59 protein-coding genes (2 of these 59 cut by a window edge) are annotated in these 57671 nt (G+C 36.9%); 9 read left to right on the top strand and 50 right to left on the bottom strand.

Translation table 11 applies throughout. The features are described 5' to 3' along the window. The 4 genes from plsY to QBK89_RS05665 form a co-directional block, all read left to right on the top strand. A protein-coding gene (gene plsY / locus QBK89_RS05680) for a glycerol-3-phosphate 1-O-acyltransferase PlsY (RefSeq protein WP_284140061.1) crosses the window boundary here: on the top strand, positions 1–190 show its 3' portion. The gene continues 392 nt to the left of window position 1, outside the view; only the last 190 of its 582 coding nucleotides appear in the window; its start codon lies off the left edge, out of view; it ends in the stop codon at positions 188–190. 83 nt (positions 191–273) lie between these two features. Further along, entirely contained in the window at positions 274–1206 is a 933-nt protein-coding gene (gene folE2, locus QBK89_RS05675) for a GTP cyclohydrolase FolE2 (protein ID WP_284140060.1), read from the top strand. Between the two features lie 14 nt (positions 1207–1220). Further along, positions 1221–1487, top strand: coding sequence for a membrane protein insertion efficiency factor YidD (yidD, locus tag QBK89_RS05670; RefSeq protein ID WP_284140059.1), 267 nt, complete (start codon positions 1221–1223; stop codon positions 1485–1487). After that, positions 1471–1755, top strand: coding sequence for a HesB/YadR/YfhF family protein (locus QBK89_RS05665; protein ID WP_284140058.1), 285 nt, complete (start codon positions 1471–1473; stop codon positions 1753–1755). The genes yidD and QBK89_RS05665 overlap by 17 nt, the downstream gene beginning before the upstream one ends. Before the next feature lie 20 nt (positions 1756–1775). On the opposite strand, the gene QBK89_RS05660 is transcribed toward QBK89_RS05665, so the two are convergent. The 6 genes from QBK89_RS05660 to QBK89_RS05635 form a co-directional block, all read right to left on the bottom strand. Beyond that, complete coding sequence (locus tag QBK89_RS05660) at positions 1776–2090, bottom strand: hypothetical protein (RefSeq protein ID WP_284140057.1); 315 nt, start codon at positions 2088–2090, stop codon at positions 1776–1778. Beyond that, positions 2090–2518, bottom strand: coding sequence for an acyl-CoA thioesterase (locus QBK89_RS05655; RefSeq protein WP_284140056.1), 429 nt, complete (start codon positions 2516–2518; stop codon positions 2090–2092). Before QBK89_RS05655 ends, QBK89_RS05660 begins: the two co-directional genes overlap by 1 nt. Before the next feature lie 122 nt (positions 2519–2640). After that, positions 2641–2874 carry a small acid-soluble spore protein Tlp gene (gene tlp, locus QBK89_RS05650; protein WP_284140055.1) on the bottom strand — a complete coding sequence of 78 codons (234 nt, stop codon included), beginning with the start codon at positions 2872–2874 and terminating at the stop codon, positions 2641–2643. Positions 2875–3009: 135 nt separating this feature from the next. Then, positions 3010–3159 carry an FbpB family small basic protein gene (locus QBK89_RS05645; protein ID WP_284140054.1) on the bottom strand — a complete coding sequence of 50 codons (150 nt, stop codon included), beginning with the start codon at positions 3157–3159 and terminating at the stop codon, positions 3010–3012. Positions 3160–3371: 212 nt separating this feature from the next. Further along, entirely contained in the window at positions 3372–6086 is a 2715-nt protein-coding gene (gene acnA / locus QBK89_RS05640; protein ID WP_284140053.1) for an aconitate hydratase AcnA, read from the bottom strand. A 252-nt stretch (positions 6087–6338) separates the two neighbouring features. After that, entirely contained in the window at positions 6339–7475 is a 1137-nt protein-coding gene (locus QBK89_RS05635; protein ID WP_284140052.1) for an ATP-binding protein, read from the bottom strand. 297 nt (positions 7476–7772) lie between these two features. Between QBK89_RS05635 and QBK89_RS05630 the strand changes: the two genes are divergently transcribed. After that, entirely contained in the window at positions 7773–8249 is a 477-nt protein-coding gene (locus QBK89_RS05630) for a DUF2621 family protein (protein WP_284140051.1), read from the top strand. Positions 8250–8308: 59 nt separating this feature from the next. Here the strand turns inward: QBK89_RS05630 and QBK89_RS05625 are convergent, their stop codons facing one another. The 8 genes from QBK89_RS05625 to QBK89_RS05590 form a co-directional block, all read right to left on the bottom strand. Then, entirely contained in the window at positions 8309–8788 is a 480-nt protein-coding gene (locus tag QBK89_RS05625; RefSeq protein WP_284140050.1) for a CcdC family protein, read from the bottom strand. Positions 8789–8861: 73 nt separating this feature from the next. After that, entirely contained in the window at positions 8862–9287 is a 426-nt protein-coding gene (locus QBK89_RS05620; protein WP_284140049.1) for a Na(+)/H(+) antiporter subunit B, read from the bottom strand. A gap of 65 nt (positions 9288–9352) precedes the next feature. Continuing rightward, a complete protein-coding gene (locus tag QBK89_RS05615) occupies positions 9353–10057 on the bottom strand; it encodes a cytochrome c biogenesis CcdA family protein (RefSeq protein WP_284140048.1) in 705 nt (234 codons plus the stop codon). Between the two features lie 175 nt (positions 10058–10232). Further along, entirely contained in the window at positions 10233–10454 is a 222-nt protein-coding gene (locus QBK89_RS05610; protein WP_284140047.1) for a YneF family protein, read from the bottom strand. 45 nt (positions 10455–10499) lie between these two features. Further along, a complete protein-coding gene (sirA, locus tag QBK89_RS05605; protein WP_284140046.1) occupies positions 10500–10946 on the bottom strand; it encodes a sporulation inhibitor of replication protein SirA in 447 nt (148 codons plus the stop codon). A 193-nt stretch (positions 10947–11139) separates the two neighbouring features. Beyond that, on the bottom strand, positions 11140–13143 hold the full coding sequence (gene tkt / locus QBK89_RS05600) for a transketolase (protein WP_284140045.1): 2004 nt from the start codon (positions 13141–13143) through the stop codon (positions 11140–11142). Positions 13144–13297: 154 nt separating this feature from the next. Continuing rightward, positions 13298–13531, bottom strand: coding sequence for a DUF896 domain-containing protein (locus QBK89_RS05595; protein WP_284140044.1), 234 nt, complete (start codon positions 13529–13531; stop codon positions 13298–13300). 126 nt (positions 13532–13657) lie between these two features. Next, a complete protein-coding gene (locus QBK89_RS05590; protein ID WP_284140043.1) occupies positions 13658–14296 on the bottom strand; it encodes a YneB family resolvase-like protein in 639 nt (212 codons plus the stop codon). Positions 14297–14570: 274 nt separating this feature from the next. Here QBK89_RS05590 and lexA point away from each other — a divergent pair, with 274 nt between their 5' ends. The 3 genes from lexA to QBK89_RS05575 all read left to right on the top strand — a co-directional run bounded on the left by lexA (position 14571) and on the right by QBK89_RS05575 (position 16425). Then, entirely contained in the window at positions 14571–15194 is a 624-nt protein-coding gene (lexA, locus tag QBK89_RS05585) for a transcriptional repressor LexA (protein ID WP_284140042.1), read from the top strand. A gap of 183 nt (positions 15195–15377) precedes the next feature. Beyond that, the gene (locus QBK89_RS05580; protein WP_284140041.1) at positions 15378–16106 is read left to right on the top strand and encodes a polysaccharide deacetylase family protein; all 729 of its coding nucleotides are present in this window, start codon (positions 15378–15380) and stop codon (positions 16104–16106) included. A gap of 28 nt (positions 16107–16134) precedes the next feature. Further along, positions 16135–16425: a hypothetical protein gene (locus QBK89_RS05575; protein ID WP_284140040.1), complete on the top strand. Its 291-nt coding sequence runs from the start codon at positions 16135–16137 to the stop codon at positions 16423–16425. Positions 16426–16603: 178 nt separating this feature from the next. On the opposite strand, the gene QBK89_RS05570 is transcribed toward QBK89_RS05575, so the two are convergent. Together QBK89_RS05570 and QBK89_RS05565 are read right to left on the bottom strand one after the other, a co-directional pair. Next, positions 16604–18112 carry a multicopper oxidase domain-containing protein gene (locus QBK89_RS05570; RefSeq protein ID WP_284140039.1) on the bottom strand — a complete coding sequence of 503 codons (1509 nt, stop codon included), beginning with the start codon at positions 18110–18112 and terminating at the stop codon, positions 16604–16606. A gap of 545 nt (positions 18113–18657) precedes the next feature. Continuing rightward, entirely contained in the window at positions 18658–19386 is a 729-nt protein-coding gene (locus tag QBK89_RS05565) for an urease accessory protein UreH domain-containing protein (protein ID WP_284140038.1), read from the bottom strand. A 518-nt stretch (positions 19387–19904) separates the two neighbouring features. Here QBK89_RS05565 and QBK89_RS05560 point away from each other — a divergent pair. Beyond that, positions 19905–20480 (top strand): hypothetical protein, encoded by a 576-nt coding sequence (locus tag QBK89_RS05560; protein WP_284140037.1) that lies wholly within the window; start codon positions 19905–19907, stop codon positions 20478–20480. Between the two features lie 207 nt (positions 20481–20687). On the opposite strand, the gene QBK89_RS05555 is transcribed toward QBK89_RS05560, so the two are convergent. From QBK89_RS05555 to dapA, 34 genes are all read right to left on the bottom strand, one after another. Next, positions 20688–21014 (bottom strand): four-helix bundle copper-binding protein, encoded by a 327-nt coding sequence (locus QBK89_RS05555; protein ID WP_284140036.1) that lies wholly within the window; start codon positions 21012–21014, stop codon positions 20688–20690. 273 nt (positions 21015–21287) lie between these two features. Beyond that, positions 21288–22625, bottom strand: coding sequence for a type I glutamate--ammonia ligase (gene glnA, locus QBK89_RS05550; RefSeq protein ID WP_284140035.1), 1338 nt, complete (start codon positions 22623–22625; stop codon positions 21288–21290). Positions 22626–22658: 33 nt separating this feature from the next. After that, a complete protein-coding gene (locus QBK89_RS05545) occupies positions 22659–23915 on the bottom strand; it encodes a methionine gamma-lyase family protein (RefSeq protein WP_284140034.1) in 1257 nt (418 codons plus the stop codon). A 6-nt stretch (positions 23916–23921) separates the two neighbouring features. Beyond that, complete coding sequence (gene hflX / locus QBK89_RS05540; protein WP_284140033.1) at positions 23922–25160, bottom strand: GTPase HflX; 1239 nt, start codon at positions 25158–25160, stop codon at positions 23922–23924. A gap of 85 nt (positions 25161–25245) precedes the next feature. After that, positions 25246–26169 carry a stage V sporulation protein K gene (gene spoVK, locus QBK89_RS05535; protein ID WP_284140032.1) on the bottom strand — a complete coding sequence of 308 codons (924 nt, stop codon included), beginning with the start codon at positions 26167–26169 and terminating at the stop codon, positions 25246–25248. Between the two features lie 131 nt (positions 26170–26300). Next, a complete protein-coding gene (gene hfq / locus QBK89_RS05530; RefSeq protein WP_284140031.1) occupies positions 26301–26525 on the bottom strand; it encodes an RNA chaperone Hfq in 225 nt (74 codons plus the stop codon). Between the two features lie 37 nt (positions 26526–26562). Then, complete coding sequence (miaA, locus tag QBK89_RS05525) at positions 26563–27498, bottom strand: tRNA (adenosine(37)-N6)-dimethylallyltransferase MiaA (protein WP_284140030.1); 936 nt, start codon at positions 27496–27498, stop codon at positions 26563–26565. Positions 27499–27574: 76 nt separating this feature from the next. Then, the gene (locus tag QBK89_RS05520; RefSeq protein WP_284140029.1) at positions 27575–28021 is read right to left on the bottom strand and encodes a Dps family protein; all 447 of its coding nucleotides are present in this window, start codon (positions 28019–28021) and stop codon (positions 27575–27577) included. A gap of 60 nt (positions 28022–28081) precedes the next feature. Beyond that, positions 28082–29920 (bottom strand): DNA mismatch repair endonuclease MutL, encoded by a 1839-nt coding sequence (gene mutL, locus QBK89_RS05515; protein ID WP_284140028.1) that lies wholly within the window; start codon positions 29918–29920, stop codon positions 28082–28084. Between the two features lie 39 nt (positions 29921–29959). Then, positions 29960–32545: a DNA mismatch repair protein MutS gene (gene mutS, locus QBK89_RS05510; protein ID WP_284140027.1), complete on the bottom strand. Its 2586-nt coding sequence runs from the start codon at positions 32543–32545 to the stop codon at positions 29960–29962. A 138-nt stretch (positions 32546–32683) separates the two neighbouring features. Further along, positions 32684–33253, bottom strand: a complete 570-nt coding sequence (cotE, locus tag QBK89_RS05505; RefSeq protein WP_284140026.1) for an outer spore coat protein CotE — start codon at positions 33251–33253, stop codon at positions 32684–32686. 189 nt (positions 33254–33442) lie between these two features. Continuing rightward, the gene (locus QBK89_RS05500; RefSeq protein WP_284140025.1) at positions 33443–33871 is read right to left on the bottom strand and encodes a YlbF/YmcA family competence regulator; all 429 of its coding nucleotides are present in this window, start codon (positions 33869–33871) and stop codon (positions 33443–33445) included. After that, the gene (gene miaB, locus QBK89_RS05495) at positions 33872–35371 is read right to left on the bottom strand and encodes a tRNA (N6-isopentenyl adenosine(37)-C2)-methylthiotransferase MiaB (RefSeq protein ID WP_481937821.1); all 1500 of its coding nucleotides are present in this window, start codon (positions 35369–35371) and stop codon (positions 33872–33874) included. It lies immediately after the preceding gene. A gap of 321 nt (positions 35372–35692) precedes the next feature. After that, entirely contained in the window at positions 35693–35953 is a 261-nt protein-coding gene (locus tag QBK89_RS05490) for a stage V sporulation protein S (protein ID WP_284140023.1), read from the bottom strand. A 106-nt stretch (positions 35954–36059) separates the two neighbouring features. After that, a complete protein-coding gene (locus QBK89_RS05485; protein WP_284140022.1) occupies positions 36060–36854 on the bottom strand; it encodes a TIGR00282 family metallophosphoesterase in 795 nt (264 codons plus the stop codon). 146 nt (positions 36855–37000) lie between these two features. After that, entirely contained in the window at positions 37001–38605 is a 1605-nt protein-coding gene (rny, locus tag QBK89_RS05480) for a ribonuclease Y (RefSeq protein ID WP_284140118.1), read from the bottom strand. 226 nt (positions 38606–38831) lie between these two features. Next, a complete protein-coding gene (gene recA, locus QBK89_RS05475) occupies positions 38832–39869 on the bottom strand; it encodes a recombinase RecA (protein WP_284140021.1) in 1038 nt (345 codons plus the stop codon). 191 nt (positions 39870–40060) lie between these two features. Next, positions 40061–41320 carry a competence/damage-inducible protein A gene (locus QBK89_RS05470; protein WP_284140020.1) on the bottom strand — a complete coding sequence of 420 codons (1260 nt, stop codon included), beginning with the start codon at positions 41318–41320 and terminating at the stop codon, positions 40061–40063. Continuing rightward, a complete protein-coding gene (pgsA, locus tag QBK89_RS05465; RefSeq protein WP_284140019.1) occupies positions 41317–41898 on the bottom strand; it encodes a CDP-diacylglycerol--glycerol-3-phosphate 3-phosphatidyltransferase in 582 nt (193 codons plus the stop codon). The genes QBK89_RS05470 and pgsA overlap by 4 nt, the downstream gene beginning before the upstream one ends. 72 nt (positions 41899–41970) lie before the next feature. After that, positions 41971–42882 (bottom strand): helix-turn-helix domain-containing protein, encoded by a 912-nt coding sequence (locus QBK89_RS05460; RefSeq protein WP_284140018.1) that lies wholly within the window; start codon positions 42880–42882, stop codon positions 41971–41973. Positions 42883–42899: 17 nt separating this feature from the next. Next, positions 42900–43694: a DUF3388 domain-containing protein gene (locus tag QBK89_RS05455; protein ID WP_284140017.1), complete on the bottom strand. Its 795-nt coding sequence runs from the start codon at positions 43692–43694 to the stop codon at positions 42900–42902. 177 nt (positions 43695–43871) lie between these two features. Next, positions 43872–44120 (bottom strand): DUF3243 domain-containing protein, encoded by a 249-nt coding sequence (locus QBK89_RS05450; protein ID WP_284140016.1) that lies wholly within the window; start codon positions 44118–44120, stop codon positions 43872–43874. Between the two features lie 110 nt (positions 44121–44230). After that, positions 44231–44950, bottom strand: a complete 720-nt coding sequence (ymfI, locus tag QBK89_RS05445; RefSeq protein WP_349774621.1) for an elongation factor P 5-aminopentanone reductase — start codon at positions 44948–44950, stop codon at positions 44231–44233. Between the two features lie 5 nt (positions 44951–44955). Then, positions 44956–46239, bottom strand: coding sequence for an EF-P 5-aminopentanol modification-associated protein YfmH (gene yfmH / locus QBK89_RS05440; RefSeq protein WP_284140015.1), 1284 nt, complete (start codon positions 46237–46239; stop codon positions 44956–44958). After that, positions 46232–47539, bottom strand: a complete 1308-nt coding sequence (gene yfmF, locus QBK89_RS05435; RefSeq protein ID WP_284140014.1) for an EF-P 5-aminopentanol modification-associated protein YfmF — start codon at positions 47537–47539, stop codon at positions 46232–46234. Before yfmF ends, yfmH begins: the two co-directional genes overlap by 8 nt. 244 nt (positions 47540–47783) lie before the next feature. Next, on the bottom strand, positions 47784–48737 hold the full coding sequence (locus QBK89_RS05430; protein WP_284140013.1) for an ABC transporter permease: 954 nt from the start codon (positions 48735–48737) through the stop codon (positions 47784–47786). Further along, positions 48738–49787: an ABC transporter permease gene (locus QBK89_RS05425; protein ID WP_284140012.1), complete on the bottom strand. Its 1050-nt coding sequence runs from the start codon at positions 49785–49787 to the stop codon at positions 48738–48740. It lies immediately after the preceding gene. Next, the gene (locus QBK89_RS05420; protein ID WP_284140011.1) at positions 49784–51316 is read right to left on the bottom strand and encodes an ABC transporter ATP-binding protein; all 1533 of its coding nucleotides are present in this window, start codon (positions 51314–51316) and stop codon (positions 49784–49786) included. Before QBK89_RS05420 ends, QBK89_RS05425 begins: the two co-directional genes overlap by 4 nt. Positions 51317–51460: 144 nt before the next feature. Further along, the gene (locus tag QBK89_RS05415) at positions 51461–52567 is read right to left on the bottom strand and encodes a BMP family lipoprotein (RefSeq protein ID WP_284140010.1); all 1107 of its coding nucleotides are present in this window, start codon (positions 52565–52567) and stop codon (positions 51461–51463) included. 102 nt (positions 52568–52669) lie between these two features. Continuing rightward, positions 52670–53395: a GntR family transcriptional regulator gene (locus QBK89_RS05410; RefSeq protein WP_284140009.1), complete on the bottom strand. Its 726-nt coding sequence runs from the start codon at positions 53393–53395 to the stop codon at positions 52670–52672. Between the two features lie 423 nt (positions 53396–53818). Continuing rightward, entirely contained in the window at positions 53819–56080 is a 2262-nt protein-coding gene (locus QBK89_RS05405; protein ID WP_284140008.1) for an FtsK/SpoIIIE family DNA translocase, read from the bottom strand. 121 nt (positions 56081–56201) lie between these two features. After that, a complete protein-coding gene (locus QBK89_RS05400; RefSeq protein ID WP_284140007.1) occupies positions 56202–56408 on the bottom strand; it encodes a YlzJ-like family protein in 207 nt (68 codons plus the stop codon). After that, on the bottom strand, positions 56405–57136 hold the full coding sequence (locus QBK89_RS05395; protein WP_284140006.1) for a ClpP family protease: 732 nt from the start codon (positions 57134–57136) through the stop codon (positions 56405–56407). The genes QBK89_RS05400 and QBK89_RS05395 overlap by 4 nt, the downstream gene beginning before the upstream one ends. Before the next feature lie 158 nt (positions 57137–57294). Further along, positions 57295–57671: the final stretch of a 4-hydroxy-tetrahydrodipicolinate synthase gene (gene dapA, locus QBK89_RS05390; protein WP_284140005.1), read on the bottom strand. It continues 493 nt past the right edge of the window; the window shows 377 of its 870 coding nt (coding positions 494–870); its start codon lies off the right edge, out of view — the gene reads right to left on this strand; the stop codon is at positions 57295–57297.

Genomic DNA, 57671 nt, shown 5'->3' with positions numbered 1-57671 from the left:
GTACATTTCAAAATACGTATCTCTTTCATCGATGATTACAGGCGTTATTTCTATTTGTGTGACTCTACTTATGAAAGACACGGGTTTATTTATTGTTACCACATTATTAACTGTGTTTGTTTTTTATCGACACCGTGAAAATATAAAACGAATTAAAAATAAAACAGAACCGAAAATTACGTGGATGTGATACAGATTAATTGAATATTCAAGGTTGCTCAAGTATACTTTGAATGAATTCGTCGAAGTACTAAATAGAAAGGATCTTACAGAATGGATAATACAGAATTAATGGTGCAACGAAAATTGCCTTCAAAAGCAGAAAGACATAAATTATTTGGTTCTGTAAATCCAGGACCGCGAACGAAGCCAGTAGAAAAAGAAAAAATGTCTGATCTACAAAATGTGCAAAAAGATTTTTTATTTGCCATAGATCAGGTTGGGATTGCCAATGTGAATCATCCCATAACTGTAGAAAGTACTATACAACCAACTATACAGACTACGATCGCATCATTTAGTTTAACAACCAGTATCCACCAAGCAAGTAAAGGCACGAACATGAGCCGATTTACAGAACAATTACAGCTTTATCATACAAATGGATTTACAGCAGATATTGCTAACCTAAAACAGTTCACCAAAGAGCTAACAGATCGACTAGAGCAAGAAGATGCACAAGTCGAGCTTTCTTTTCCTTGGTTTTTCGAAAGACAAGCACCGCAATCAGGTTTAGCAGGACTTAATCATGCGGACGTGACACTATCTGTTTCGTATAATAAGCAAACTGGCTTTTCTATCAAAGGTTCACTCGAAGTATTGGTTACAACACTTTGTCCGTGCTCTAAAGAAATCAGTGAATACAGTGCCCATAACCAACGCGGACGCGTATTTATGGAAGCGACATTTAATGAATATATCGATGAGGCAAAGATTGATTGGAAGGAACAATTATTAGAAGCAGCAGAAAGTAATGCTAGTTCTAGACTGCATCCTGTTCTAAAACGACCAGATGAGAAAATGGTAACGGAACACGCTTATGAAAATCCGCGATTTGTTGAGGATATGGTACGTTTAGTGGCTGCAGATTTATATGAAATGCCATTTATACAAAAATTTAAAGTTTCCTGTCGTAATGAAGAGTCGATTCACATGCATGATGCAATTGCTTCGTTAACTTTTGACAAGAACGAATTTAATTTATAAGGATCGGAAATAACATGAAATATTTATTTATCGGCCTAATTAAATTTTACCAGAAAGCAATCAGTCCTTTTAAACCACCAACCTGCCGTTTTTACCCGAGTTGTTCTGCATACGGGCTGGAAGCTTTCCGCAGATTTGGTGTACTCAAGGGTGGATACTTGACGATTAAACGAATAAGTAAATGCCATCCTTTTCATCCTGGAGGAGTTGACCTAGTACCTCCCCCTAAAAATAAAAAGAATGTTCGAACAGGAGATGAGCGCAATGAAACTACGAATTGATGAAGCTGCTACGACATGGTATAAAGATACTTTCGAGCCTAGTTCTCCCATTGCTTTACGCTTTTATGTTCGATATGGCTTTGGCGGCCATATTCCTGGGTTTTCTTTAGCAATAAAAATGGCAACCCCAGAAAATCCAATTGCTACTGCTGAAAAAGGTGATATGCTGTTTTTTGTTGAGGAAAGTGATGCCTGGTACTTTGAAGAAAAAGATTTGCATATAAAACTAGATGAAAACCTTCAAGAGCCAACATTTTTATATGAATAACGAACACCCTCACACAGGAGCTATGTGTGAGGGTTCATAATTTGGAAACGCGTTAATTGTTCCCATTGCTTCTCTTGAGTTAAAATCTCCTTTTGATAATCCCCTAACAAATCAAAATGTGGATACTTGCTATTATTATGAATCCACTCTGCCCGCAGGTTATATTTTTCACCCCATGCAATCAATGCATCAATATCAGTACAACCAACCTTTGTCACTGTCGTAAAGTCTGGAAATCTTTCATCCTGCCAGTAATGTGTCAGAAATGCAATGTTTCCGTTTTCGATGCGTTGCTTCCAAGCTTCTAGTTCTTTACGATTAATGCCAAAAGCCATCAGCTATTCGCTTCCATCTGTTTTTTATATGCTTCGTGCCACTCTGGAAAAGCCTTTCTCATAGAGAGTGGTCGAAATGAATCTTTTTTTACGATAACGTGCTCAGTAGAACCTGTTACAGCAATAACATCATCATTTCCTATAACTTGATAACCATAAATCGTTCGTATCCCATCATAATGTGCTAACCACGTTTCCACGGATACGGTATCTCCGTAGCGAATGGGATGTTTATAGGAGATATGTACATCTGTTACTGGTGAAACAATATTGTTCTTCTCCATTTCGATATATTGAAAACCTAATGCGTCAATAAATTTCGTTCGCCCAATTTCAAACCAAATTAAATAATTCGCGTGATATACTACTCCCATCTGATCGGTCTCTTGATATCGAACCTCAATCGGTGTGTTTACTTTTTGATTCATTCTCTCTTTACCCTCCTCAAGCTCAACTATCATTCTAACACACCACGATGTGTTTTTGCTTAAGGAATTAGAATGGCCACGCCATCGCCTAAAGGAGCGTGGCGTGGCGTGGCCATTCTAAGCTATTCGTTATGTTGCTGCGCGGCTTCATCCTTTATTTCTGCACGCATTCCTTCAATCGATTCTTCTCTTCGTTTATTTTTTGCTTTTATTTGTTCACGACCTTCTTCTGATGTGAATTCCATCGTTTCTTCTGCTTTCTCCATATTTTGAATCGTATCCTCTACCATTTCTTGAAGCTTTTCTACATTATCACTGCGATCATCAGGTTTAGGCGTATATTTATTATCCGTCATAGTCATTCTCCTTTGTTTATTGTAATCGAGATCAGCTTTAGTTTTTTCGTTTACATACTTTCTATACAAAATAATGGCAAATAAAAATCCCTTATTTCATTCATCGAGATGGAGAATGGCATAAGGGGCAAGTTTTTACGCTTCCTTATCGGTGATATTTAGTGAATCCTGAATTCTTTGTTCGATGTTTTCTTCAATCCGATCCATAATTTCTTTATCTTTTAATATTTGCTGACGATTTGCTTTGACTAAATCATCAAAGCTTAATTTTCTCTTAAGTGACATGACAATACACCCTTTCATTGATTGTTATGAAGAAGTATTGCCATGCTCTCAACAATTTATAATAAATAATGCGAAAATTAATTTTTTTATCCTAGCAGGTTAGTTCGTCCTTTTTTAAAACCACAATTCTTTTGGAAATAATGTCGCATCGCTCAAGTTAAAGTAAAAAAAACTCCTACACCGAAGTGTAAGAGTTTTCAAGTCTATAACTTTTATGCGTTTCGTAGTTTATCACGAAGTACCATTTGCAGGATTCCTCCATGACGGTAATAATCAATTTCAACTTCACTATCAAAGCGTGCAATTGCTTTAAACTTCGTTTCTTTACCAGCTTCATCTACAGCAGTAACAGAAACAAGATCATGTGGCTTCACGCTTTCATCAACCTCTACCGTAAAGCTTTCTTTTCCTGTTAATCCGAGCTTATCGGCATTTTGACCTTTTTCAAACTGAAGTGGAAGCACACCCATCATAACTAAATTGGAACGATGAATACGTTCAAAGCTTTCCGCAATAACTGTCTTAATACCAAGAAGGTTTGTGCCTTTTGCTGCCCAGTCACGCGATGATCCCATTCCATAATCCTTCCCAGCAATGACCATTAAGCCAGTTTGATCTGCTTGATACTTCATTGCAGCATCATAAATCGGCATAATTTCTCCAGTTGGCCAATATGTCGTATAGCCTCCCTCAGTTCCAGGAGCTAAGAGATTACGAATACGAATATTTGCAAACGTTCCGCGCATCATCACTTCATGGTTCCCACGGCGTGAACCATAGGAATTAAAGTTTCGTGGTGAAACCCCTTTTTCCTGCAAGTATTTTCCAGCAGGCATATCTTTTGCAATCGCCCCAGCAGGAGAAATATGGTCAGTTGTTACCGAATCACCAAATTTTCCAATTGCTCGGAGTTGATGCAATGTTTCTACCTTACCTGCATCTTTCGCTAGGCCTTCAAAGAATGGTGGATTCTGAATATACGTAGAGTCTCCATCCCATTCAAATAGTGGCTCGTCTGTTGTTTCAATTTCATTCCACTTTTCATTTGATTGGAATACATTTTCGTACTCTTTACGGAATATTTCAGGATTAACTACCTTTTGAATCTCTGCTTTAATTTCTTCCATTGATGGCCATATATCATTTAAGAAGATCGGCTTGCCATTTTCATCTTTTCCTAGTGCATCTTTTGTTAAATCGATATCAACTGATCCTGCTAATGCATACGCAACTACTAATGGTGGTGAAGCAAGATAGTTTGCTTTAACAAGTGGGTGGATACGTCCTTCAAAGTTTCTATTACCTGAGAGTACTGAAGCAACTGTTAAATCATTTTCAGCAATCGCCTTTTCAATTTCAGGACGTAAAGGACCTGAGTTTCCAATACATGTTGTACATCCATAACCAACTAGATTAAAGCCTAATTTATCTAGATAAGGCATTAATCCTGCATCTTCTAAATAACGTGTAACAACTTTTGAACCTGGAGCCAATGACGTTTTTACATATTCAGGTACAGTCAATCCTTTTTCAATTGCTTTTTTTGCAAGCAATCCAGCTCCAAGCATTACATAAGGGTTTGATGTATTTGTACAGGATGTGATTGCCGCAATAGCTAATGATCCTGTTTTCATCACAGATGTTTTACCATTTGGATGCGCAATCGTTACTTCTTTATTGAACTCTGACTTATCTAAACCAAAGCCTTGGTTTCCTGATGGAGCAGTAATCGCTTTATTAAATTCCTTTTTCATGTTTGATAAAGCAATTAAATCCTGTGGACGTTTTGGTCCAGATAGATTCGGCTCCAATTGAGAAAGATCTATTTCGACAACTTCTGTATATGCTGGATCTGGTTGATCTGGTGCGTACCATAAATTATTTTCCTTACAATACGTCTCAACCAACTTAATTTGTGCTTCATCTCTTCCTGTTAGACGAAGATAGTTTAGAGACTCTTCATCTACAGGGAAAAAGCCACAAGTTGCCCCATATTCAGGAGCCATATTCGAAATTGTAGCACGGTCTGCGAGCGGCATATCCTGTAACCCTGGTCCAAAATATTCCACAAATTTACCTACTACATTTTTTTCACGCAATACTTGTGTTACTTTTAATGCAAGGTCCGTTGCCGTTGTTCCTTGTGGAAAGCTACCAGTAAATTTCACACCAATTACTTCTGGTGCTGGGAAGTATGAAGGCTGCCCTAGCATGCCTGCTTCTGCTTCAATTCCACCGACTCCCCAACCAAGCACTCCTAATCCGTTAATCATTGTGGTATGCGAGTCCGTTCCGACAAGTGTATCAGGAAATGCATCATATTCGCCATTGTCATTTTCGATTCCATGAACAACGTTCGCAATATACTCTAAGTTCACTTGGTGTACAATTCCAGTCGCAGGCGGTACAGCGCGATAATTTTCAAACGCTTTTTGCGCCCAATGTAAAAACTCATATCTTTCTCCATTGCGCTCAAACTCTAGATCCATATTTGCTTTTAATGCGGTTGGTGTTCCATATTGATCCACTTGTACAGAATGATCAATAACCAAATCAACCGGAACCTCTGGATTAATCTTGTTTGGCTCACCACCTAAATCAACCATCGCCTTACGTAGTGATGCAAGGTCGACAACAGCTGGCACTCCAGTAAAGTCCTGTAAAATAACACGAGAAGGTTTAAATGGTACATCGACACCTTTTCCTTCAGCAGTTCCCCATTTTGCTAATCCTTTTACATGCTCATCCTTAATCACTTTTCCGTCATACTGACGGAGAATAGATTCAAGCAGCACACGTACCGAAAAAGGCAGACGTGTAATTTCCCCAAAGCCAGCACTCTCTAACGCTTTTAGTTGATAGTAGTTGTAAGTTCTACCATCTAATGTGAATTGTTTTTTTGCATGAAACTTATTTTGTTCTCCCATATAGGTTTCCCCTTTCCATCTTGCTTTTTCATAGCTCGAGATAGAATGTAGCTCAACCATCTGCTACTGATAAACATTTATTATCTCCCGAGTGTGAGAATTAAAAATATAATGGCGCTAAACCCTTTCGTTCTCTATATTAAATGAAAAACAAGCATAAAACAAATGTTTCATGCTTGTTACTATATAGTAAAATCTTATGAAGAATGATAATAATTACTTATACAATTGTTTGCTTTATTAAACTTAAATTTATATTCCTTGTAATTCAGTAAATGTAATTCGAAATGTACTACCTTTATCCTCGTTTTGCATAATATTTAATGTAGCATCATGTCGTTCTAATATTTGCTTCGTAATCATTAAACCTAATCCTGTTCCGGTTTTCTTTGTCGTGAAAAACGGCTCACCAAGCTTGTGAATAATCTTCTCATCTATTCCTGGACCTTCATCAATGACATCGATTTGAAGATAGGATCCGTTGCGACGCATGATCACATTGATTTTTCCACTTTCTTCCATTGCTTCAATCGCATTTTTGACGATATTAATTAATACTTGCTTTATTTGCGAACGATCACAATAAACCGAGCAATCTTCTTCTTTATCGAATATAATCATTATATTTTTTAATTTTGCTTGTGGTTTCAATAATTCAATTACATCCTCAATCATTTGCTCAACCGATTCTTGCTGCTTATAATCCGTCAAAGGCTTGGAAATAAACAGCAATTCGGAAGTGATTGTTTCCATCTTTTCTATTTCATCAATCATAATCTTATAATAAACGTCCTTCCGCTTTACACCTGCCTCAAGAAGCTGTAAAAATCCTTTTAGAGATGTTAGCGGATTACGGATTTCATGTGCGATTCCTGCTGCTAACTGCCCAGCAATTGACATCTTCTCAGACCGAATCATCATTTCCTCTGCTTCTTTTTTATCGGTAATGTCACGTATAATCGAGATAAAATAGCCTGCTTCATTGTTGTTATCCAAAAGCTTTGCAATTTTACATTCACACCATATATAGCGTTCATCATAATTTTTAACTTGAATATTAAAAATGTTTTCTTTATCCACGGTTTGATCTAGATTGTTTTTAATATATGTAATATCTTCGGGTGCGACAAAATCTAACCATTGAACTCCTTTTAGCTCGGAAAGCTTGTAGCCTAACGCATGTTCAATTGAATTGGAAATATAAAGCAGGTTCCCTTCTAAATCCCAAAGTGAAACAACATCATTGCTTTTTTGTTCAATCCAATTCAACATAAACGATGGAAGTGAAGCCAAGCTTTTTATCGGGCTATTGTCGTGGGTTGTTTCCATAATGGCGGGATTAGCAAGATATTCGCCATTTTTGTCATATTTGTTCGAATTATTCACCATCACATTCGCCCCTTTTATACAAAATCCAACAATCAAGATCGCTCGCTTAATCTATTATATGTCCTACCCTAAGTAAATATGAAACTTGTTTCTATGTAGCAATCCACTTATAATAATACTAGCATATAATGTAAATTGATGTTACATCATTTACCAATTTAAATATACCATTAGAAGTGATTTTATGATATAAAAGTTACCATATTTTTTATTTTTTTCTATGGTATGCTTAATAAGCTAGATTCATTTTTTCTCTATTGGCAAGGTATTGATAGTATATAATATGAAGGTGATAAAATGTCAATATTTGTAGATTATTTCATTATTTTGTGGGGATTTTTCCTTATAGGTTCGATGGCAATCGGCGGCTATTTTATGTTTCGAAAATTTCTTAAACAGCTACCAAAAGATGATGGCAAAAGTGTAATGGATTGGGAAAATTACTATTTCGATAAAACAAAGCATATGTGGCAAGAAAAAGAAAAAGCACTCTTAGAAGAATTAGTTGCGCCAGTACCAGAATTGTTTAGAGATGTAGCACGTCATAAAATTGCAAGTAAAATCGGAGAAATTGCCTTGCAACGAAACAACATACATATAACCGAAGATATTGTGATTGAAGGCTATATTATTGCTACCCCAAAACGTGATCACAAATTCCTTCGTAAAAAGCTAAAGGAAAAAAACATTAATATTGCTGATTACGAGCATCTCTTTCAATTATCAAAATCAAACTACCGTGATAACTGGCAAAAGCAATACAATCGAAAATAGTTATAAAGCTAGTTGCTTGAAACGTACTAATAGTTAAAAAAAATGCGCCGACTTTATTTTTACAGCGCATTTTTTGTATTTAATTGATTTTCTAGCTTTTTAAATTTATAAAGCATCGCAATACGCCAAGACAGAATCATACCAAAAGCAAGCAAGAAAAACATACCGCTCGTCTCTCCTAGAGAAATCGTCTTGCCAAGATAAAGCTTTAATACGATACGAACTACTAATAATCCAAATAAGATAAAGATAAATGATTTAGATGGAATTAAATAAATCGCATTTCCCCTTATCTCGAATTTAGACGATTTTATCAAGAAAAAAGAAAAAACAACGCCTACAGACATCGCTTCTATCACTTGTAGTAGACTAACCTGAAACGGTGGAAATACAAACATGAGAGCCCCTGTACTCATGAATAACGGAGGAAGTAATATTTTTTTTACCGATGCTGGTTTTTTGGCAGCTTTTAAACGAACAAAAATCATCGTCACAGCCATAAATGCTGCCGCAATTGTACTAGCTATGAGCCAAAACATAGATTATCACTTCTTTCTAAAAGTCCAGGAATGCACCCATTTTCGGATTCATTCCTGAACCTCCCCCTATTAATTATTGATCGTTGGCGATATTTAATATAATCGTAATTGTTACGCCAAGAACTGTGAGATAAACCCCTATATCAAAAAGCATCGCGGTCGCAAGCTCAATTTTCCCGAATATCGGTACATTAAAGTAACCAAATGTATGAGAGAGAAATGGCACATCAAATACAAAAGAACCTAAGCCCGTACCCACAGCTATTAACAGGCCTACTGGAATTACTGTTCGAAAATTAACAGGTATTATTTTCGCGATTGTTTCCATCCCATATGCCATATACATCAGGATTACTGCTGCAGAAGTAACTAGCCCACCAACAAATCCACCACCAGGAGAATTATGTCCAGCTAATAATAAATACACAGCAAATCCAAGTAATATAAACGCAATAAGGGATGTGGTTGTACGTAAAATTAAATCATTCGGTTTGTACATAAGTAAGTTCCCCTTTTACCAATTCAATTATTTAATATGATAATACAAAGCGATTGGAGATTCTACTAAAAACCACTCCAACCAAACCAGCTTGCCAAAAATGAAGTTAGCTTTGTCGTCCAATTAAAAAAGAGTGCAATTCCCATAAAGATCATGAAATATCCACCAATTTTGACTAGCAGTACACTATGGCGTTTAATCCACGACAGCTTGCCAACGAAAAAGGAAAGCACGAAAAACGGAATCGAAAAACCTAACACATAACTGATCATCATTACCATTCCGACTTGTGGATCTGACGCGGCAAGCGAAAATACAACCATCAAGATCGGTCCTGTGCATGGCTGCCAGCCTAATGAAAATGCTAACCCAATAATATACGATCCAATGTATCCAGATGGACGATTTCGAAAGGTAACTCGTTTATCCTTCATCAAAAAATTAAAATTAAAGATCCCCACAATCACTAAGCCAAAGAAGATAATTAAAATACCGCCGATTTGGCGAATCAATTCATTATATGTAGTTAAAAAAGTCGCAAAAAAAGTGGAAGAATATCCAATGATGATAAAAATACTTGAAAATCCAAGTAAAAAGAAGATGGTATGTAGCATACTCTTTTTATTAAATCCTTTTTGATCCTGCTGCAGCTCATTCACACTCATACCTGTTATGTAGGATAAAAAAGCAGGGAACAATGGTAATACACAAGGTGAGATAAATGATAGAAAACCTGCTCCAAACGCAATAAAAATATTAATTTCTGACATGCTAACCCCTCCCAATCCATTAACCTTCATTCTAACAAAAATGTGTGAGATAAAAAGAATTAGATTTTGACAATATTGCAACAATTAAAGCACAGAAATCAAAAAACCCTATACTTCTATTTTGTACAGGGCATTTGCAAATGGAAATTTCCTCATAATAGAGATGATTGCATGATTATTTATCCATTTGAGTATTCATTGCACGCATCATTTGATTGATTTTTTTCTGGGATGGTTTTTGTCCCATTTGCATCATTAATGTGCGAAGCATTTGCTCATTAATTGGTGGATTCTTTTTCATATAGCTCATCATATATTTTCTCGCAATAAAAAAACCCAGAGCAACACCAGCAATTAATGCTCCAATTGCTATTAATACTACCCATATAGTTCCCATGTAAAGCTTTCCTCCTTCGTGTTGTCTCTTATACAGTATAGTAAATCAGAGATAGGAATACAATACTTCTTCCGCAATATGTTTTGAATTAAGTAATGATGGAGAAATCCATCCATAACGAACCGGATTGTTCCCTATTACAAATAAATAGGGATGTACTTGTCGTAAAAACGGAAACAACATATTTTCAGCTTCATGTATTGTTTGACATTGAAATTTTATCTGTTTTTTGCGCATATGTAAAGTAAGACATCGTGAATCGGTGGAAAGCTGATGTGCATTGCTTCGCTTTTGCACTTCTATATTATCTCTTAAATGAGAAAGAATAAGATCTGCATCGAATTCATTCGTTATAAATTCATATTGAAGCGCATAATCCTCTCTCTCCTTATCTTGTTCATAAGCTTTAAGAAAGCGATATAACAAGTCACTTTTATAAAAATAGTGAACAGCAAATTCTTCTTTAATCCAATAAATTGAATAGCTTTGCATCCAGCATTTCCTCCTCTATGCGTATTTATGTCTATTATAAGCATGTCTAACAGGAAAAAAATGTCATACTGTGTTAAAAAACAACACTAGTTTTGTCAAAAGCTTGATTAAATAGAGCATTTATACGTTATAAAGGAACGAAGAAAGCACCCCTATCGTATTCAATACAATAGAGATGCTTTTGCTATCTATGTTATTTCAATAAACGTTCTACATTTTGCACAACATTTTCTACAGAGAATCCATATTCCTTCATTACTTTATCGCCATTTGCAGAGGCACCAAACGTATCAATGCCTAGTACGATTCCTTCATCACCGGTATAACGCTCCCAACCGAAAGAAGCACCCATTTCAATGGCAACACGTTTTTTAACACTTTTCGGTAGAACTGAATGCTTATACGTTTCATCTTGCTCATTGAAACGATCCCATGATGGCATGCTCACGACGCGAACATCAATTTCCTTCGCTGCTAATTGCTCCTGCGCTTTAATTGCAAGCTGCACTTCGGATCCTGTTGCGAGTAATAACGCATCTGGCGTTTCTTTCTTACTATCAGAAACGATATAAGCGCCTTTTTTAACGCCTTCATATGCATGCTCTTTAGTTCCTGCTAACGTTGGTAAATCTTGTCTTGTTAACACAAGGGCAGTTGGCTTGTTTTTAGACTCTAATGCTAAACGCCAAGCTGCTTGTGTTTCATTTGCATCTGCTGGACGAATAAGCGACACATTCGGCATTGCTCTTAGAGCTGCTAAATGCTCAACCGGTTCGTGTGTAGGACCGTCCTCTCCAACCGCGATGGAGTCGTGTGTGAACACGTACGTAACAGGTGTATTCATAATGGCAGACAAACGAACTGCTGGTCGTAAGTAATCACTAAATACGAAGAATGTACCACCGTAGACCTTTAAGCCTCCATGAAGTGCCATTCCATTTAAAGCAGCTCCCATTGCATGCTCACGAACACCAAACCAAATGTTTCTACCAGCATAATTGTTACGTGAAAAATCAGCTTCATCGTTCATCATTGTTTTGTTAGAGCCCGCTAAATCTGCACTTCCTCCAAAGAAGAACGGTACATGCTTCGCAATGGCATTTAACACTTTTCCTGACGATGCCCTTGTAGCCAATGTATCTTTTCCTGATTCAAAGGATGGCAGCTCTTTTTCCCAACCTGCTGGAAGTTCACCTTTAATGGCTAACTCCAATTCCTTTGCTTCTGTCGGATATTTTTCTTTATATGCATCAAAAAGAGAATTCCAAGCGTTTTCTGCTTCTGCTCCTGGGTTCACAATTTTATCGCGAAAATCATGATAAACTTCTTCTGGAACATGAAATTCTTCATGTGCCCAATTATAATATTCTTTTGTTAGTTTTACTTCATCTCCCCCTAATGGAGAACCATGAGAAGCAGCTGAAGCAGATTTATTTGGTGAACCGTATCCAATTACTGTTTTAATTTCAATCAATGTTGGCTGCGCTGTATTTTCCTTTGCAGCTTTTATTGCTTTTCTCAGCTGGGCGATATCATTTCCATCCTCTACACGTAATACCTGCCAGCCGTATGCTTTAAAACGTTCCTCTGTATTATCAGAGAATGATTGATTTAAATCACCATCAAGGGAAATGTCATTTGAATCATACAATGCAATTAATTTTCCTAAACGTAAATGACCTGCTAAAGAAGCGGCTTCATGTGAAATACCTTCCATTAAATCGCCGTCACTTACAAGTGCATATGTAAAGTGATCGATAATGGAAATATCCGTTTTATTATATTTTGCAGCAAGATGTGCCTCAGCCATCGCCATTCCAACAGCCATCGCAATCCCTTGTCCTAATGGTCCAGTAGTAGCTTCAACTCCATCTGTATGATGTACTTCGGGATGACCTGGTGTTCTAGACTCCCATTGGCGGAAATTCTTCAAGTCCTCCATTGTCACATCATAGCCTGCTAAGTGTAACAAGCTATACAACAGCATGGAACCATGACCTGCAGACAAAACAAACCGATCTCGGTTAAACCATTTTGAGTTTTTAGGGTTATGCTTCATAAAGTCTGTCCACAACGTATAAGCCATTGGCGCGGCTCCCATTGGAAGACCAGGATGACCGGAATTTGCTTTTTCAATAGCGTCAATTGATAGTGTTCGAATTGTATTAATAGATAGTTGTTCAACATTATTTCCCAAGGTATATACCCCTTTCCGTGTAAAAGCTTCTAGTATCTACTTCATCTTATAACGAAACATAGGACATAACAAGCGAAAACACGATGCAAAAGAATTTACAGCTCCAAATCGTGTCTTTTTCTTGATAAATTATAAAGAATAAAAAAAGCTTACATCAATTCTTTTTATTTCTCTCCTGTAAATCTCGAACCTTTTGAGGTGTAACATCATTTCCAGCAGGATCAATTACAGTCATTGTTTTAAATTGGTTTTTAAAGGATTTTCGAACATTTTTTAGGTACTCTTGCCTTAATTCCGCTTGTTCCTCTTTTTCGGCATTTGTGAGTCCCTCATTCTTTGCCTTCTTAGCAAGAAAATTGATGCGTTCTAACTTTTGTTTACTTATCATGTGGTCTATCCTCCTGTTAAGGCAGATTGACTCCAACGTTAACATGGGTGGAGTCGTCAAATTTAAAAAAGCACGAACGATAAATATGTTCCTGCTTTTTTATCATAACTTCCTACTTATTTATATTCAAGTTTTTTGAAACTCTTGATATCGGCGATGTACCGTTGCCTTGGAAACATCAAAGCCCATCCCCTGTAATATAGTAGTAATTTCCTCGAAGGTCATCTTTTGTGCTCGTAAACGCACAACTTCTTGAATCGGAAAATCCTTTCTCTCCCGTCCTGGAGCTTGATTCCGATTCGTAAGATTTTTTGCAGGATTAAATCCTTTGTCCATCGCCCTTTTTATGCCACGTTTAATTTTTTCGTTATGAAGCTTTCGTTGATATTCCTCTACAATACCGACGATTTTGAGCACCATAGAATCCGACTCGGAAATTTCCAATTGTCCATCGTGATAAATAGAAAATATTGGTATGTTCAGCTTTTGTAACTGATGAAAAAGTGCAATTTTAGTATTTCCTCTTCCAAGCCTTGTCTCGTCCTGAATCAATAAACAATCTGCTTCTCCATCTGCAAAATCATCAAGCATATCAAAGATGCCATCTCTCCCAATTTCATATCCACTTGCTCGTTCTTCAATAATTCGAACGATTTTAAAGCCTTGCCTTAAAGCAAGCTGCATTAATTCTTCTTTTTGCCTAATTAAAGAACTTTCCTGTGTTTGTTTATCTGTGCTTACTCTACAATATATGATTGCTCGCAATTTAATAATCTCCTAGTTGCATTATGCTGTGATGAGTGAAAAATACAAAAATCCTAACGTTAATCCAAACGTTACGAAATATAGCAAATCAGTTCTTGTCCATTTTCCAAACATATTATCAGCCCTTTCATCAAAATAGAACCTTTGTTCTGTTACTTGTAATTATAAACAGAACATATGGTCTTGTCAATAGATTTTTAGAACGAATGTTTGCATTTTGAGATGTGAAATGGTAAACTATCAATAGTAAATATATGTGCGAGGTGTTCCTTACATGATAAAATTATCAAAAAGACAGCAAGCCATTCTCGACTTTATTAAAAGTGAAGTTCATCTAAAGGGATATCCACCTTCTGTTCGAGAAATTGCCGAAGCTGTTGGCTTAGCATCTAGCTCTACAGTTCATGGGCATTTATCCAGATTAGAAAGTAAAGGATTTATTCGACGAGATCCTACAAAACCAAGAGCAATTGAAATTCTTGATTTTTCTTCAGAACCGAGTATTCCAAAAGAAGATACATTATATGCCCCATTAATTGGAAAAGTAACAGCAGGGATTCCTATTACTGCAGTGGAAAACATTGAAGAGTATATTCCGATTCCACGATCTAGCGCTAGCCCAGAAGATAATATATACGTGCTAGTCATTGATGGTGAAAGTATGATAGAGGCTGGTATTCTTGATGGTGATATGGTAATCGTAAAACAACAAAACACGGCTCAAAATGGAGAAATTGTAGTTGCGATGACAGAGGATGATGAAGCAACGGTGAAACGTTTCTTTAAAGAGAAAAATCACATCCGCCTTCAACCGGAAAACGCAACAATGGAACCACTCATTTATCAAAATGTTTCTATTTTAGGGAAGGTTATTGGACTATATCGAAATATCCATTAATAAAAACGAGTTAGGTATTTTATATACCAGCTCGTTTTTATGTTTGGCTCATTTTAACACTTTATATGATTCTTCACTTACATACTTACCATTTTTATATCCATTTAATTCCTAACATGAAACATTCCTAATTAGCACAATTTAATTGTATGTTCTTATTAAAATGGGCTTAGGAGTGGACAGATGAAAACGTTTATTTACTTCCTTTGTGTTTTAATTATATATATTACCTTTCCTTTTATATCATATGCTGACACAAAGGATCGTTTCGATTATGAAAAAACAGGAAAGGTTTTTTGGGAGGTGGATACCGATGATAAAATTGTGGCGATTACCTTTGATGACGGACCCCACCCTGTATACACACCTCAGATTTTAGATTTACTTAACGAATACAATGCGAAAGCCACATTTTTTGTTACAGGTGAACAAGCAAAGACACACCCGCAACTTATTTATCGTGAGCATATAGAAGGACATGAGGTTGCAAATCATACCTATCATCATCTTTCAATTCCTAAGGATAGCAAAAAATTACAAGACGAATTATATAATACTTCATATACCATACGAGAAATTACTGGTAAAGAACCAGCGCTCTATCGGCCTGTTGGGGGCAATTATAATGACTTAATTATTAACACAGCTATTGATAGTGGTTACTTAGTTGTTTTCTGGTCATGGCACCAGGATCCAGAAGATTGGAAGAAACCCGGTACAGATAAAATTGTAAACCATATTAAGAAAAATATTACTCCTGGTGACATCATTTTATTACATGATTCAGGAGGAGATCGTCGGCAAACGGTCGCAGCATTAGAAAAAGTATTAGCATTTTTTAAAGAAGAGGGGTACGAATGCTTAACTGTGTCTGAAATGCTAAAAAGAACAAATGCGATTCCCTTTGAATAATCAATTAATGAAAAAAGGATGTGGCTTTGTGGAGTTTCCTGTTATTCATACAAATATATGGGATGGCCTTATCGCTGTCCCTCTCATCGTGATTATTACACAGCTATTTAAATTTTTCTCTATCCCCCGGCAGTACTTCCCAACTATTGCCGGCGCGCTAGGGTTTATCATTTCCATATTTTTTAGTCACCGACACAACTTATGGGCAGGAATTTTTATGGGCGCGTTTTATGGGGCTGCTGCTGTTGGAACGTATGCTTCATTAAAAACAACATGGCAAGCATTTAAAAGAAAACGAAAGGATAAACATTCATATTAGTATTATTGATATGGATGTAGTTAACAATAAATTGCTACTACGCATAGCGAGATTTGTAAGATACACAAAAAACCCCCCAAAGGAAAACAGATTTTGAGTTATCATCTGTCTACCTTCAGAGGAATTTAACTAATACTGAACAGTTCATTTTTCATTTTTTATTCCGTGAAACATAATATTAGTATACTTCTACCTGCCCCATCATACCATTATCTTCGTGTTCGAGAATATGACAATGATACATATATTTCCCCTCTTCTGGGAAAGTGACGAGCAATTTTACTCGTTCGCCTGGCTCTATAAGAACACTGTCTTTCAAGCCTCTTTCATTTGGATTCACTTCTCTTCCATCACGCGATATAATTTTAAACTGGGTACCATGAATATGGAATGGATGGATCATTCCTCCCATATTGTCAGGCTTATTATAGACTTCCCAAACTTCCGAGACGCCTTTCTTCTGTCGCAGATCAATTCGATTAGGATCAAATTTCTTTCCATTAATAGTAACCCTATCCATCATTCCAAACAATTCGATCTCCTTGGTGACTGGTAAGGATTTTTCTTCTTCTGAAAGGACAGAAGTATCATCAGTCCAAGATATAGATTCTTTCTCTCCTTTTCCTTTATCAATATCCAAATTAAAAGGCAACAGAGCATTATCTTCTTCATCAGTAATGGCGATTGGCTTATCTGTGTCCATTGCTGAAAAATCAATTAAAATTTCAGCGCGCTCGGATGGAGCCAGTGTAATCTCCTCTGTTTTTACTGGCTCATACAATAATCCACCATCTGAAGCTATTTGAGTAAATGCGGCATTATTACTTAAACGAAACGTGTAATTTCGTGCATTCGAACCATTAAGAATTCGAAAACGCATCAGTGGTTGTGTTACAGTTAATCTTGGATTGTATGTACCGTTTACGAGCGATACATCCCCAATCGTACCATCACTGTTCATGAGCTTCTCAAAGTCAAGTTGTTGATGCTCATCAAAGAGACGATCTTGAAATATGAGCGGAATATCATCTACTCCATAATTATGAGGCAATCCAGTAGCTACACGATCTTTCTCTTCCACGTAGAGCATTCCCGCAAGCCCTTTGAAAACTTGTTCTGCGGTTGATTTATGTGGATGTGGATGATACCACAGCGTCGCTGCTGATTGATCGGCTTTTAAGGTGACGATTTTACTTTCACCTGGCTGGATTAGATCGCTCGGACCACCATCTTCAGTTCCTGGTACTTCAAGACCATGCCAGTGAAATGTTGTTGGTTCATTTAACGCATTCCTGACTTTCACTTTAACAGTTTCTCCCTCTTTAAGCTGTAAAGTCTTCCCCAAAAAATTTCCATTATATCCGTAAGTTTTAGTTTGTGAACCATCAAAGAATTGCATCGCTCCCTCTTGAGCGACCACCTCATAATCGAATTCTGCGTCCTTCTGTTTTTCTAACAGAGGTGGTATTACTAACTCCTTAGTTCCTTCTGATGCTTGAAGAGAAGGGACATTGTTATGATCCATGTGACCTTCCATACCTTCCATGTCTCCATTATCCATTCTTTCTTCATGTTGCATTTCTCCGCGCTCCGTGCCTTGTTCATCTAATTGCTGGTTTGTTGGAGTGTTTGTGCAGCCCACTAATACTAACAAAAGTGCTGCAAATGACATTACCAATTTTTTCATTTTCTTGCTCCTTTACGTATACGCTCTGGATAAACTATTTTTTTACAATCAAGTATTAGGTAATATGATCGCCAATAGGCGAATTCTCTCAGTTTACTGATGATAGTTCCAAAGCTTTTTGCCAGTTGATGCTATACTCTTACATATACGAAATTTCGTACTACAACAATTTAATAAAGTAATACAATGTTTTCTCCATCCCTTCCCATTTGTTCCTTCGCCATCATCATATCGAATAATTATCAAGAAATAGTGCAAAATAACAACATCGTACATAATTCTCTAGAAACTAACAATCAATTCTTATTCTTACTGAAAGGAATCCGAGTTCCATTTCTTTCCTGATGAATCTGAATAAATGATGGTTATATTTCCTGTTGTGTCCATATTGAAATCAGAGAAGGATTTCATAACGTAAACATGCTATCAGACGAATTAGTGAAATAATCCTATAAAACGTCTCAATGCCTATTTGAACGTACTTTAACGAAAATTGAAATATATTCATTTTTATAGACAGCTTATAATTCAAAGTATTTTCCTCTTTAAAACCAATACATTAATGTATCGAAAATACCAATAATAAGTAGTATACTCCCAGCAATTTTATTAGTAATAGCCCCTATTTTTCTGCTTTTCTTCATGACTATCCCGCTCATACCGAAATACGAAATCAGATAGATTACCACCAAAAGCGGGAAAGTAGTTCCAATTCCAAATACGGATGGCAATAGCAAACCATATGACGTGGTCAATACAACAGGCATTAATGTCATAAAAAATAGTACAAACATCGTTGGACAAAATGCCAATGTAAAACTTACTCCTAATAAAAAACTTCCTAAATAGCTGTCTTTTATCTTCTCAGGTAACCTAAATGTACCAATAGATTTATTTAATTTTAATATCCCAATCATTAATAACCCAATTATAATAAGTAATGGACCTATTACTTTTCTTAACATCGGAAAGAATTCCACTAAAGTACTGTTCACTTCATTTCCCACTAACCAAATAATGAATCCTAGGATAGCGAAAACTAGAATCTTTCCAGATATAAATAAATATATATGTAACCAAGGAACTCGACCGATTAACGATTTATTCCCATAAATTGTAATCGCGCTGACATTACTTGTTAGTTGACATGGGGCAACAGCTCCCACTAATCCCAAAAAGAAAGCAAATAATAGTGGTATATGCTCAAAACCATAGGCCAGCCCATGTATTGGCCCACTTAGCATTCCGCTCATATGATTAAACAAATCAAACATATGTATACCTCCGTGACTACTCTACCTTCTTGATATATATAGTATTATCTCAAAATAAATTTAAGCGGTTCTTAATGACTTTATTAATAGAAGATATAAGAACCAGTAACTATTAATCCTTCTCAAATAATATCAAACTGATTATGGTGTAGGTTGATCTATTTCCATACATAACGAGCATTAACTCTTTAGAGTAACTTGCTTTACAATTATACATTTAAAATATCCAGAAAATATGGACGACTTAGGTAAATAAAATATAAAGTAGATTTAAAGTCTAGTTCCTCTATATTCTAATGGAAGAATAAAATATTACTTTAAATGATTAAAAAAACATATAAATAATGTTGGTCCAACTTATTCAAGATATATAATAAAAAATTGAACATGACATCGAACCAAAACCGAAGTTTCTCAACCCTCTTACTAGCCAACAAGAAGAAAGCGTTTATGAATATTTATACTCCACATACTCATATAGTTATTTATATTGGACAAGCAAAAGAAAGGGGATAAAAATGAGTGTATTACTACTGCTAATTATTTTAACGATTTTTTTATTTACAGTTTTCATTATTTATAAATTAGCTTTTCACCGAAACAGCTTAACTGAGATGACTGGTATGGTAATAGCTATGTCAATCGGTATGAGTGTTGGCTTAACTTTTGGTGTTATTATTGGAATATTACTGTCGGATAACTTTTTTTTCGCTACAGTTTTGGGAATTGTTATTGGTTTGTCATCTGGTTTTTTGGCAGGCATGCCAATAAGTATTGGTGCAGTACTTGACGGGATGCTTTCTGGTATCATGGGGGGCATGATGGGGACTATGCTTGGGGTAATGATAACGGTAGAATATCAAAGTGCTATTGTTAAAATAATGTTTTTTCTATTCCTTTGCATTTTATTACTCCTTCTCTATTTCGTTCAAAAAGAAGTCAGCAAACGTGAACCTGCATATTTATCTAATCCTCTGTTTACAATTATACTATTTGGTTTTATTTTTATTATATTTAACCATTTTGGACCGGTTTTTCCAGATGATAAGACCCCGAATGATCATATTCATATGGAGCACCATTCAAACAAATGAACATTTCGAATACACAATCCAATAATGAAGTTACAAAGAATCTATGGTACTCTGTAATATATCTTATGAACAGGGGCTTGACATCGGCATTAATCGTACAATAATAAAGTAAAGTTAAAGCGTTTGAATAAAATCTATAGTCTGGTCTGCAACGTTAATAATTCTCGGAAATGAGAGATTTCATTCCCGAGAATTATTTTGGTATTACTATGCTACACTTTTGCAAGCCTCTGCGCATTTAAAACAAGCATCAGCACATTTCTTACAATGGTCATGATCATGTTTTTGGCACTCATTTCCACATGCTTCACAAATTTTTGCACAGACGCTGGCCAATTCTGAAACAAATGGTGTATTTCTTGAAAGGGCTTGTTCAAAATAGCTACAAATATCCGCACACTCTCTGTCCAGACGAATACATTCAGCCATCATCTGGATATTATCTTCCTTTAAACATGCATCATAACAGTGATTACATGCAGTCATACACTCATGTAATGCTTGAATTAATTCTAAATGTTGCTCATGTGCCATCTTTTATTCCTCCCACCATAATGATTAAATACATTTTTACTGTTACCTAAACGGTTTAATATTAAACGGAAAATCACAATCTCCATAAAAACTGCACAAATTTTTATAGTATGATAAAGTCGTTATATTTAAAATCATCATCCCTCTGTTCATTTGAGGTGGAGGGGGGAATAGGATAGCACGGAAAATTTTTATCGAAAAAAGTGATAAATAGCGTGGATTTTTCACTTTCTCCTGCTATTTACCACTTCATAAAACATTAATATATCAACCTTAATAGCTCGTCAAATATTGCTCTCGTTCCCACGGATGAACTGTCGTTCTGAACATATTCCATTCAATTTCTTTCGCTTCTATGAAATGCTCATATAAATGGTTTCCCATTGCTTCTACAATAACTGCATCCTTTTCAAGCTCGACTAATGCATCCTTTAATGTTGCAGGTAAGCTATGAACCCCTTTTTCTTCTCGTTCTTCCTTACTCATATCATAAATATTCTCATTCACTGGTGCTGGTGGGGTTAGTTTATTTTTTATTCCGTCTAACCCTGCGCTCAAGAGTACTGCCATTGCTAAATATGGATTTGCTGTTGGATCCACACTTCTAAGCTCTAAACGTGTACTTAATCCGCGAGAATATGGGATACGCACAAGTGGGCTGCGATTTTGTGCAGACCATGCAACATAGCTTGGGGCCTCATAACCAGGTACGAGTCGTTTATACGAATTAACTGTTGGATTCGTCACAGCAGTATAGTTAACCGCATGCTTAATTAAGCCAGCCGTAAACTGGTATGCTTTTTCACTTAATTGCATGTCACCTTCAGGATCAAAGAATACGTTTTTCCCGTCTTTAAACAATGACATATTCACATGCATACCAGATCCAAACACACCAAATAGTGGCTTCGGCATAAATGTTGCATGTAAGTTATGCTTTCTGGCAATCGTCTTTACAACTAGCTTAAACGTTTGGATATCGTCACAATGACTAACAGCATCTGAATACTTAAAATCGATCTCATGCTGACCAGGTGCCCCTTCATGGTGTGAAGCTTCAATTTCAAAGCCCATTTCCTCGAGTTCCAAGACAATGTCACGACGGCAATTTTCACCTAAATCTGTTGGTGCTAAATCAAAATAACCACCATGATCGTTTAATTCTAAGGAAGGTTCGCCATTCTCATCAAGTTTAAACAAGAAAAATTCCGGCTCTGTGCCAATATTAAATGCAGAAAAACCAGCTTCCTCCATTTTTTTTAGGTTACGTTTTAAATTATAGCGTGGACACCCTTCAAAAGGAGTGCCATCTGGATTATAAATATCACAAATAAAACGTGCAACCTTTCCTTTTTCAGAGGTCCAAGGAAAGACAACAAACGAATCAAGATCTGGATACAAATACATATCAGATTCTTCAATTCTAACAAAACCTTCTATTGAAGACCCATCAAACATCATCTTATTATCTAATGCTTTATCAAGCTGGCTTAAAGGAATTTCTACATTTTTAATTGTTCCAAGCATATCCGTAAACTGTAGTCGAATAAATCGTACATTTTCTTCTTTAATTTTGACCATAATATCTTCTTTCGTATACCTTGAATCCATTTCATTAATCCTCCTAAAAATAATTCCTATTTTTTAACTACCCTTTTTCAAATTTAAAAAACCTTTGTCGATCATTGATTGAACCGAATTTTCGATTGCAATCTTTACATGTGCATACGTTAACCCTCCTTGAACAAAGGCTGTATACGGTTCACGGATTGGTCCGTCTGCTGACAGTTCAATACTTGCTCCTTGAATAAAGGTTCCAGCAGCCATAATAACCTCATCCTCGTATCCAGGCATCTCACTTGGATATGGTGTTACATAAGAGTTAACAGGTGAGTTGTGTTGAATTGCCTGACAAAAAGTAATCATTTGCTCGCTATTCTCAAAATTAACAGATTGAATTAAATCTGTTCGTTTAGCCGTATAGGATGGAGACGTTTCTAATCCAAGCAGCTCCAAAAAACGAGCCGTAAATACAGCTCCCTTTAATGCTTCACCAACGATTAAAGGAGCTAAAAAGAAGCCTTGGAACATCTCTTGTAGCAAATGAAACGTAGCTCCCATCTCCTTGCCTAAACCAGGAGCTGATAAACGATGCGCACATTGTTCTACAAGCGCATCATTTCCAACAATATATCCACCAGCTCGTACAATTCCACCACCTGGATTTTTAATAAGTGATCCAGCGATAATATCCGCACCAACATGTAACGGCTCTTTTTCCTCAACAAATTCACCATAACAATTATCCACAAAAATAATGATGTTCGGATTGATTGTTTTAACAAAAGAAACCATTGCTTCTATTTCAGCAATTGTAAAGGATGGTCGATTATCATAGCCCTTTGAACGTTGAATACCAATAACCTTCGTCCGTGAAGAAATCGATTCCTTCACACCACGATAATCTATTGCTCCATTCGCTAACAGATCCACTTGCTTGTAAGTCACTTGATAGTCTTTTAATGAACCGGGATATGGATTTGCATCCATACCAATGACGCCTGATAATGTATCGTATGGCTTTCCCGTTATGTAAATCAGCTCATCCTCTGGGCGAAGTAAACCGAATAAAACGGTTGATATCGCGTGTGTACCAGAAATAAGCTGTGGTCTAACTAATGCCGCTTCACCGCCGAATACTTGTGCATACACTGCTTCTAACGTATCTCTCCCCAGATCATCATAGCCATATCCAGTAGTAGAGTTAAAATGCGTATCACTTACACGATGGTTTTTAAACGCCTCTAGAACTCGTCTTTGGTTATTTTCAACAATCGTATTAATATGTTGATGAATACTGCTGCAGTCTTTTTCGGCTTGTTGAATTAAATCTTTCATCATTGTCGTTTATTTCTCCTTTAAAATCCGTTGCAATGGATGATCTGTTCTAATAAAGCCACTAACATGATATTTATTCGACAGTTCATCATAATATTTCTTCTCTATCATTGTTTCTTTACCTAGTCGATGTAATAAATCTGCCTCATTTGGCTCTAATTCAATAATATAATTATCCCATATAACCTTTAACTGTTGCTCAATTGCTAAAACTAGTTTTTCAATATCGCTTTCATCCAACGCACTCATCATAACATATGGATGGTTCATCGGAATCATCTCATCTGTAAGCTGATCCTTTTTATTATAAACAGTGAGCATTGGTATAGAGGTAGCTTGTAGATCTTCTAACAGTTTTAACACTGTTTGTTGGTGCTGCTCCTTATCGGGATGTGACCCATCAACAACATGAAGTATAAAGTCTGCTTCCGCCACTTCCTCTAATGTTGACCGAAAGGATGCGATTAACGTTGTTGGCAGCTCTTGTAAAAATCCAACCGTATCCGTAATTAACGCTGAAAATCCCGATGGGAATGTGATTTTTCTCGTTAAGGGATCTAATGTTGCAAACAACTTGTCCTCTTCTAATGAATCACTATTCGTCAGCCGATTAAACATCGTAGACTTGCCTGCGTTTGTGTATCCAACAATAGCAATTTGAAACACATCGTTCGTTTTTCTTCTTTTTCGATATTGTTCACGCTGTTGAACGACGAGAGCCAATCGTCTTTTGATATCATGAATTCTTCGACGAATATGACGTTGATCTGTTTCTAGCTTTGTTTCACCAGGGCCTCTTGTCCCAATTCCTCCACCTAAACGTGATAACTGAGCACCTTGACCATGAAGCCGTGGTAGCATATATTGTAGCTGAGCTAGTTCTACTTGAAGCTTTCCTTCTTTCGTCTGCGCTCGTTGTGCGAATATATCCAATATCAGTTGGCTTCGGTCAATAATGCGAACACCGAGCTGTTCACCTAGATTTCGAAGCTGTCCTGGTGAAAGCTCATCATTGGCAATAACTAAATCAATATCTAACGCTTCCATCTGCTCTTTTATTTCTGCTACCTTTCCCTCACCCATATAAAAAGCGGGATGGATTCTTGTGCGATTTTGTGTAATCACTTGCATAACCATCCCACCGGCTGTCTTTGTCAAAGAAATAAGCTCTTCTAAGGAGGAGTGAAATCCTTCCTCAGTTTGTTCTGGCTTTTTCACTGCGATGATGATCACTTGTTCTAGAGTCATGTAATTGACCTCTCTTTACATATAATAAAAGTAATTTTTACATGTTTTCATCATAGCAAAAAAATGCCAGCATCACAAAATTTCATCAATGGTCCTCTAAGGATAGATCTTTTTCAGATAGCTCTATTAAATCATCCAGTAACACATTGTCCTTATACATCAATCGAACCGCATGTCGGCGAATAGAATGCTCAATAATATTTCGAACGCAGCGCGCATTGGAGAAATTACGTTCCCTTTCTTGTTGCTTTTTGTATAAGTAAGCTCGCAACTTCCATTCCGCTTCTTTTGTTAATTTATACTCTCGCTCTGATATCATTTTACGGGCAATCTCCATCAATTGATCAACATCATAGTCATGAAAATCTAATATAAATGGAAATCGCGACTTTAAGCCTGGGTTTAACTCAAGAAAACGATTCATTTCATAAGGATATCCTGCTAAAATTAATACAAAATCGTTATGGTGATCCTCCATATGTTTCACAAGCGTATCAATTGCTTCTTTCCCAAAATCTTTTTCACCACCACGAGCAAGTGAATAAGCTTCATCAATAAACAAAATTCCACCATACGCTTTTTGTATCATACTCCGCGTTTTTTGCGCAGTCTGGCCAATATATTCGCCAACTAAATCAGCCCGCTCTGCTTCCACAAAATGACCTTTCGATAACACGTTCATATCATAATATATCTTTGCGAGCTTGCGAGCAACGGTTGTTTTTCCTGTGCCTGGATTCCCCCTAAACAGCATATGTAGCACCTGTTTATTACTCGTTAATCCAAGCTGCTCACGTTTCTCATTTATCATGATACTCGCATAGATTTCTTTTACCTTTTGTTTAAGTGACTGCAGGCCAACAAATGAGCGAAAAGCATCGTCAATATGCATAAATGGTCCATTCGTTTCATAGTGCAAGTGACGGTTACTTTGTAATTTTACACCTTTTTTATTCCCTAATACAATATTTATTTGCCCATTTTTATTTTGAAATTTTTGTGTTTCCACCACATTCACTCCTTCGTTGCTTTAGTATACGTAGGAGGAAAATAAGTTGTGACAAATGCCTATATTAATCTATATACGAATAAAAATTTGCCTCCTGCAAACACTGCAGTGAGGCAAATTTAACATTCTATTTATTCCTTGTCTAAAGCGACATTTTTTACCGGGGCAAAGGTTGATATTGCATGTTTAAAAATCAATTGTTGCTTTCCTTCTGTTTCCAACAGAACAGTGAAATTATCAAAGGCTTTTACAATTCCTCTCAATTGAAATCCGTTCGTTAAAAAAACAGTAACCGAGATGTGATCTTTTCTTAATTGATTTAAATAATGATCTTGAATGTTTACACCCTGTGCCATTGTACTTCCTCCTCTTTTCTGTCTATACTAACTTATTCTACTTATCTTTTAAGAATCCTGCTAGATCCTCTAAAATCATTCGAAATTTTTCATCAATTGATTCAGGTTCGACTTGATACCAATCCACATCCATTTTATTTTTAAACCATGTATATTGGCGCTTTGCATAGCGACGCGAATTTCGCTTAATTAAATCGATTGCTTCAACTAAGCTGTATTCCTGATTAAAATATGCAACAAGCTCTTTATAGCCAATTCCTTGCATGGATTGAGAAGAAGCTAGCCCTCCATCATAGAGTGATTTCACCTCATGAACAAGTCCTTGATTCATCATCATATCAACGCGTTGATTAATACGTTCATATAGAAGAGGACGTTCCATTTCCAAACCAATTAATTTGAAATCATAGGGTGACTCTGACCGCTGTTCTTCCATATGGCTCGACATTGTCGTTCCTGTTGTTTCATATAGCTCCAACGCACGAATAACACGTCGATGATTGTTTGGATGAATTTTTTCAGCTTGCTGCGGATCAATCTTATTTAGTCTTTCATACAAGGTGTCAATACCCTTGTCTTCCAACTCCTGCTCCAGTCGGTTCGTAACTTCCTCATTTCGCTTCTGTGGTGAAAAATTATATTGAAAAAGAGCTGCTTGAATATAAAGTCCACTTCCCCCAGCAATGATGGGGAGCTTTCCTTTTGCAGTAATATAATCGATAAGCGTTTGTACATGTTGCTGAAAATCTGCTACTGAAAAGGATGCATCTGGAGCAAGTGTATCAATCATATAATGCGGAATTCCTTCACGTTCTTCCGGTTTTATTTTTGCTGTACCGATATCCATCTTTTGATAAACTTGCATGGAATCTCCACTAATAATTTCACCATTGAATCTTTTCGCAATTTCAATACTTAAACGTGTTTTACCTACAGCGGTAGGACCAACAATTGCAATTACTTTTTTCTTCATTCTTATTCCCCTAGTATTTCATTTAGAAGCCTTAACCGTAAAAGTATCTTTCTAATTACAGACTTGGCCCCTTTTATCAACTTTCTTGATACGCTTTTAGCATCCAAACATACTTTTCATAGATAGCTTGCATGCCGATAAGCATATCCGAAGTTGGCTCATCTTTCATCTCGTTCGCCAAGTTTAAGCCTTCACTGCTTATTTCAGAGATGAGCTGCTTATAATCAAGTATAAGCTGTGTAATAATCTCTTCTTCCTGATCATCTGCATTTGCTTCAATTAAGGTAGCTTCTTTCATATATTTTGTCATTGTTGCTAGTGGCTTCCCGTGAATCATTAAAATACGTTCTGCCGTTTCATCCATTTGACTAGCAAAAACTTGATACATCTCTTCAAATAACGCATGTAGCTGAAAAAAGTTTTTCCCTTTAATAAACCAATGATACCGATGAAGTTTTACATACATCACAGCATGATTTGCTAGCAACTGATTTAAGAAATTTATAAGTCTTTGATTATCCATTTAATACACTCCACATTTTTATGACTCATCATTACCATGTAGTGTATGTTTTATACGTGTTTACATCACTCGTTTAAACATTTTTTCCAATTCATATGTTGAAAAATGAATGATAATTGGTCTTCCATGTGGACAAGTAAATGGATCTGTCGTTTGTCTTAAATCCTCTAATAATCGAGACATATCCTCATGATTTAGATAATGATTTGCTTTAATTGATCGCTTACAGGACATTAAAATCGCTGCATCTTCACGAATTTTCTCTACATTTATCTGCGCTTCTTGCATCACTTGTTCGAGCATCTCTCGGATAATTTCTTCTTCAAACCCAGTTGGAAACCAAATAGGACAGGAACGAACAATATATGTTTGATTCCCGAACTTCTCAAAAAACAAACCAACTTTTTCTAGCGCGTTTCGATAATGCTCAATGAAAATCGCCTCTTGCTTAGAAAAATCGAACGTTAATGGAAGAAGCAGCTCTTGAACTTCATTTGTTGGTTGACCAAGCTTTGCTTTAAAAAACTCATATTTAATTCGTTCTTGTGCTGCATGCTGATCAATCATATAAAATCCATCTTCATTTTGCGCTAAAATATAAGTGCCATGTAACTGCCCAATTGGTAGCATGATTGGAACACGTTTCCCAGGCTCTATTCTTTCAGGCCTTGCGCTTGGACTTTCAAGATTTTCTGTCTCCACTACTGTTCGCTCTTGAAGCGAATCATCTGTTTGCAGTGGGACTTTCTCAGAATCTTTTCGCTCCTGACTCGTTTGATCATAATGCGTACGCAAAGGATTAGATTCTCGAAGCTCATGCTTCGCTTCTTCTCTGTTCATCGGCTGTTCAAATGATAATGTGTGTTGAAACGACTTGTCCTCACGACGTTCTTTTTGCCGCATTTCGGGGATTAATATCGTTGCACGAAACGTCTTCTGAATTAAATCTTCTAGAATCGAAAAAAGCTCTTTTTCTTTACTAAATCGAACCTCTAGCTTTGTCGGATGTACATTTACATCGACAAGGATAGGATCCATTTCAATCGCAATGACTGCAATCGGATAACGGCCAACAGGCAATAACGTATGGTATGCTCTAAGAATTGCTTGTGTTAATGGAATGCTTTTAATATACCTTCCATTAATAATGGTAGAAATATAAGAACGTGAGGCACGTGTTACCTCTGGTTTTGCGACATATCCTTTTATCGAGAAGTCCAATGTTTCTTGCTCGATTGGAAGCATCTTTTTGGCAATCCCCATTCCATATATTTGTCCAACAACTTGAAGCACATCTCCTGTACCTGCAGTTTTAAATAAGCCCTTTCCATTATGAGTAGCTTCAAAACGAATCTCTGGATGAGACAGTGCTAATCGATTTAACAAATCCGTTATATGACCAAGCTCCGTATGAATTGTTTTCATATACTTTAAACGAGCCGGCGTATTGAAAAACAAGTCGGATACCGTTATTTCAGTTCCTTGTCTTGCATCACTTCGTTTCCGCGCTGTAACTTTTCCACCTTCCATTTCAAGGTAGGTCCCAGCAGCATCTCCTTTGGATGTTTTAATCGTTAATCTGCTAACAGATGCAATACTTGCTAATGCCTCTCCTCGAAATCCGAGTGTTCTAACATGGAATAAATCGTTCTCATTACGAATTTTACTCGTTGCATGGCGCAAAAAAGCACGCTCACAATCTGCTTCTGCCATTCCCTTCCCATTATCCGTTATTTTTATTTCTTGTAATCCCGCTTCTTGTAAATCGATTTTAATCCATGTACTGTTTGCATCGATACTGTTCTCAACCAACTCTTTAACGACAGAAGCAGGTCTTTCTACTACTTCACCAGCAGCAATTTTGTTTGCTAATGCATCAGGCATCTGAATAATTTCCATGCAAACATTCCTTTCTAATAGGGAAAGTTAGTTCAAAAGTTACTTCGATTTTAATTGTTTTTGTAATTGATACAACATATTCATGGCATCCATTGGTGTCATATCAAACAAATTCATTTCTTTTAATTCTTTTAATGCAGAGTGATCTTTTGCAGTTACTCTTTCCTGTTTCTTAACATTATCTTCTTCTGCAAAAAAGGACAGCTGATCAGAGGCTACTTGCTCGTCCTGTTTATCTATCTTTTCTCGACCAGAACCCTCTAATTCTTCCAGAATTGTCGTTGCACGTGAAATCAATGGTTCTGGAAGCTCCGCCAATTTCGCAACGTGAATGCCATAGCTTTTATCAGCTGCTCCATCCTTAATTTGATGTAGAAATACGACATTACCTTCATATTCCTCCGCACGAACATGAATGTTTTTTAAATTAGCTAGCGTTTCCTCTAATGCAGTTAATTCATGGTAATGTGTTGAAAATAACGTCTTTGCTTGCAAATGATCATGAATATATTCCACAATAGCTTGTGCTAAAGCCATGCCATCATAAGTGCTTGTACCACGTCCAATTTCATCTAACAAAATTAAACTACGACTTGTTGCATGCTGTAATGCGTGATTTGCTTCTAGCATTTCTACCATAAATGTGCTTTGACCAGATACAAGATCATCTGCAGCTCCAATTCGTGTAAAAATTTGATCAAAAACGATTAGCTCTGCTTCCTCACATGGCACAAAGCACCCAATTTGTCCCATTATGGCAGTTAAGGCCAATTGTCTCATGTACGTGCTTTTCCCAGACATATTCGGTCCGGTTATTAATAGAATTTGTTTATCATCGTCTAGTAAAATATCATTCGGGACAAACATCCCATCATCCATTACTTTTTCGATCACTGGATGGCGACCACGCTTAATTGTTAGACTCTGTTCACCAAAACGTGGGCGCTTGTAATTATTGGCTTCACTTACGGTTGCAAATGCTTGCAGCACATCTATACTACTAATTCGCTCTGCTATTACTTGAAGCTCTGGAATATATGCTTTTATTTGCTCACGAATATCAACAAATAATCCATATTCCAAATCAATACTCTTTTCTTCCGCTTCTAGAATTAATTGTTCTCTTTCTTTGAGTTCTGGTGTAATATACCGCTCTGCGTTTGTTAACGTTTGTTTTCGTTCATATCTCCCTTCAGGAAGAAGATGCAGGTTTGCCTTTGTAATTTCAATATAATACCCAAATACACGGTTATAACCAATTTTTAAGGACTTTATTTTCGTTTCCTGTTTTTCCTTTTGTTCAAGCGCAGCAATCCACTTCTTACCATTCCTAGAGGCGTCTCGATACTGGTCTAGCTTTTCATGGTAACCATCTTTAATGATGGCACCTTCTTTAATTGATATAGGAGGATCATCCACAATGCTTTCTTCTAATAAGGAAACGAGATGCTCCGGAAATGTTAGTCCTTCTGCAAGCGAATGAATTTTGTCATTTGCAAAACTGGATAAGATTTGCTTTATATCTGGTATTCGTTTTAGAGACTGCTTTAATTGGATTAAATCTCGCGCATTCACATTTCCAAAAGCAATTCTACCTGCAAGCCGTTCTAAATCATACACAGATTTCAACGAATCTCGAAGGGAGTCCCGCTCAATAAAACCTTGGAAAAAGCCTTCTACGATATCAAGGCGTTCATTTATTTGTTCAGTGTTTAATAAAGGCCGCTCCAACCACTTTTTAAGTGTTCGAGATCCCATTGCAGTTACGGTTTTGTCAAGCACCCAAAGTAGGCTGCCATGCTTTCCTTTGCGCAAAATTGTTTCCGTCAACTCAAGATTACGTTTCGAATACATATCAAGCGATAAATAATTGTTTAATTCTATAATAGTAGCCTGCTTTAAATGATCTAACGACCGCTTTTGTGTATGCTGTACATAATTAAGCAAACGACTAAACCCTTTTACGAGACGTTCATCATTTAAATTTTCACATAAGCTACGGTATTCTGCATTAAAATTCACTTCATCCTGATAAGACAGCGTTACTTGTAATCGTTCTGATAACTGTTGCTGCATTTGTTCTGGAAGGTTAGATGAAATAACCATTTCTTTAATTGGTTGACTATATAATTCATGAATAACAGCTTCCCAGCCTTGATTAATTAGTGCAATACTATTCTCACCAGTAGAAAGATCATTATAGACGACGACATAAGATCCATCCTTGAAATGGGAAAGACTAGCAATATAATTATTATCTCGCTCATTCAACATATTACTTTCCATTACTGTTCCTGGAGTAATTAATTGAACAACTTCTCGTTTCACAACCCCTTTTGCTTCCTTAGGGTCCTCAACTTGCTCACAAATGGCCACCTTATAGCCTTTTTCGATTAACATTTTTATGTAATTTGCTGCGGAATGATATGGAACACCACACATTGGAATTGGTTCCTTTTGACCTGCATCACGCTTCGTTAACGTAATTTCCAATTCCCTCGCTGCTTCAATCGCATCATCAAAAAACATTTCATAAAAATCACCTAGTCGAAAAAACAAAAAGGCATCCTTATGATCCGCTTTTATTTTTAAATATTGCTCCATCATTGGTGTATATTTTGCCATTATGTATCCCCCAAAAACAAACATTTATTGTGTTATTATAACATAATTCGAACCGAACAAACTGTTTCTCATCTTATTATTGACAAATGCTGATTTTCAAAAAAAACCTTACGAGAGAAGATTCCCTCGTAAGGAGTATTAGTCTTTGCTTTGACTTTCTAGAAAATCTGGATTTACATCGCTAAGCTCTTCATCCGTTACTTCAAAGTCCCAAGATTCGTCATCATCAGCAAACTTGACACCCTCTGGATCTACTTTAACAAAGACCTTTGTTTCTCCGATTATTTGTACAAGAAATTCTCGTTCTACATCTACATTAATTTTATGCCCTTTGTTAGCTATTTCGCATTCAAGGCAATTTGGCTGTTGAATTACTTTACATACCACATCAAATTCATCATTGATACAATGTTCATCTCGGATAGCAAGTGGAATAATATCACAATAGGATACTCGCTCGGTGACAACCTCCGTTTTTGTATTGTCATTATACGAGTACCATATATTTACCTCATAGGTTCCATTTACTTCCACCTTATCTTCTTTCTTTTTCTTGGCATTGTATAAATGATTAATGACCCAGCAACCGAGAATACTAGAGGGTCTATGTGAGGGTGAAATGGAATGCGTTTCTTGAGTGAATTTTTTTCCCTTACCACAAACGGCTTTCGTAATAATTTCACGATAGTCTTTTTCTAAAAAACTCATAATACGCTTACCTCCTCTTTTTTCATAGTCATTTTATGCAAGACAAATACCTAAAGTGCATAGCTTTCTTTTTTAAAAGATGAGAAGAGGAAAAAAAGTTAGTTTATTGCATTATATGTGAAACAATATCTATCCTTTCTTACGCTACATAAAAAAACAGCGACGGAATAAGATTCCATCGCTGTTTTTTTAATGCCCACAAGAAGTTTTATTAGATACTTTAGAGCCTGTTTCTCCTGCAAGCACGTCTCCACCAGTTGACTCTATAACATGATTCGTTACTTCTCTAGCTATTGTTCCTGTTACAAGTTGCAAAATATCATTCACGACAAGCTGTGTTTCTTTAAATTCATGAACAATTGGAATATCATCCAATTCTTGCTGCAAGCGATCAATTTCCTTTTCTACCTTGTTAAGCGCTTCTGTTTTACCATAAGCTTGGAAATTCACTGCTTGTTTTTGTAAGGCTTTGATTCGTTTAATTAACTGTTGCACTTTTTGATTTTCATTTAGCTTTGCTTCGACTTGCTTGAATCGATCAATTTCCTCGATATTTGCTAACATATTTGCCAACTGCTTTGCTTCTTCTAAAACCTGCTTTCTTGTAAATTCAGCCATTTAATTCACCTCGACCTTATTTTTAACCATGATTCCATTTAGGGACCATGTTTTTGCCTCTGTAATTTCTACATCAACGATTTTACCAATTGCACTTTTCGGTCCTTTGAAGTTGACGAGCTTGTTTTTCTCTGTATATCCTGCTAATACATCTGGATCCTTTTTGCTTTCGCCTTCTACTAACACTTTTACTGTCTTACCAGTATAGGAAGCCATCGATTGAGCAGACTGTTTATTAACAAGCTCATTTAAACGATATAAACGTTGTTTTTTTACTTCTTCTGGCACGTCATCTTTTTTCCGTGCTGCTGGTGTTCCTTCTCGAGGTGAATAAATAAATGTATATGCCGCTTCAAAACCAACTTCTTCTACAAGCGTCATTGTTTCTTCAAACTGCTCGTCTGTTTCATTAGGAAATCCGACAATGATATCCGTTGTTAACGTTGCGTTTGGAATAGCTTTTTTAATTTTACGGACAAGCTCTAAATATTCCTCACGTGTGTATTTACGGTTCATTTTCTTTAGAACTTCACTACTTCCAGATTGGACAGGAAGATGAATATGATCAAGTAAATTGCCGCCTTTTGCTAGGACTTCAATTAAGTGATCATCAAAATCACGTGGGTGTGAAGTGGTAAAGCGCACTCTTGGAATATCAACTTTGTGCATATCATCCATTAGATCACCAAAGGTGTATTCGATATCTTCAAAATCCTTTCCATAGGCATTTACATTTTGACCAAGTAGTGTAATTTCTTGATATCCCTGCGCTGCTAAATGACGAACCTCTTGAATAATATCCTCTGGTCTACGACTTCTTTCTTTCCCACGTGTCATTGGTACGATACAGTACGTGCAAAATTTGTCGCATCCATACATAATATTAACCCATGCTTTAATTTTACCTTGTCGTACCTTAGGCAAATTCTCAATAATATCGCCTTCTTTTGACCAAACCTCAACTACTTGAGCTTTACCAAACATAGCTTCCTTAACTAAGTACGGAAGACGATGAATATTATGTGTACCGAAAATTAAATCAACATGTTGATGCTTTTGCATTATTCGATTGACGACCGATTCTTCTTGAGACATACAGCCACACACACCAACAATTAAATCCGGCTTTTCTAACTTTAATGGTTTTAAATGACCAATTTCACCAAACACTTTGTTTTCAGCATTTTCACGGATTGCACATGTATTTAATAAAATAATATCGGCGTCGTTTGTATCCGCAGTTGATTCATACCCCATTGTCGTAAGGATACCTGCCATCACTTCCGTATCATGCTCATTCATTTGACAGCCATAGGTACGAATTAAGAACTTTTTATTTTTCCCAATATTTTTCATTTCTTCAGGAATTTCAAAGTCATAATGTACATTTACTTTTTCTTTCCCGCGCTTACGAGCTTTATTAATGTTTGGCGGTTCATAGGTTGTCTCAAAATATTTCGCAAAATCGGCTGTTGTTTTTTCTGATAAAGGTTTATCCATATCGGATTTTCTGTCCGCTGAATCTACCTGATTAATTTGTGCTTGCGCCTTTCGTTGTTCTTCGTTCATTGCGGAGCTCCTTTCGCTATATTAAATAAATTATTCTCATAGTTATACATTATATCAGTATAAGGCCTCTATCTAAAATTAACAATACATTGTCACTAATTTAAGTGGAAATACAATTCTCGCATATTTCAAACTAAAAAATAACGAGAAGTATTCCATTCAAAATTAACAATGCATTGGAATAGACTTTTAAAACATAAAAAAGTGCTACGCAAACGCGTAACACAATCATGTAAAAAAGTATAATTGCCCTTATCTAGGTTCTACGATGAGTTTAATAGCTGTTCGTTCCTCATTTTCAATCATAATATCGGTAAATGCTGGAACACAAATCAAATCAACTCCACTTGGGGCAACGAATCCTCTCGCAATGGCTACAGCTTTTACGGCTTGGTTTAATGCACCTGCACCGATCGCCTGGATTTCCGCTGAACCGCGTTCACGTAATACGTTCGCAAGTGCGCCTGCTACTGAGTTTGGATTTGATTTAGCTGAAACTTTCAATATGTCCATTACTAGTACCTCCTCATTTACTATTGTAGTTCTACTGCTACTATATTCTTGGAGTTGATACCTTATTACCTTATTATGAAGGAAGATGTCTAAAAATTCAAATACTCTATAAAAATGGATGATCCTCATTTATAAGTATTCGCTTTATATCAACTGCTCTTCCAGTCTTATTATCAATTGTTGCTATGATTCCGTTCAGTTGCGCTCTTCCATTTTCATCAATTTCAAAGCGAACTGGTAGGTTCGTTTGAAATCGCTTTAATACGGCCTCTTTTTTAACACCAAGAATCGCATCGTACGGTCCTGTCATCCCTGCATCTGTAATATAAGCAGTCCCATTTGGCAAAATGCGTTCGTCTGCTGTTTGCGTATGGGTATGTGTACCAACTACTGCACTAACTCTTCCGTCAACATACCATCCCATTGCTTGTTTTTCACTTGTTGCTTCCGCATGGAAATCAATAAATATAATGTTTGTTCTTTTTTTAGCTTGCTCAATTAATTGATCGGCCACGATAAACGGATCCTCATTCGGAAGAAGAAATGTTCGACCTTGCAAATTAATAACTGCAACTTCTGTTCCATTCACATTTATAAACACAATCCCCTTCCCTGGATTGTTCTCTGGAAAATTTGCGGGACGAATCATATACTTTGCATCCTCAATAAATTCAAAGATCTCCTTTTTATCCCACGTATGATTTCCCATCGTAATTACTTGTGCGCCCCATTCTAAAAACTGCTTATAAATTTTTTCAGTAATTCCTTTTCCGCTTGCAGCGTTTTCACCATTAATAATCGTCATATTTGGCTTATATTTTTCTTTTAGTCGAGGCAAGTATTCTTTTACCATTTCGCGACCTGGAGACCCAACCACATCTCCGATAAATAAAATCTTCATACTAAATCCATCCTAACTAATATTAAGTTTATCGTATTATCGTTGCGATAATTAACTTTTAAATAATAGAAGTATCTATACCATAGCTTTACTAAATTATAACAGAAAAAAATAGAAACGGCTTAAACCGTTTCTATTTTAAACGTTTATTTTGCATATTCAACTGCTCGTGTTTCTCTAATCACAGTTACCTTTATATGCCCCGGGTAATCGAGTTCACTTTCAATTCGCTTTCGAATTTCTCTTGCAACTCGCACTGATTCAATGTCATTAATCTCATCAGGTTTTACAATAATTCGAATTTCTCTTCCGGCTTGAATTGCAAATGACTTTTCAACACCACCGAATGATTCAGAAATCTCTTCTAGTTTTTCAAGTCGCTTAATATAATTCTCCAGTGTTTCACTTCTTGCTCCTGGACGTGCTGCGGATAATGCATCCGCTGCTGCAACAAGAATGGAGATAACAGAAGTAGGCTCTTCATCACCATGGTGAGAAGCGATCGAATTAATTACAACCTCATGCTCTTTGTATTTCATTGCCAGTTCTTTCCCGATTTCAACGTGGCTTCCCTCTACTTCATGATCAATTGCTTTTCCAATATCATGAAGTAAACCAGCTCTTCGTGCCAATGTTACATCTTCACCAAGCTCCGCAGCAAGCAAGCCTGCTAGATATGCTACCTCTGTCGAATGCTTTAATACATTTTGACCATAGCTTGTCCGATACTTTAGGCGACCAAGAATTTTAATCAAGTCTGGATGAAGACCATGTACTCCAACTTCAAACGTTGTTTCTTCTCCAACTTCTCGAATAAATTCGTCGACCTCACGTCTTGCTTTGTCGACCATTTCTTCAATTCTCGCAGGGTGAATTCTACCATCTTGAACGAGCTTTTCTAATGCCATTCGAGCTATCTCTCTTCGAATCGGATCAAATCCTGATAAAATAACCGCTTCCGGTGTATCATCAATAATTAGATCAATTCCCGTTAACGTTTCCAGTGTTCGAATGTTTCGCCCTTCACGACCAATAATCCGGCCCTTCATTTCATCATTTGGAAGATTTACAACAGATACAGTTGTTTCGGCAACATGGTCAGCTGCACAGCGCTGAAGCGCAAGAGATAGAATGTTTTTCGCCTTCTTATCCGCTTCTTCTTTCATGCGATTTTCTGTTTCTTTAATCATTAGTGCTGATTCATGTGCTAGCTCTTTCTCAATTCGCTCTAAAATAATCTGTCTAGCTTGGTCTGTAGTATACCCAGAAATGCGCTCTAGCTCCGTTTGCTGCTCTTTTAACATAGCTTCCACTTTGCTTTCCATTTCTTCAATTTGTTGTTGTTTTTCTGTCAGTGATTGTTCTTTTTTCTCCAATAAGAGTTCACGCTTATCAAGCGTCTCACTTCTTCTGTCCAGATTTTCTTCTTTATGCATCAGGCGATTTTCTTGTTTCTGAACTTCCGTGCGTCGTTCACGTAATTCTTGTTCCGTCTGCTGGCGAAGTTTATGATTCTCATCCTTCGCTTCAAGAAGTGCCTCTTTCTTAGCGGCATCTGCATTCCGATGTGCTTCATCAACTATTTGTTTGGCCAACGTTTCAGCACTTGAAATTTTAGCCTCTGCAATAGATTTACGAATCAGATAACCAACAACAATACCGACGATCAGGACTAAGGCAAGCAAAATGGAGATGATTAAGGGATTGTCCACGATTTCACCTCCTCTTGCTATCAAATTGTTTAAATTCATTATTGTCGGCATGTACCATATTCAATGAATAAAAATCGTTACGTATAATAAAAATATAAAATTATACAATTTAATTTTAATTGTACGCCCTGCCATTGTCAAGGAAACGTCACAAATAATGGGAAAAGAAAAATCCTTTACAAGGGAATGGTACGAGCGCTCTTCTTCCGATCACTTTTTTAACATACCATTCTATCCTTATAAAGGACTCTATTTTAAATTCGTATTACACATCTAATGTTTCTTGTCCTAGCTCTTCGGCTTCTTCGCTAACTGTTTCGTCTAGTTTATAATGAGAACGAATCGCCTGGCGAATTGCATCCATTATTTCCTCATTTTCTTTTAAAAACTGCTTTGCGTTTTCTCTTCCTTGCCCAAGTCTTTCACCTTCATAGGAATACCACGCACCACTTTTTTGAACAATATCTAAATCGGATCCGATGTCTAGTACTTCTCCTTCTTTCGAAATCCCTTCTCCATACATAATATCAACCTCTGCTTGCTTAAATGGAGGTGCTACTTTATTTTTTACTACTTTAATACGCGCTTTATTTCCAACCATATCGTTTCCTTGCTTTAATGTTTCCGCACGTCGTACTTCTAATCGAACGGAAGAATAAAACTTAAGCGCACGACCGCCTGGCGTTGTTTCAGGGTTTCCAAACATTACCCCTACTTTTTCACGAATTTGGTTTATAAAGACAGCCGTCGTTTTCGATTTATTAATCGCTCCAGAAAGCTTTCTTAACGCTTGTGACATGAGGCGGGCTTGTAATCCAACGTGTGAATCACCCATTTCTCCTTCAATCTCTGCCTTTGGAACCAGCGCAGCTACTGAGTCGACAACAATAATATCAACAGCTCCACTTCGAACTAAAGCCTCTGCGATTTCTAACGCTTGCTCTCCTGTATCTGGCTGAGATAAAAGTAACTCTTCAATATCTACACCAAGTGCTCTTGCATAGGTAGGGTCTAGTGCATGCTCTGCGTCAATAAATGCCGCTTGCCCACCAGTACGCTGTGCTTCAGCAATTGCATGAAGTGCAACGGTCGTTTTACCAGATGATTCAGGACCATATATTTCAACAACACGACCTTTAGGATATCCACCAATTCCAAGTGCTACATCTAATGCTAAAGATCCACTTGAAATAGTAGCTAGCTTCTGGTTTGCCTGTTCACCCAATTTCATAATCGAACCTTTTCCGAACTGTTTCTCTATTTGTCTTAAAGCCATATCTAACGCTTGTTTTCTATCACTCAACGAGACTACCTCCTTAAATTAGCTATCTATATCATACATGTTTTATTTTCGTTTGCCAAGATAAAAAACGAATAAACGTTCTTATTTTTAAGCCGCTTTACATATTATTTTCTAGTTTCTCTTTGTCAAAAGAATGTTTTTAGATTTGAAAAATGAAGTAAAAATTCATTTTACGTACTGTGAACTAGAAGCTAGTTTTGAGAATGATGCTTTACGAATTCAATTAGTAGCTCAAAGCCTTTTCGAGTCGCGCGACTTCGAACAGCTTCTCGATCGCCAATAAACGTAGCTTTCTCCGTTCGAATTGTTCCATTAATATGAAATAAACTTATGAAAACAGTTCCTACCGGCTTCCCTTCCAAACTGTCTGGTCCAGCGACACCTGTAAAACTTATCCCGATCGAAGCATCAAGCACAATGGCTGCCTGTTTTGCCATTTCTTCTGCACACTGCTGGCTTACCGTTCCATATGCTTCGATAGTTTCATTGGATACCCCAAGTACCTTTTGCTTAATTTCCGAATCATAGCACACAATCCCGCCAGGACAAACTTTGGACGCGCCTTCCACAGAAATTAGCTTTTCTGTAAACATTCCGCCTGTTAAGCTTTCAGCAGCACCAATTCGCATTTGCTTATCTCGAAGCAAGCTAACTGCTCGTTGTTCGATTGTTTCGTGCTCCATTCCTATATAATATGGACCGACTTTTTCTAATACCCGTCTTTTTGCTTCTTCCAAGCGTGCATTTGCCTTTTCAATCGAATTTTCTTTTACCGTAAGACGAATAACAACACCGTCTTTTTGAGCCAACGGCGCAATCGTTGGATTACTTTGATGGTGAATTAATTCGAACAACTCGTGTTCTAGCTTTGCTTCACCTATGCCACTAAATCGTAATATCATAGATTGAATAACTGTATCCGTTCCAGTAAGCTTTACGATGTATGGAATGACCTCATTCGTAAACATCTGTTTCATCTCACTAGGAACACCAGGGAGGAAAACCCATGTTTTCCCCTTATATGGAACAATCATTCCTGGTGCCATTCCAACGCTATTTTTTAAAACATGTGCTGTAGAAAATACGTTTGCTTGTTTACGATTATTTGGAGTCATTTCCGTCTGCTGCTTTTCAAAGTATGCCGATATACGATGCAATGCTTCTGTAGCTTCCTTCATTTCTAAATTACTTACTAATTGGAATGCTTCTCTCGTTAAATCATCCTCTGTAGGACCGAGCCCCCCTGTTACAATCACAATATCGGAGCGTGAAGATGCCTGGCGAAAGGTCGTTTCAACCCGTTGTAGATTATCTCCTACTACTGCATGAAAATGTACAGTAATTCCATACTTAGCAAGCTGTTGAGAGATCCATTGCGCGTTTGTGTTTGCAATTTGTCCTAATAGCAATTCTGTTCCTACCGCGACAATTTCCGCCTTTACATTTTTCATTTTTTCGAATCCTTCATTACATGCCAGTTTTTCACAAAATAATCATAGCCTGAAAGAACGGTAAAGAACAATGCAATATAAAGCATGATCTGTGCAAAAGGAAATCCGAGATAAGAAAAAGGGAAATTTTGTAATAACAATGTAGCGATTGCGATCATTTGACTTGCTGTTTTTAGTTTTCCTAGTTTACTTGCAGCTAGTACAATTCCTTCGCCTGCAGCTACTAACCGAAGTCCTGTCACAGCAAATTCTCTACTAATAATTAAAATAACAACCCACGCAGGTGCCATTCCAATTTCAACAAGTAGAATAAATGCCGCTGATACTAAAAGTTTATCTGCTAACGGATCTAAAAATTTACCTAAATTTGTTACAAGTTGATATTTTCTAGCATAATATCCATCTACCCAGTCGGTTAATGAAGCAACGATGAATATTAAAGCAGCTACAAAGTAAGATATCGGTAATTCCGTCGTTCCTATATCCCATTTTCCCCAATCAAATGGAACACTCATTAAAATAATAAAAATAGGGATAAGCATAATTCTTGATATAGTAATTTTATTTGGTATATTCATCTTATTTTCCTCCTGAAGTCATAAGGTACAAAACCCTTCCATCAATTTACCATCAGGAAGGGTTTTGTATACTTATTCATTTTCACTCAAAATATTCACCCATATTTTTTGAAATACATTTTCATTTACATCTACTGGATACGTTAGTTCGACGCCATTAATCTTAATTGTTAAATCGGGCGCACTTCCAACCTTAAAGAAGACCTTTTCTTCTCCGGTTATATCGATCTCAAGCGGGGATTGATCTGAAGCGAAATTATTGCTATAGAATGCTTTTCCATCTCCATTATTTACATCCAGCCATGTATTCCCGCTTGCTTCTAAGGTTACGATGACTTTTTCCCCGGGGTTGCGCAATTCAAACGTTGATTCCGGAACACTTCCTGTCCCTTCTTCCACTAAAGTCAACTCTGAAGTTTCTTCAGATGTGTCCGTAGATTGATCGTTTGACTCAGTTGAATCACTTGATTCGGTTTCGGAATCCGCTTCGTCAGTATTTTCCGTTTGATCATTAGCGGAGGTATCTTCTTGTCTATATACTTCATCATTTCCATTATCCTTTTCTATCGGCTCGCCTCCATCGCTTCCTACGGCCTTCTGAACGAAAAACCAGGCAGCAAAAACAATGCCGATAATTAAAACAACAACGATAATCGTAGGAATAAGGGAAAAGATTGCATTACTTTTTGTTGGACGATGATCCTTGCGAGAACGTTGAATATGTGTGTACTCCGTATCACGATCCTCTTCTGGTGATGGAATATCATCTTTATATTCATCCATTAGCTCTTGTGCGTTTAAACCAACAGCAGCAGCGTATTCCTTTATGAACGCACGTGCATAAAATTTCCCAGGCAAAATACGAAAATTCTCTTCTTCAATTGCCACTAAATATCTTTTTTGAATTTTTGTCGTTTCTTGCAAGCTATCCAGTGAAATGTCTTTTTGTTCCCTGGCTTCCTTTAATCTTGCTCCTATTCCCATAAATAACACCATCCAATTTAAAAATCAAACATTGAAAGCCCATTTCCTTGCTTAAATTGTGTGCCATCTACTTCTTGATACGTAATTTCTTCTTCTAGATGGCTTCGTAATTCAATTATGTAATCAAAATCATCCATCGTATACTCTGTTGCCTGCACAAAAATATCTGGATGTTCCACAACCTTTATCGCAGGAAGCTGCATAATCTCCCTAATCAGTTGCCAATGCTTTTCATTTGCCCGTTGTTTTGATACGATTCCGTCAATAATATAAATATTATCAGGGCTATATTCACCCTTAATCAATTGGTCTCGAATCGTTTGCTTAAGTAGTGTGCTGGAGACAAAAATCCATCGTTTATTGGCACAGACACTTGCAGCAACTACTGATTCTGTTTTTCCGACGCGAGGCATCCCTCTTATCCCAATAAGTTTATGTCCTTCTTTTTTATAAAGCTCTGCCATAAAATCTACTAATAACCCTAATTCATCTCGTACAAAACGAACGGTTTTCTGATCATCACTATCCCTATGGATATATCTCCCATGTCGAACAGCGAGCTTGTCTCGAAGCTTTGGCTTACGTAGCTTTGTAATTTGGATTGTATCCATTGTTTGCAGAATCGATTTGAGTCTTTGAATTTGTTCATCTTTCCAACATAGAAGTAGCATCCCTCTTCTTGCATTCTCTACCCCATTAATTGTAATAATGTTAATTGAGAGCATTCCTAATAATGAGGAAATATCCCCTAACAAGCCTGGTCGATTTATTTGAATTTCATATTCAAGATACCATTCGGTACGCTTCTCCATGTATATCCCTCATAATATTTGCTCATTTAATGTTACCTAATCAGCACAGTAATTGCAATTATATCTATATAATAAATGATTTTTACATAAGTTTAAAGCAGATTATAGGATAAATGTAAAATAATTTAATTTTAAGTAAAAGAAGCCGTATATAAATACAGCTTCTTTGACATCTGCTTATTTGTTTTGGACAAGTTTTACCATAGCGCTCGCAATTGCATGCTGTTCTTCCTCAGAAGCAGCATTCCATAATTCTCTTAAAACAGCTTGCTCTTCATTTTTGGCATCTACACTTTGCGCTAAATAATCACCAATTTCATATGCAACATTGGTTATTGTTTGCTGTGACATGCCTTGATTTTGAGCTTGCTCTAATCGATTAGATAAAAAGTCCTTCCACGTTTCGAAATTTTCCAGAATCGACATATCCATTCCTCCTTCAATTTTTACATGTTTAGTATTTGAATTTTTAACGTGTTTATGCATCGTTACTTGAAGGAGATGTCTTGAAATGTAAAAATAATATTAACACAACACTACCATCCACCATTTAGCCGAATTATTTCTCCATGGATATAACTTGAAGCATCACTAAGCAAAAAACAAGCAACTTCCGCAACATCCTTCGGGGTTCCTGCGCGCGTTAATGGAATTTCGTCGATTATAGTATTCGTTTCTTCGACAGACAGCTGGCTGTTCATTTTTGTAGCAATAAACCCTGGACTAATCGCATTGACCAATATCCCGCTTGGTCCAACCTCTTTTGCTAACGCTTTTACAAAACTATTTTGAGCACCTTTAACAGTTGAATAAAGCACTTCATTACTCGCTCCAACCTCACCCCAAATAGAGGTAATCAGCATGATTTTTCCTGTTTTACGGCGGATCATCTCAGGTAAAAAATGCTGAACAATTAACCAAGGGGCTTTCACGTGAATAGACAACATTTTTTCCATTTCTTTTTCTGTAGTATCTTGAAACAATCCATAATGTGCGATTCCACTAGCGAAAACAATACAGTCTACCGGATACGCTACATTCATAAGCAGTTTTGTGACATCCTTGTCTAAAGATAGATCCGCTTGATATGTTGCAAGGATCGTTTCCTTATCAACCTTATCCATTATTTCATTTATTCTTGTTAAATTATGGTTGTAATGCAATAAGAGCTGATAGCCTTCTTCAACAAGCTTCAACGCAATTGCACTACCTATATCACCACTAGCACCAATTATTAATACATTTTTCCCCACCATTTTAGCTACTCCGATTCAATCGTACAAACAGATAAGCGATCTTTTTCAATCCAATTATTTAAAAAGCCGTTCACTTCTTCTGCTGTGATTTTTTGTATTTCTGGAATAATATCAAACAAATCAACTCCGACCATTTGATAATGCGTATATTTATTTGCAATAAACTCTAATGAATTCATCGCTCGTAGCATTTGACCGATCTTTTTCTTCTTCATTCGTTCGACATCTTCTGTAAGCAATGTAGCTTGCTGTGTACTTAGTAATAATTCTTTGACCCGATTTGCAAATTGCGCAGGCGTTCGTGTATTTCCACCGATTAACGTATAGCCAAAATTTTTGTCTAAATTGGTTTCTACATAAAAGCTCTCGTCAATTAGATTTTCATTATATAATGCTTGATAAAATGGGCCACCCTTTGAAAAATAATGTGTAACGATCATCTCCTGTAACAAATCTCTTTTTAAAAATGGAATTCCATGCAATGTGTCAACGGATTCTTTAATTCCGACTGTACATTTTGGAATTGACACTGGCATGTGAATCGTATAATCTTCCATTGCAACAGTACGGGATTCGCTTGGATAGTCTCGTTTAATCTCCTCTAAGCTAGCAAATTCTTTAGCTGCTTGATTTTCTTTAATAAGTGCAATCATATTATCTGGATTGAAATTACCTGCAACAAACAAATACATGTTTTCTGGATGATAAAAGGTGCGATAACACGTATATAAGTCATCCTTTGTAATCGATTGAATCGACGGAACCGTACCTGCAATATCAATAAGAACGGGATGATTTTGGAACATCGCTCGAATTGTCCCCATAAATGATTGCCATTCCGGTTGGTCATCATACATATTAATCTCCTGTGCTATAATTCCTTTTTCTTTTTCCACAGATGCCTCAGAAAAATATGGTTCTTGAACAAAGTCTAGAAGAATCGTTACATTTTCTTCAATATGATTCGTAGCAGAAAATAAATATGCAGTTTTCGTAAATGAAGTAAAAGCATTTGCTGAAGCACCGAGTTTACTGAAATCAGAAAACACATCTCGATCCTCTTTCTCAAAAAGCTTATGCTCGAGAAAATGTGCAACCCCTTCAGGTACTGTTACCTTTTCATCACTCCCTAATGGTGTAAAGGTTTGATCGATGGAGCCATAATCTGTTGTAAATATACTGTATGTTTTTGACATCGTTTCCTTCGGCATGAGCGACACGGTTAGTCCATTTGGCAGTGTTTCAGAATAAATGGTTTCGTTAATATAATCATAATGCTTTTTATGCATTCGTCACGTCCTCCTCACCAGTTAACAAGTAAATCGTATCCTCTTGAATATTAGAAGCAACATGAATCACTTGCTCGATCGTCGTTGCTTTAATTTGTGCAATTAATTCATGTGGTGAAAGTGATCGATTAGCGATAACCTGTTGGTATAGAAGCTCCATCATTCCTTGAGGATGATCCATTGTTTCAAGCAACTGATTCATGATCTGCTCTTTTGCTTCTTCCATATCTTCTTCGGTAAATTTTCCTTCCTTCATTGCTGTCATTTGTTGCTCCATAATTGCTCTTGCTTTCTTATAATCCTTAGAGGTAATTCCGCTAAATACAATTAACAGCCCTTTATGGCTTTCAATTCTTGATGCAGCATAGTAAGCAAGACTATTCTTTTCACGCACATTAATAAATAGCTTCGAGCTTGGAAAGCCACCAAAAATGCCATTAAAAACCTGAAGAGCAGCATATGTTTCATCACGATACGTACAATTTGTACGATAACCTATATGTAACTTTGCCTGCTGAATGGGTTGTTTTTCAATTACTTCTTGTGGTTCCCTGTTCAAATCTCTATTTTGGGACGTATTTGTATTCTCCAACTTCTCATACTCATTATTTCCTGAATCCGTTCTAACAAAAGATGCACGAAAGAATTCTTGCATTTTGTTCGAATCAAAGTCACCCATAATATAAATATCCATATCATCTTCCATTAATAACTGCTCATAGTAATGATATGTGTTTTCAGGTGTCAACTGCACTAAATCTTCTTTATACCCATGCACATGTAGTCCATACGCTTCATCAACACACATTTCATCCATTAGACGCATATTCGCATATGCAAGCTTATCATCTGTAATTGCTGCTATTTTTTCTTTTAATGTTTCTTTTTCACGTGCAAACACTGTAGGTTCAAAGCCGATGCCTTTCATGTTGGGCTGAAAAATAACTTCATACAACAGATTGATCGCTTTTTCTACAATATCGGTTTCCTGCTGAATAAATTTTTGATTCGCTACTTCAAGACGATAACTAATAATGTGAAAATCGCCCTTTTTTGCACCGTCTAAAGATAATACCGCTCCATATAAATCATCTAATGCGCTTTGCAGCTGTAACCTCGTTGGATATCTACGCGTTCCTTGCTGTAATACGTATGGAAGTAATGCACGTTTCGTTATCGTTTCTCTTTCTAAAGGTGCTTTCATTTTTGCAACGATATTTATTGTTTTAAACTTTTCATTCGGAATTAAATGCAAGGTATATCCATTTTCCTTAATAACTTGCTCTTGAATTTGTAACATATTGCTCCCACCTTCACAAAATGTCTTTAATAACTAATTGCTAACCTTTAGTTTGCTCGAAAAAATAAAACATAATCAATAACCTATATGTTAATAATAACCGCTTGATAATATTCATTCATCCATAGTTTACCATCTACAATAGGACATTGCTATTCGTATACAGAATAAATCTCCCTAGACAAAAAGAAAAAAGCTTGGTTCCTCTTTAAAGGGAAACCAAGCTCTACGATTCATTTTATTATTATCTGCTTCCTTTAATATATGGAAGTCCATTTGCTTTTGGTGCATCTGCACGGCCAATCAAACCTGCCAAAGCTAGAATTGTTAACACATATGGTGCAATTAACAAGAAGATTTGTGGCACATCCTGTAATAATGGAATACCTGAGCTTACAACACTTAAGCTTTGTGCAAAGCCAAAGAATAACGCTGCTCCCATTGCTCCAAGCGGATGCCACTTACCAAAGATGACCGCTGCTAGGGACATAAACCCTTGCCCAACAATGGTTGAATGCGAAAAGTTAGAAGCAATCGTTAAAGCAAATACAGATCCTCCAAGACCGCCTAATGCTCCAGAAAGGATAACGGCTATATAACGCATTTTATAAACATTAATTCCGTTTGTATCCGCAGCCATCGGATGTTCTCCAACTGCACGTAGTCTTAAACCGAATGGCGTCTTATATAAAACATACCAAGCGATTAACGCGACGAAAATCGCTAAATAAGAGGTTAAATAAATCCCCTTGAAGAACATTGGACCGATAATCGGGATTTCTGATAGGAACGGAATATCTGTTGTGAAAAATGGTTGCGAAACCATATCTGTTTGTCCTTTTCCGTACCATTGCTTTGTTAAAAACACACCAATTCCAAGTGCTAAGAAGTTAATAGCAACTCCACTTACAACCTGGTCAGCACGAAATGAAACCGATGCAACAGCATGAATAATAGAGAACAACGCGCCAATAATCGTTGCAACAATTATTGCTATCCACGGTGTCCATGTACCGAACACATCAGCAAATGTAAGGTTAAATACAATCCCTACAAAAGCTCCCATGACCATTAATCCTTCTAGTCCGATGTTAACAACACCTGATCGTTCACTAAATACGCCACCTAATGCTGTGAATATTAACGGGGCTGAAAAGAATAGCGCTGTCGGGATAATGGATTGTAAAATATCAATCATTTATTTCCCCTCCTTCGTAAAGCGAAGTAAAGCCCATCGAATAATATAGCTTGATGCTACAAAGAAAATGATTAAAGCGATAATAATATCCACCAGCTCCGTCGGAACACCTGCACCTGTCGGCATTTCCAAGGCGCCCTGCTTCAACGTTCCAAACAAGAACGCGGCAAGCACTACTCCTAACGGTGTATTTGCACCTAAAAGCGCAACCGCTATCCCATCAAAACCAACATTGGAAAAGCTAGACATGACGGATATATTTCCAAACGTACCGAGTCCTTCCATCGCTCCAGCTAAGCCTGCAAACCCACCAGCAATTACCATGGCTAAAATAATATTTTTGCTTACATTCATTCCAGCATACTTTGATGCGTGCTTATTATAGCCAACTGCTTTAAGCTCATAGCCTAATGTTGTCCGCTCCATAATAAACCACATAATAACTGCTGCAAATAAGGCAATTAATATCCCGTAATGCACACGTGAAAAATAAGTAATACTTTGGAGCCACTCACTTGCTAACGATGCAGATCCATGAATGGTTTCCGTTGTTGTCTTTTGTTCTGTCAATACATTACGAATAATTTCGTTCGTTGTAAAAAGTGCTATATAGTTCATCATAATCGTTACGATAACTTCATGCACACCAAGCTTTGCTTTTAACAGTCCAGGGATGAACCCCCAAACCGCACCAGCTAAAATCGCTGCAATGATAGCAAGTGGTAAATGAATAATCATTGGTGCATCTATTGCGATACCTACCCAAACAGCAGCTAACCAACCTACAATAACTTGTCCTTCTGCACCAATATTAAATAAATTAGCACGAAATGCGAATGCTACTGCCATCCCTGTTAGGATATATGGTGTACTTCTACGTACTGTTTCACCTAGTGTATAGGCATCACCAAATGCACCATTCCATAATGCAGCATAGCCAGCGATTGGATTATGCCCAGAAATGAGCATAATGATTGCTCCGACTAATAATCCAAGAATTACAGAAATAATGGGAACTAATATCCCGAATAACTTATTGTTAGACGTCATTCTGAATCACCCGCCCTTTTCGCTTGACTTCCAGCCATTAACAACCCTAATTCCTGTTCATTTGTTTCTTCTGGCTTTAAGTTAGCAACGATCTTCCCGTCAAACATAACGGCAATTCGATCACTGACATCTAAGATTTCATCTAATTCAAATGAAATTAGAAGTACAGCTCGTCCTTTATCACGCTCTTCTACAAGCTTTTTATGAATGAATTCGATAGCCCCAACGTCAAGGCCACGTGTTGGCTGTGCGGCAATAAGTAAATCAGGGGACCTGTCGACTTCCCGACCGATAATCGCTTTTTGCTGGTTCCCACCAGATAATGCACGAGCCTTCGTAAATTCACTTGGAGTTCGAACATCATATTCTTCAATAAGTTCTGTAGCTTTTTTATAAATTTCTTTATGATTTAATATACTTCCTTTTGAATATGGTGATTGATAATACGTTTGCAATACCATATTCTCACCAATCGTATAATCAAGAACAAGTCCAAATTTATGTCTATCCTGTGGAATATGACCGACACCACTTTCCGTCACCTTTCTTGGATTAAGGTTCGTAATGTCTTTATTATTTAACTTGATCGTTCCTGAACCTGACTTTCTCAGACCAGTAATTGCTTCAATTAGCTCGGATTGTCCATTCCCATCAATCCCAGCAATGCCGACAATCTCACCAGCTTTTACTTCTAAGTTTAACCCTTTAACTAAATCTACTTTTCTAGCATCCTTTACATGCAAATCCTTGATATCGAGCACAACTTCCTTCGGTTCTGCTGGCTGCTTTTCAATTTCAAAGCTAACATCACGTCCTACCATTAATGATGCAAGCTCATGGACATTAGTTTCTGAGATGTTTACAGTACCAATGCCTTTTCCTTTGCGAATAACAGTACAACGATCACTTACTTCCATAATTTCTTTTAGTTTGTGGGTAATTAAAATGATTGATTTACCTTCTTTAATCAAAGAACGCATGATATCCATTAGCTCATTAATTTCCTGCGGTGTTAATACAGCTGTCGGTTCGTCAAAGATTAATACCTCTGCTCCGCGATAAAGCGTTTTTAAAATTTCCACTCTTTGCTGCATTCCAACCGATATGTCACTTATTTTTGCTGATGGGTCTACCTTTAGTCCATAACGATCAGATAACGCTTGAATTTCTTTTTCCGCTTTTTTAATGTCAATTTTCCCAGTCTTTGATTTTGGTTCACTACCTAAAATGATATTTTGTGTAACTGTAAATGGCTCAACCAGCATAAAGTGCTGATGCACCATACCGATGCCTAATTCATTCGCAATGTTGGGGTTAGTAATATTTACTTTTTCACCTTTTACTTTAATTTCACCTTTTTCAGGCTGGTACAACCCAAACAAAACATTCATCAAGGTTGACTTTCCGGCACCATTTTCTCCTAATAAGGCATGGATTTCGCCTTTTCTTACTTGGATCGTAATATTATCATTTGCAACAATCCCCGGAAATTCCTTCCGAATATTCAGCATCTCGATCACATATTCCACAAAAATTCACCCCTTTTATATAAATTATTTTTTTGAAAAATCACCAAATGAAAAGGCTAAATAGCTTACTTATCCTCTTCATTTGAAGATTTTGTCTAAACTAATTTGATAGGAGCGGAGCAATCCGCTCCTACCAATCCAGAATTATAGTGCTTCTAAAAATGCTTTTGTTTCTTCACGAGTTTTAGGAACTTCTACGTCACCGTTAAGAATTTTTTCTTTCCATTCGTTAACAGCGTCGATGATATCTTGTGTCATTGCATCACTGTTCGTTGTTGCTACAGCGATCGCATCATCTTCAAGACCATACTCTAACAATTCTCCACCATGAGATTCACCGTTCATCGTTTTGTTAGAAACGTCTTGAACAGCTACGTCTACACGTTTAACCATAGATGTTAGTGTAATGTTATGGTCACCGATTTGTCCTTCTTCATGCTGGTCACGGTCTACACCGATTACCCAAATATCACGGTCAGGATCATTTTGCTTAATATCTTTTGCTTGGTTGAATACGCCGTTACCAGTACCACCAGATGCATGATAAATTACATCGAAACCTTCATTAAACATATTAGATGCAATGATTTTCCCTTTATCAGGTGCACCGAAAGATTCAGCATACTGTACTTTCACTTCGATATCTGGGTTTACAGATTTAACCCCAGCAATAAAGCCAGATTCAAATTTGTTAATTAAAGGTGAGTCAATTCCACCGACGAAACCAACTTTGTTTGTTGTTGTTTTCTTAGCAGCAGCAACACCTACTAGGAATGAACCTTGATGCTCTTTAAATGTAATGCTTGCTACGTTTGGTTGTTCTACTACATCATCTACAATCGCAAATTGTGTATCTGGATATTGCTCAGCTACTTTAGCGATATCTTCTTTTAGTTCAAAGCCAATACCGAAGATTAACTTATAGTCATCACGGATTAAACGCGTAAGGTTTGGCATATAATCTGACTTGTCATTTGATTGTGCATAATCAAAGCCATTGCCTTTTTCTAGGCCATTTTCTTTACCAAATGCTTGAAGACCTTCCCAAGCAGATTGGTTGAATGATTTATCATCTACGCCACCGATATCAGTAACCATTGCTGCACTGAAATCAGTTTCTTCAGATTTTCCTGCATCTCCTGTTTTACCTTCGTCTTCTTTTTTGTCATCACCAGAGCCACCGCAAGCAGCCAAGAAAAGACCTAAGCTTAACAATACAGCTAGCATGACAAACAGTTTACTTTTCTTCATGTTAATTTCCTCCCTTTTTTTATTGCTTATTTTTAACCTGTATTTCCCATTTATACCTTACTGCTTTGGCAATCACCTCCCAAAAGCGTTTATTGAAACCCCTTACATACGCTTCCGCAGAACATGGAAACTAAACATATCTGATCGAAAGTAATTTGCAGAATATAAAACTGGCTCATCCTCTTCTGTATAATGCATTTGCTTTAATAATAATAAAGATTGCTCAGGATCGCAGTTTAATATTTCAAAAATTCTACTGTTATAGCTTACTGGCTCAATAAATGTAACAGCGTATGTGACGCGTTTATTTGCATGTTCCTCCATAAGTTTAAACAAAGAATCTTTTTTATTCACGAATTCAATCGGGATAAGCTTTTCCGGAATTTTATCTACACAAAAAACAACTGGTTCATTATCCGCTGTTCGAACACGTTCAATTTGGATTAAGTTATGTACATTCTTTGGTGCGAATTTTTTTCGTTCATCTTCTGTTGCTTCAATAATCTCGGTTGATATATACTGTGATCCAGCAACTTTATCAGATTGTTCAATCATATATGTAACACTTGTTAATTGCTCGATACCAGAAGAAAAAATTGGCTTTTGGTTCACAAATGTGCCAACGCCATGCCTTCTTGTAACCACGTTATCTTCCTCAAGTATTCGTAACGCTTCCCTTAATGTAGCACGTGATACACCAAGCTTCTTCGATAGCTGAAACTCAGAAGGCAGCTTTTCTTTTTCTCGATATATACCGCTTTCAATATCTTGTTTAATTTTATCAATCACTTGTAAGTACAAATGACGTGAATCCGCTTTAATCGACATGACATCCCCCCTCCTGACAAACATGTAAGAGATCTGACCTCTGACGTATGACTATCTTTCGTTATTAACTATACCATTTATTAAAAAATAAATAAATAGTATTAGGTAAAAGTTCTTAAAAAATTCACCGATTCTTGTCAATAATTGTCGTCTAAGCATTGCTATACTAGCATTTTAATGGAAAGTAATAATGTTCTCCTAATATTAAAATTTGCAATCATTCCATTCCATGTTTCATGGATGAGCCAATCTCGCGTTCAAAACATAAAAAAGACAGTATCTTGAAGCATGAATCCATACTGTCCTTGTTATTCATCTATTACTAGAATTTGATCTATTATTTGCGTATTCTGCAATTGCCTTATAATCACTTGTTTGAGACTCCATACCTCTACTGGATATGGAGTCTCGCTAGATTAGATACTATGACATTTTTTCTTCACTTGTTTGAGAAATTAATACAACTCTCGGTTTACTTCCCTCATATGGGCCTACAATTCCTCGTTCCTCCATTGCATCAATTAATCTAGCTGCTCTTGTATAACCAACACGAAATCTGCGCTGTAGCATGGAAACACTAGCACTTTGCATTTCTAATACAAGTTGAACTGCATCATCATACAATTCATCATCCACTTCATTGACGACTTCATTATTGTCCTCTGGAATCATCTCTTCTTGATAGGTTGCTTTTTGCTGTTCAATACAATGATCCACAACTCGTTCTACTTCTTCATCCGATAAAAACGCGCCTTGAACTCTAGTAGGCTTAGATGCTCCCACAGGTAAGAATAGCATATCGCCTCTTCCTAATAGCTTTTCAGCTCCCCCCATATCTAATATCGTTCGTGAATCCGTTTGGGAAGAAACACTGAAAGCAATTCTAGAAGGAATATTCGCTTTAATTACCCCTGTTATAACATCTACAGACGGTCTTTGTGTTGCAATGATTAAGTGGATACCAGCAGCTCGGGCCATTTGCGCTAAACGTGTAATGGCATCCTCTACATCACTAGACGCAACCATCATTAAATCAGCAAGCTCATCAACGAGAACGACAATATAAGGTAGGTTCGGTTGTTCTTCTTCGTTAATTATATTTTGTTTACGAACATACTCATTGTATCCTTCAATATTTCTAGTACCTGTATCAGAAAAAAGCTCATAACGTCTTTCCATTTCTGCAACTACTTTTTTCAACGCTCGCGATGCTTTCTTCGGATCCGTTACAACCGGTGCGAGTAAATGTGGAATTCCGTTGTAAACATTTAATTCAACTTTTTTCGGATCAATCATCATCATTTTAACCTCATGCGGCTTAGTTCGCATCAAAATGGTCGTAATTATGCCATTCACACAGACACTTTTTCCGCTACCGGTTGCTCCAGCAATTAATAAATGTGGCATTTTATTAAGCTCTGCCATCACTGCTTCACCAGAAATATCCCTACCTAGGGCAAATAATAGCTTAGAAGCAGAATTCCCCATCGTACTGTCAAGCACCTCGCGCAATGATACCATAGCAACTTCTTTATTTGGCACCTCAATCCCTACTGCAGACTTTCCTGGAATTGGTGCTTCTATACGTAAATCCTTTGCAGCAAGTGCTAGTGCAAGGTCATCGTGAAGTCCAACAATTTTACTTACTTTCACACCTGCTTCAGGGTAAATCTCATACTTCGTTACTGCTGGTCCAACATGAACCTTCGTGACTCTTGCTCTAACTCCAAAGCTATGAAAGGTTCGCTCTAGCTTTTTAACGGTTGCTTGAATTTGTGATTTTTCCTGTTGTTGAGAGCTGTGAGCTGGTTCAGCTAACAAATCTAAAGCAGGAAGTTCATAATCGTGATTTTCAGTCTCGGTCATAGGCATCGAATGATCGGTCACCTCTGTCTCCATATCATCTTCTGCCTTCCTTTCTGACTTCGATTGCTTTCTATCGTTTTCCATCGTGTGATAGGCTACATCCGTAAATTCCTGAATAACAGGCTCTGTTTCTGGAAGACTATCTGCCATCGATTCGGACATAACAATATCTGGTTCTTCATGCTCTGTTTTTTCTTTTCTATTATTCTTCCACTTTGCAAACTGTGCTTTCATCTTACTTGCAAGTTTTTTTAATCCTTTAGAGAAAAAATCCCCAATTGAAAATTCCGTCATAAAAATAATTCCAATTAAAATAGAAAATACGGCAACAATCTTTGCACCGGTAAATGAAAACAAATAATAGCAGAATACTAGAATGACTGCACCAACCATTCCTCCACCTGTTTGCATGGCTACTCCATTTTCATTCACATATAAAATAAAGCTATCCCAAGTCGCTTGAATAATAGAACTGTCCGTTGCAAACACTTGTAGGCGTTCAAGTGTTTGAATATGTGTTAATAACAGGACACCCGCAAACATAATATAAAAACCAATCATTTTTTTATGTGTAAAATAAGGGTAACGTCGCTTTACTAATAAGAAGACCCCTGTAATTAACAAATAGATAGACGCAATAAAATACCAGATTCCGAAGAAAAAACGAAAAATATTCTCAAGTCCTCCTGGTATTGCTCCATCACTAATTGCACTAGCTCCACTCCCGAAGATTGCTAGAAAAATAAATAGCAAACCTAACAATTCAAATTTCACTTTTTGTTTTAATTTATTCTTTCTTTTCTTTCTTTTTTTAGCCATTTTTTCACCTCTATTAACTAGGCAATTATACATGAATAATAAACCCTTGCCGACCACCTGGCAAGGGTTACCTATTTAAAATTCTTCTATTAGTATATCATAGTTCGATCATTTGTTCCTGTTATTTTAAAATCGTTCCAGGAGAAAATCCATCATTTAGAAAATCCTGTGGGTCAGAGGAAAGCAATTGCAGTACTTGATATGTTCCATCTTGATTATCTTCGACATATATCATTTTTCCCTGATAAGACACACAGTGACGGTGCTGAAACTTTTCTTCTTCTACCGGGAATATTTCAGAAGCAGAAAGTGGTGTATACAAGATCATTGGATTACCTCCTGATCTGTTTTAGTTGTATTGATTAGCTCATTTACTTTTTGTAAAGCTTCTTTTACTCCACCAACTCCATCAATCAAACCGTATTCTACCGCATCTGTACCAACAACATTTGTACCAATATCTCTTGTTAAGTTTCCTTTTGCAAACATTAAATCTTTAAATTTTTCCTCTTTAATATTAGAATGACTGACCACAAATTGAATGACACGATCCTGCATCTTGTCCAAGTATTCAAAGGTTTGCGGTACCCCAATTACTAATCCGGTTAGCCTTATGGGATGAATCGTCATCGTTGCAGTTGGGGCAATAAATGAATAATCAGCAGCAACTGCGATTGGCACACCAATCGAGTGTCCACCCCCTAAGACGATAGAAACGGTTGGCTTGGATAAAGAAGCGATCATTTCAGAAAGTGCTAAGCCCGCTTCAACATCTCCACCAACTGTATTAAGCAACAGGATAAGTCCTTCTATTTTCGGGTTTTGTTCAATAGCTATTAATTGCGGCAACAAATGCTCATATTTTGTTGTTTTGTTTTGCGGAGGAAGCTGAATATGTCCCTCTACTTGTCCAATTACAGAAAGCACATGAACATTGGAATCTGGTGATTGCGGAATATTTGTTTGACCGAGTTGTTGGATTTTTTGCACTAAGGAAGAGGCTCCTGATTGTTCCTCCTGTGGTTGCTCTTCGTTCTTTCCATTATCTTTATCCATTGTATGAACACTCCTTCTAGATTGACATCACTATAAACTAGTTTGTCCACGATAGAATGTTCCATACAAACTATTCTAGAAAAGAGATTATCACTATTTCACCAATTTGGAGCATAAAGAAGTCACAAGGATATTCCTCATCCCTGTGACTTTTTTGCTTATAATTGTTGAATTATTGCAGATAGTTCTGTAGCTTCTTGATCAGTTAACGGAACTAAAGGTAAGCGCACACTTCCAACATTTATTCCTCTTAGTCTTAGTGCTTCTTTTACGGGGACTGGAGATGGTGCTTGAAATAAGCTATTCATAATAGGTAGTAATCTTCGATGTAGGCTAGCCGCTTCTTGCACATTTCCTGCTTCATAAGCAGCAATCATTGCTTGCATTTCCTTACCAACGATATGAGAGGCAACCGAGACAATTCCATCTGCCCCAATTGCTAGCATTGGTAAGGTAAGTCCATCATCTCCACTGTATACTGTAAAATCATCACTTGTTTGTTCAATGATTTCTGCCGCTTGGTCCAAATCCCCAC

Origin of the sequence: Virgibacillus sp. LDC-1 (assembly GCF_030137545.1) — a bacterium.
In the GTDB taxonomy this organism is placed as follows: Bacteria; Bacillota; Bacilli; order Bacillales; family Amphibacillaceae; genus LDC-1.
The sequence above is the reverse complement of the archived record's forward strand: the minus strand, read 5'-3'. Positions and strand labels throughout refer to the sequence as shown.

Bases quoted from the DNA above. Each gene is read 5' to 3' on its own strand.
- QBK89_RS05555 (WP_284140036.1), bottom strand. From the start codon at position 21,014: ATGGCACATGAGCAACATTTAGAATTAATTCAAGCATTACATGAGTGT.
- QBK89_RS05455 (WP_284140017.1), bottom strand. From the start codon at position 43,694: ATGGAGAAGCGTACCGAATGGTATCTTGAATATGAAATTCAAATAAAT.
- miaB (WP_481937821.1), bottom strand. From the start codon at position 35,371: ATGGATAAACCTTTATCAGAAAAAACAACAGCCGATTTTGCGAAATAT.
- miaA (WP_284140030.1), bottom strand. From the start codon at position 27,498: ATGAAGAAAAAAGTAATTGCAATTGTTGGTCCTACCGCTGTAGGTAAA.
- ymfI (WP_349774621.1), bottom strand. From the start codon at position 44,950: ATGGTGGGGAAAAATGTATTAATAATTGGTGCTAGTGGTGATATAGGT.
- mutS (WP_284140027.1), bottom strand. From the start codon at position 32,545: ATGGCAAAATATACACCAATGATGGAGCAATATTTAAAAATAAAAGCG.
- cotE (WP_284140026.1), bottom strand. From the start codon at position 33,253: ATGAGTTTTTTAGAAAAAGACTATCGTGAAATTATTACGAAAGCCGTT.
- QBK89_RS05485 (WP_284140022.1), bottom strand. From the start codon at position 36,854: ATGAAGATTTTATTTATCGGAGATGTGGTTGGGTCTCCAGGTCGCGAA.
- sirA (WP_284140046.1), bottom strand. From the start codon at position 10,946: ATGCAAAGCTATTCAATTTATTGGATTAAAGAAGAATTTGCTGTTCAC.
- QBK89_RS05425 (WP_284140012.1), bottom strand. From the start codon at position 49,787: ATGACGTCTAACAATAAGTTATTCGGGATATTAGTTCCCATTATTTCT.
- yidD (WP_284140059.1), top strand. From the start codon at position 1,221: ATGAAATATTTATTTATCGGCCTAATTAAATTTTACCAGAAAGCAATC.
- QBK89_RS05635 (WP_284140052.1), bottom strand. From the start codon at position 7,475: ATGGTGAATAATTCGAACAAATATGACAAAAATGGCGAATATCTTGCT.
- QBK89_RS05645 (WP_284140054.1), bottom strand. From the start codon at position 3,159: ATGTCACTTAAGAGAAAATTAAGCTTTGATGATTTAGTCAAAGCAAAT.
- yfmH (WP_284140015.1), bottom strand. From the start codon at position 46,239: ATGCATAAAAAGCATTATGATTATATTAACGAAACCATTTATTCTGAA.
- lexA (WP_284140042.1), top strand. From the start codon at position 14,571: ATGATAAAATTATCAAAAAGACAGCAAGCCATTCTCGACTTTATTAAA.
- QBK89_RS05625 (WP_284140050.1), bottom strand. From the start codon at position 8,788: ATGTTTTGGCTCATAGCTAGTACAATTGCGGCAGCATTTATGGCTGTG.
- folE2 (WP_284140060.1), top strand. From the start codon at position 274: ATGGATAATACAGAATTAATGGTGCAACGAAAATTGCCTTCAAAAGCA.
- QBK89_RS05620 (WP_284140049.1), bottom strand. From the start codon at position 9,287: ATGTACAAACCGAATGATTTAATTTTACGTACAACCACATCCCTTATT.
- pgsA (WP_284140019.1), bottom strand. From the start codon at position 41,898: ATGAATATACCAAATAAAATTACTATATCAAGAATTATGCTTATCCCT.
- QBK89_RS05405 (WP_284140008.1), bottom strand. From the start codon at position 56,080: ATGGCTAAAAAAAGAAAGAAAAGAAAGAATAAATTAAAACAAAAAGTG.
- QBK89_RS05460 (WP_284140018.1), bottom strand. From the start codon at position 42,882: ATGGGAATAGGAGCAAGATTAAAGGAAGCCAGGGAACAAAAAGACATT.
- mutL (WP_284140028.1), bottom strand. From the start codon at position 29,920: ATGGAAATTATTCAGATGCCTGATGCATTAGCAAACAAAATTGCTGCT.
- QBK89_RS05470 (WP_284140020.1), bottom strand. From the start codon at position 41,320: ATGAAAAATGTAAAGGCGGAAATTGTCGCGGTAGGAACAGAATTGCTA.
- QBK89_RS05610 (WP_284140047.1), bottom strand. From the start codon at position 10,454: ATGGGAACTATATGGGTAGTATTAATAGCAATTGGAGCATTAATTGCT.
- QBK89_RS05630 (WP_284140051.1), top strand. From the start codon at position 7,773: ATGTCAATATTTGTAGATTATTTCATTATTTTGTGGGGATTTTTCCTT.
- QBK89_RS05565 (WP_284140038.1), bottom strand. From the start codon at position 19,386: ATGTTTGATTTGTTTAATCATATGAGCGGAATGCTAAGTGGGCCAATA.
- QBK89_RS05410 (WP_284140009.1), bottom strand. From the start codon at position 53,395: ATGTCGATTAAAGCGGATTCACGTCATTTGTACTTACAAGTGATTGAT.
- QBK89_RS05520 (WP_284140029.1), bottom strand. From the start codon at position 28,021: ATGGATAATCAAAGACTTATAAATTTCTTAAATCAGTTGCTAGCAAAT.
- QBK89_RS05450 (WP_284140016.1), bottom strand. From the start codon at position 44,120: ATGTCGATTCTGGAAAATTTCGAAACGTGGAAGGACTTTTTATCTAAT.
- hflX (WP_284140033.1), bottom strand. From the start codon at position 25,160: ATGACTCTAGAACAAGTGATCATCATCGCAGTGAAAAAGCCAGAACAA.
- QBK89_RS05665 (WP_284140058.1), top strand. From the start codon at position 1,471: ATGAAACTACGAATTGATGAAGCTGCTACGACATGGTATAAAGATACT.
- QBK89_RS05615 (WP_284140048.1), bottom strand. From the start codon at position 10,057: ATGTCAGAAATTAATATTTTTATTGCGTTTGGAGCAGGTTTTCTATCA.
- hfq (WP_284140031.1), bottom strand. From the start codon at position 26,525: ATGGCACAGGGTGTAAACATTCAAGATCATTATTTAAATCAATTAAGA.
- QBK89_RS05660 (WP_284140057.1), bottom strand. From the start codon at position 2,090: ATGGCTTTTGGCATTAATCGTAAAGAACTAGAAGCTTGGAAGCAACGC.
- QBK89_RS05415 (WP_284140010.1), bottom strand. From the start codon at position 52,567: ATGAAGAAAAGTAAACTGTTTGTCATGCTAGCTGTATTGTTAAGCTTA.
- QBK89_RS05560 (WP_284140037.1), top strand. From the start codon at position 19,905: ATGAGTGTATTACTACTGCTAATTATTTTAACGATTTTTTTATTTACA.
- acnA (WP_284140053.1), bottom strand. From the start codon at position 6,086: ATGGGAGAACAAAATAAGTTTCATGCAAAAAAACAATTCACATTAGAT.
- glnA (WP_284140035.1), bottom strand. From the start codon at position 22,625: ATGGATTCAAGGTATACGAAAGAAGATATTATGGTCAAAATTAAAGAA.
- QBK89_RS05395 (WP_284140006.1), bottom strand. From the start codon at position 57,136: ATGGATAAAGATAATGGAAAGAACGAAGAGCAACCACAGGAGGAACAA.
- QBK89_RS05595 (WP_284140044.1), bottom strand. From the start codon at position 13,531: ATGATAAGTAAACAAAAGTTAGAACGCATCAATTTTCTTGCTAAGAAG.
- QBK89_RS05545 (WP_284140034.1), bottom strand. From the start codon at position 23,915: ATGATGAAAGATTTAATTCAACAAGCCGAAAAAGACTGCAGCAGTATT.
- QBK89_RS05580 (WP_284140041.1), top strand. From the start codon at position 15,378: ATGAAAACGTTTATTTACTTCCTTTGTGTTTTAATTATATATATTACC.
- QBK89_RS05500 (WP_284140025.1), bottom strand. From the start codon at position 33,871: ATGGCTGAATTTACAAGAAAGCAGGTTTTAGAAGAAGCAAAGCAGTTG.
- QBK89_RS05570 (WP_284140039.1), bottom strand. From the start codon at position 18,112: ATGAAAAAATTGGTAATGTCATTTGCAGCACTTTTGTTAGTATTAGTG.
- tlp (WP_284140055.1), bottom strand. From the start codon at position 2,874: ATGACGGATAATAAATATACGCCTAAACCTGATGATCGCAGTGATAAT.
- QBK89_RS05400 (WP_284140007.1), bottom strand. From the start codon at position 56,408: ATGATCTTGTATACACCACTTTCTGCTTCTGAAATATTCCCGGTAGAA.
- QBK89_RS05490 (WP_284140023.1), bottom strand. From the start codon at position 35,953: ATGGACATATTGAAAGTTTCAGCTAAATCAAATCCAAACTCAGTAGCA.
- QBK89_RS05430 (WP_284140013.1), bottom strand. From the start codon at position 48,737: ATGATTGATATTTTACAATCCATTATCCCGACAGCGCTATTCTTTTCA.
- rny (WP_284140118.1), bottom strand. From the start codon at position 38,605: ATGAATTTAAACAATTTGATAGCAAGAGGAGGTGAAATCGTGGACAAT.
- QBK89_RS05655 (WP_284140056.1), bottom strand. From the start codon at position 2,518: ATGAATCAAAAAGTAAACACACCGATTGAGGTTCGATATCAAGAGACC.
- yfmF (WP_284140014.1), bottom strand. From the start codon at position 47,539: ATGTTACAAATTCAAGAGCAAGTTATTAAGGAAAATGGATATACCTTG.